Source organism: Dietzia sp. PP-33 (genome assembly GCF_033790845.1).
Lineage (GTDB): Bacteria > Actinomycetota > Actinomycetes > Mycobacteriales > Mycobacteriaceae > Dietzia.
This window is the reverse complement of the sequence record NZ_JAMYEI010000011.1, coordinates 1-55,626: the sequence shown is the minus strand read 5'-3', so window position 1 is coordinate 55,626 and position 55,626 is coordinate 1. Positions and strand designations below refer to the sequence as shown.

General features: G+C 69.6%; 57 protein-coding genes, 2 tRNA genes and 1 pseudogene (1 of these 60 only partly in view). 41 read left to right on the top strand and 19 right to left on the bottom strand.

Going from position 1 to position 55,626, the window contains the following annotated elements:
* Nucleotides 1-1,929: the 3' portion of a xanthine dehydrogenase family protein molybdopterin-binding subunit gene (locus NJE57_RS17170; RefSeq protein WP_319029743.1), read on the top strand. The gene continues 174 nt to the left of window position 1, outside the view; the window shows 1,929 of its 2,103 coding nt (coding positions 175-2,103); its start codon lies beyond the left edge, outside the window; the stop codon is at nt 1,927-1,929.
* Nucleotides 1,930-1,999: 70 nt separating this feature from the next.
* Here NJE57_RS17170 and NJE57_RS17165 read toward each other — a convergent pair whose 3' ends face one another.
* Together NJE57_RS17165 and NJE57_RS17160 are read right to left on the bottom strand one after the other, a co-directional pair.
* A complete protein-coding gene (locus tag NJE57_RS17165; RefSeq protein WP_319029742.1) occupies nt 2,000-2,542 on the bottom strand; it encodes a nucleotidyltransferase family protein in 543 nt (180 codons plus the stop codon).
* Nucleotides 2,539-3,621 (bottom strand): XdhC family protein, encoded by a 1,083-nt coding sequence (locus NJE57_RS17160; RefSeq protein ID WP_319029741.1) that lies wholly within the window; start codon nt 3,619-3,621, stop codon nt 2,539-2,541. Before NJE57_RS17160 ends, NJE57_RS17165 begins: the two co-directional genes overlap by 4 nt.
* A 129-nt stretch (nt 3,622-3,750) precedes the next feature.
* On the opposite strand from NJE57_RS17160, the gene holA reads away from it, so the two are divergent.
* Nucleotides 3,751-4,722 carry a DNA polymerase III subunit delta gene (holA, locus tag NJE57_RS17155; RefSeq protein ID WP_319029740.1) on the top strand — a complete coding sequence of 324 codons (972 nt, stop codon included), beginning with the start codon at nt 3,751-3,753 and terminating at the stop codon, nt 4,720-4,722.
* A gap of 177 nt (nt 4,723-4,899) precedes the next feature.
* Here holA and rpsT read toward each other — a convergent pair whose 3' ends face one another.
* Together rpsT and NJE57_RS17145 are read right to left on the bottom strand one after the other, a co-directional pair.
* Nucleotides 4,900-5,160 (bottom strand): 30S ribosomal protein S20, encoded by a 261-nt coding sequence (rpsT, locus tag NJE57_RS17150; RefSeq protein ID WP_319029739.1) that lies wholly within the window; start codon nt 5,158-5,160, stop codon nt 4,900-4,902.
* Between the two features lie 219 nt (nt 5,161-5,379).
* Nucleotides 5,380-5,928, bottom strand: a complete 549-nt coding sequence (locus NJE57_RS17145) for a type II toxin-antitoxin system PemK/MazF family toxin (RefSeq protein ID WP_319029738.1) — start codon at nt 5,926-5,928, stop codon at nt 5,380-5,382.
* Nucleotides 5,929-5,963: 35 nt separating this feature from the next.
* Between NJE57_RS17145 and NJE57_RS17140 the strand changes: the two genes are divergently transcribed.
* Together NJE57_RS17140 and lepA are read left to right on the top strand one after the other, a co-directional pair.
* Nucleotides 5,964-6,686, top strand: a complete 723-nt coding sequence (locus NJE57_RS17140) for an EthD domain-containing protein (RefSeq protein ID WP_319029737.1) — start codon at nt 5,964-5,966, stop codon at nt 6,684-6,686.
* Nucleotides 6,687-6,744: 58 nt separating this feature from the next.
* A complete protein-coding gene (gene lepA, locus NJE57_RS17135) occupies nt 6,745-8,604 on the top strand; it encodes a translation elongation factor 4 (RefSeq protein WP_319029736.1) in 1,860 nt (619 codons plus the stop codon).
* Between the two features lie 28 nt (nt 8,605-8,632).
* Here the strand turns inward: lepA and NJE57_RS17130 are convergent, their stop codons facing one another.
* Nucleotides 8,633-9,151 (bottom strand): CGNR zinc finger domain-containing protein, encoded by a 519-nt coding sequence (locus NJE57_RS17130; protein WP_319029735.1) that lies wholly within the window; start codon nt 9,149-9,151, stop codon nt 8,633-8,635.
* Nucleotides 9,152-9,177: 26 nt separating this feature from the next.
* Between NJE57_RS17130 and NJE57_RS17125 the strand changes: the two genes are divergently transcribed.
* The 13 genes and pseudogenes from NJE57_RS17125 to era all read left to right on the top strand — a co-directional run bounded on the left by NJE57_RS17125 (nt 9,178) and on the right by era (nt 22,761).
* A complete protein-coding gene (locus NJE57_RS17125) occupies nt 9,178-9,999 on the top strand; it encodes a sulfite exporter TauE/SafE family protein (RefSeq protein ID WP_319029734.1) in 822 nt (273 codons plus the stop codon).
* A gap of 33 nt (nt 10,000-10,032) precedes the next feature.
* Complete coding sequence (locus tag NJE57_RS17120) at nt 10,033-12,141, top strand: M3 family metallopeptidase (protein ID WP_319029733.1); 2,109 nt, start codon at nt 10,033-10,035, stop codon at nt 12,139-12,141.
* Nucleotides 12,142-12,150: 9 nt separating this feature from the next.
* The gene (locus NJE57_RS17115; RefSeq protein ID WP_319029732.1) at nt 12,151-12,360 is read left to right on the top strand and encodes a hypothetical protein; all 210 of its coding nucleotides are present in this window, start codon (nt 12,151-12,153) and stop codon (nt 12,358-12,360) included.
* Nucleotides 12,361-12,501: 141 nt separating this feature from the next.
* Nucleotides 12,502-13,878, top strand: a pseudogene (locus NJE57_RS17110) (WS/DGAT/MGAT family O-acyltransferase); the annotation flags it as partial.
* Nucleotides 13,858-14,628 (top strand): histone H1-like repetitive region-containing protein, encoded by a 771-nt coding sequence (locus NJE57_RS17105; protein ID WP_413464432.1) that lies wholly within the window; start codon nt 13,858-13,860, stop codon nt 14,626-14,628. The pseudogene NJE57_RS17110 and the gene NJE57_RS17105, both read left to right, overlap by 21 nt.
* Nucleotides 14,625-15,842: a radical SAM family heme chaperone HemW gene (hemW, locus tag NJE57_RS17100; RefSeq protein WP_319029731.1), complete on the top strand. Its 1,218-nt coding sequence runs from the start codon at nt 14,625-14,627 to the stop codon at nt 15,840-15,842. Before NJE57_RS17105 ends, hemW begins: the two co-directional genes overlap by 4 nt.
* Before the next feature lie 48 nt (nt 15,843-15,890).
* Nucleotides 15,891-16,931, top strand: coding sequence for a heat-inducible transcriptional repressor HrcA (gene hrcA, locus NJE57_RS17095; protein WP_319029730.1), 1,041 nt, complete (start codon nt 15,891-15,893; stop codon nt 16,929-16,931).
* 51 nt (nt 16,932-16,982) lie between these two features.
* Nucleotides 16,983-18,146: a molecular chaperone DnaJ gene (gene dnaJ, locus NJE57_RS17090; protein ID WP_319029729.1), complete on the top strand. Its 1,164-nt coding sequence runs from the start codon at nt 16,983-16,985 to the stop codon at nt 18,144-18,146.
* Between the two features lie 4 nt (nt 18,147-18,150).
* Nucleotides 18,151-18,948, top strand: coding sequence for a 16S rRNA (uracil(1498)-N(3))-methyltransferase (locus NJE57_RS17085; RefSeq protein WP_319029728.1), 798 nt, complete (start codon nt 18,151-18,153; stop codon nt 18,946-18,948).
* Nucleotides 18,945-20,039 carry a PhoH family protein gene (locus NJE57_RS17080; RefSeq protein ID WP_319029727.1) on the top strand — a complete coding sequence of 365 codons (1,095 nt, stop codon included), beginning with the start codon at nt 18,945-18,947 and terminating at the stop codon, nt 20,037-20,039. The genes NJE57_RS17085 and NJE57_RS17080 overlap by 4 nt, the downstream gene beginning before the upstream one ends.
* Nucleotides 20,036-20,530 carry an rRNA maturation RNase YbeY gene (ybeY, locus tag NJE57_RS17075; protein ID WP_319029726.1) on the top strand — a complete coding sequence of 165 codons (495 nt, stop codon included), beginning with the start codon at nt 20,036-20,038 and terminating at the stop codon, nt 20,528-20,530. The genes NJE57_RS17080 and ybeY overlap by 4 nt, the downstream gene beginning before the upstream one ends.
* A 3-nt stretch (nt 20,531-20,533) precedes the next feature.
* Nucleotides 20,534-21,856, top strand: coding sequence for a hemolysin family protein (locus NJE57_RS17070; RefSeq protein ID WP_319029725.1), 1,323 nt, complete (start codon nt 20,534-20,536; stop codon nt 21,854-21,856).
* A complete protein-coding gene (gene era / locus NJE57_RS17065) occupies nt 21,853-22,761 on the top strand; it encodes a GTPase Era (protein ID WP_319029724.1) in 909 nt (302 codons plus the stop codon). Before NJE57_RS17070 ends, era begins: the two co-directional genes overlap by 4 nt.
* 21 nt (nt 22,762-22,782) lie before the next feature.
* Here the strand turns inward: era and NJE57_RS17060 are convergent, their stop codons facing one another.
* Entirely contained in the window at nt 22,783-23,697 is a 915-nt protein-coding gene (locus NJE57_RS17060; protein ID WP_319029723.1) for an alpha/beta fold hydrolase, read from the bottom strand.
* A 146-nt stretch (nt 23,698-23,843) separates the two neighbouring features.
* Between NJE57_RS17060 and recO the strand changes: the two genes are divergently transcribed.
* Nucleotides 23,844-24,614 (top strand): DNA repair protein RecO, encoded by a 771-nt coding sequence (gene recO / locus NJE57_RS17055; protein WP_319029722.1) that lies wholly within the window; start codon nt 23,844-23,846, stop codon nt 24,612-24,614.
* A 65-nt stretch (nt 24,615-24,679) separates the two neighbouring features.
* Nucleotides 24,680-25,447 carry an isoprenyl transferase gene (locus NJE57_RS17050; RefSeq protein ID WP_319029721.1) on the top strand — a complete coding sequence of 256 codons (768 nt, stop codon included), beginning with the start codon at nt 24,680-24,682 and terminating at the stop codon, nt 25,445-25,447.
* A gap of 387 nt (nt 25,448-25,834) precedes the next feature.
* Here the strand turns inward: NJE57_RS17050 and NJE57_RS17045 are convergent, their stop codons facing one another.
* Complete coding sequence (locus NJE57_RS17045; RefSeq protein WP_319029720.1) at nt 25,835-26,272, bottom strand: Fur family transcriptional regulator; 438 nt, start codon at nt 26,270-26,272, stop codon at nt 25,835-25,837.
* A 3-nt stretch (nt 26,273-26,275) separates the two neighbouring features.
* A complete protein-coding gene (locus NJE57_RS17040) occupies nt 26,276-26,647 on the bottom strand; it encodes a metalloregulator ArsR/SmtB family transcription factor (RefSeq protein ID WP_319029719.1) in 372 nt (123 codons plus the stop codon).
* Nucleotides 26,648-26,825: 178 nt separating this feature from the next.
* Between NJE57_RS17040 and NJE57_RS17035 the strand changes: the two genes are divergently transcribed.
* The 3 genes from NJE57_RS17035 (at nt 26,826) to NJE57_RS17025 (ending at nt 30,228) form a co-directional block, all read left to right on the top strand.
* On the top strand, nt 26,826-28,220 hold the full coding sequence (locus NJE57_RS17035; protein WP_319029718.1) for a glycine--tRNA ligase: 1,395 nt from the start codon (nt 26,826-26,828) through the stop codon (nt 28,218-28,220).
* 55 nt (nt 28,221-28,275) lie between these two features.
* Nucleotides 28,276-28,893 (top strand): YdcF family protein, encoded by a 618-nt coding sequence (locus tag NJE57_RS17030; protein WP_413464431.1) that lies wholly within the window; start codon nt 28,276-28,278, stop codon nt 28,891-28,893.
* Between the two features lie 72 nt (nt 28,894-28,965).
* The gene (locus tag NJE57_RS17025; RefSeq protein ID WP_319029717.1) at nt 28,966-30,228 is read left to right on the top strand and encodes a deoxyguanosinetriphosphate triphosphohydrolase; all 1,263 of its coding nucleotides are present in this window, start codon (nt 28,966-28,968) and stop codon (nt 30,226-30,228) included.
* Nucleotides 30,229-30,331: 103 nt separating this feature from the next.
* On the opposite strand, the gene NJE57_RS17020 is transcribed toward NJE57_RS17025, so the two are convergent.
* The gene (locus NJE57_RS17020) at nt 30,332-30,745 is read right to left on the bottom strand and encodes a MerR family transcriptional regulator (RefSeq protein WP_319029716.1); all 414 of its coding nucleotides are present in this window, start codon (nt 30,743-30,745) and stop codon (nt 30,332-30,334) included.
* A 66-nt stretch (nt 30,746-30,811) separates the two neighbouring features.
* Here NJE57_RS17020 and NJE57_RS17015 point away from each other — a divergent pair, with 66 nt between their 5' ends.
* Both NJE57_RS17015 and NJE57_RS17010 read left to right on the top strand, forming a co-directional pair.
* Nucleotides 30,812-31,426: an NAD(P)H-dependent oxidoreductase gene (locus NJE57_RS17015; protein ID WP_319029715.1), complete on the top strand. Its 615-nt coding sequence runs from the start codon at nt 30,812-30,814 to the stop codon at nt 31,424-31,426.
* Nucleotides 31,427-31,475: 49 nt separating this feature from the next.
* Nucleotides 31,476-31,817, top strand: coding sequence for a hypothetical protein (locus NJE57_RS17010; RefSeq protein WP_319029714.1), 342 nt, complete (start codon nt 31,476-31,478; stop codon nt 31,815-31,817).
* 76 nt (nt 31,818-31,893) lie between these two features.
* Here the strand turns inward: NJE57_RS17010 and NJE57_RS17005 are convergent, their stop codons facing one another.
* Together NJE57_RS17005 and NJE57_RS17000 are read right to left on the bottom strand one after the other, a co-directional pair.
* Nucleotides 31,894-33,234, bottom strand: a complete 1,341-nt coding sequence (locus NJE57_RS17005) for a serine hydrolase (protein ID WP_319029713.1) — start codon at nt 33,232-33,234, stop codon at nt 31,894-31,896.
* A gap of 4 nt (nt 33,235-33,238) precedes the next feature.
* A complete protein-coding gene (locus tag NJE57_RS17000; RefSeq protein ID WP_319029712.1) occupies nt 33,239-35,317 on the bottom strand; it encodes a TPM domain-containing protein in 2,079 nt (692 codons plus the stop codon).
* Between the two features lie 68 nt (nt 35,318-35,385).
* On the opposite strand from NJE57_RS17000, the gene dnaG reads away from it, so the two are divergent.
* Nucleotides 35,386-37,392 carry a DNA primase gene (gene dnaG, locus NJE57_RS16995; RefSeq protein ID WP_319029711.1) on the top strand — a complete coding sequence of 669 codons (2,007 nt, stop codon included), beginning with the start codon at nt 35,386-35,388 and terminating at the stop codon, nt 37,390-37,392.
* An 81-nt stretch (nt 37,393-37,473) separates the two neighbouring features.
* Nucleotides 37,474-37,546, top strand: a tRNA-Asn gene (locus NJE57_RS16990).
* A 52-nt stretch (nt 37,547-37,598) separates the two neighbouring features.
* Here NJE57_RS16990 and NJE57_RS16985 read toward each other — a convergent pair.
* Complete coding sequence (locus NJE57_RS16985; RefSeq protein WP_319029710.1) at nt 37,599-38,021, bottom strand: nuclear transport factor 2 family protein; 423 nt, start codon at nt 38,019-38,021, stop codon at nt 37,599-37,601.
* A 59-nt stretch (nt 38,022-38,080) separates the two neighbouring features.
* On the opposite strand from NJE57_RS16985, the gene NJE57_RS16980 reads away from it, so the two are divergent.
* Both NJE57_RS16980 and NJE57_RS16975 read left to right on the top strand, forming a co-directional pair.
* A complete protein-coding gene (locus NJE57_RS16980) occupies nt 38,081-39,466 on the top strand; it encodes a carboxylesterase/lipase family protein (protein ID WP_319029709.1) in 1,386 nt (461 codons plus the stop codon).
* Between the two features lie 54 nt (nt 39,467-39,520).
* A tRNA-Ile gene (locus NJE57_RS16975) sits at nt 39,521-39,597 on the top strand.
* Nucleotides 39,598-39,613: 16 nt separating this feature from the next.
* Here NJE57_RS16975 and NJE57_RS16970 read toward each other — a convergent pair.
* Nucleotides 39,614-40,933, bottom strand: a complete 1,320-nt coding sequence (locus NJE57_RS16970; RefSeq protein ID WP_319029708.1) for a tyrosine-type recombinase/integrase — start codon at nt 40,931-40,933, stop codon at nt 39,614-39,616.
* Nucleotides 40,930-41,355 carry a hypothetical protein gene (locus NJE57_RS16965; protein WP_319029707.1) on the bottom strand — a complete coding sequence of 142 codons (426 nt, stop codon included), beginning with the start codon at nt 41,353-41,355 and terminating at the stop codon, nt 40,930-40,932. Before NJE57_RS16965 ends, NJE57_RS16970 begins: the two co-directional genes overlap by 4 nt.
* Before the next feature lie 310 nt (nt 41,356-41,665).
* Between NJE57_RS16965 and NJE57_RS16960 the strand changes: the two genes are divergently transcribed.
* The 8 genes from NJE57_RS16960 to NJE57_RS16925 all read left to right on the top strand — a co-directional run bounded on the left by NJE57_RS16960 (nt 41,666) and on the right by NJE57_RS16925 (nt 45,868).
* Nucleotides 41,666-41,839, top strand: a complete 174-nt coding sequence (locus NJE57_RS16960; protein WP_319029706.1) for a hypothetical protein — start codon at nt 41,666-41,668, stop codon at nt 41,837-41,839.
* A 499-nt stretch (nt 41,840-42,338) separates the two neighbouring features.
* The gene (locus NJE57_RS16955; RefSeq protein ID WP_319029705.1) at nt 42,339-43,535 is read left to right on the top strand and encodes a DUF3631 domain-containing protein; all 1,197 of its coding nucleotides are present in this window, start codon (nt 42,339-42,341) and stop codon (nt 43,533-43,535) included.
* Nucleotides 43,536-43,578: 43 nt separating this feature from the next.
* Nucleotides 43,579-43,938 (top strand): hypothetical protein, encoded by a 360-nt coding sequence (locus tag NJE57_RS16950; protein WP_319029704.1) that lies wholly within the window; start codon nt 43,579-43,581, stop codon nt 43,936-43,938.
* Nucleotides 43,935-44,360, top strand: coding sequence for a hypothetical protein (locus tag NJE57_RS16945; protein ID WP_319029703.1), 426 nt, complete (start codon nt 43,935-43,937; stop codon nt 44,358-44,360). The genes NJE57_RS16950 and NJE57_RS16945 overlap by 4 nt, the downstream gene beginning before the upstream one ends.
* The gene (locus tag NJE57_RS16940) at nt 44,357-44,533 is read left to right on the top strand and encodes a hypothetical protein (RefSeq protein WP_319029702.1); all 177 of its coding nucleotides are present in this window, start codon (nt 44,357-44,359) and stop codon (nt 44,531-44,533) included. Before NJE57_RS16945 ends, NJE57_RS16940 begins: the two co-directional genes overlap by 4 nt.
* Nucleotides 44,530-45,105 carry a hypothetical protein gene (locus tag NJE57_RS16935; RefSeq protein WP_319029701.1) on the top strand — a complete coding sequence of 192 codons (576 nt, stop codon included), beginning with the start codon at nt 44,530-44,532 and terminating at the stop codon, nt 45,103-45,105. Before NJE57_RS16940 ends, NJE57_RS16935 begins: the two co-directional genes overlap by 4 nt.
* Nucleotides 45,102-45,263: a hypothetical protein gene (locus NJE57_RS16930; RefSeq protein WP_319029700.1), complete on the top strand. Its 162-nt coding sequence runs from the start codon at nt 45,102-45,104 to the stop codon at nt 45,261-45,263. The genes NJE57_RS16935 and NJE57_RS16930 overlap by 4 nt, the downstream gene beginning before the upstream one ends.
* Nucleotides 45,263-45,868: a hypothetical protein gene (locus NJE57_RS16925; RefSeq protein WP_319029699.1), complete on the top strand. Its 606-nt coding sequence runs from the start codon at nt 45,263-45,265 to the stop codon at nt 45,866-45,868. Before NJE57_RS16930 ends, NJE57_RS16925 begins: the two co-directional genes overlap by 1 nt.
* 138 nt (nt 45,869-46,006) lie before the next feature.
* On the opposite strand, the gene NJE57_RS16920 is transcribed toward NJE57_RS16925, so the two are convergent.
* The gene (locus tag NJE57_RS16920; RefSeq protein ID WP_319029698.1) at nt 46,007-46,234 is read right to left on the bottom strand and encodes a hypothetical protein; all 228 of its coding nucleotides are present in this window, start codon (nt 46,232-46,234) and stop codon (nt 46,007-46,009) included.
* A gap of 341 nt (nt 46,235-46,575) precedes the next feature.
* Here NJE57_RS16920 and NJE57_RS16915 point away from each other — a divergent pair, with 341 nt between their 5' ends.
* Entirely contained in the window at nt 46,576-47,190 is a 615-nt protein-coding gene (locus tag NJE57_RS16915; protein ID WP_319029697.1) for a recombinase family protein, read from the top strand.
* 590 nt (nt 47,191-47,780) lie between these two features.
* Here NJE57_RS16915 and NJE57_RS16910 read toward each other — a convergent pair.
* From NJE57_RS16910 to NJE57_RS16895, 4 genes are all read right to left on the bottom strand, one after another.
* Nucleotides 47,781-48,134: a hypothetical protein gene (locus NJE57_RS16910; protein WP_319029696.1), complete on the bottom strand. Its 354-nt coding sequence runs from the start codon at nt 48,132-48,134 to the stop codon at nt 47,781-47,783.
* 46 nt (nt 48,135-48,180) lie between these two features.
* Nucleotides 48,181-48,759, bottom strand: coding sequence for a hypothetical protein (locus NJE57_RS16905; protein WP_319029695.1), 579 nt, complete (start codon nt 48,757-48,759; stop codon nt 48,181-48,183).
* A 420-nt stretch (nt 48,760-49,179) separates the two neighbouring features.
* A complete protein-coding gene (locus NJE57_RS16900) occupies nt 49,180-49,560 on the bottom strand; it encodes a hypothetical protein (protein ID WP_319029694.1) in 381 nt (126 codons plus the stop codon).
* Nucleotides 49,561-49,749: 189 nt separating this feature from the next.
* The gene (locus NJE57_RS16895; protein ID WP_319029693.1) at nt 49,750-50,859 is read right to left on the bottom strand and encodes an alpha/beta hydrolase; all 1,110 of its coding nucleotides are present in this window, start codon (nt 50,857-50,859) and stop codon (nt 49,750-49,752) included.
* Between the two features lie 59 nt (nt 50,860-50,918).
* Between NJE57_RS16895 and NJE57_RS16890 the strand changes: the two genes are divergently transcribed.
* From NJE57_RS16890 to NJE57_RS16875, 4 genes are all read left to right on the top strand, one after another.
* Nucleotides 50,919-51,881 carry an ABC transporter ATP-binding protein gene (locus tag NJE57_RS16890; protein ID WP_319029692.1) on the top strand — a complete coding sequence of 321 codons (963 nt, stop codon included), beginning with the start codon at nt 50,919-50,921 and terminating at the stop codon, nt 51,879-51,881.
* On the top strand, nt 51,878-53,458 hold the full coding sequence (locus NJE57_RS16885) for a hypothetical protein (RefSeq protein WP_319029691.1): 1,581 nt from the start codon (nt 51,878-51,880) through the stop codon (nt 53,456-53,458). The genes NJE57_RS16890 and NJE57_RS16885 overlap by 4 nt, the downstream gene beginning before the upstream one ends.
* Nucleotides 53,459-53,567: 109 nt before the next feature.
* Nucleotides 53,568-54,443, top strand: coding sequence for a serine hydrolase domain-containing protein (locus NJE57_RS16880; RefSeq protein WP_319029690.1), 876 nt, complete (start codon nt 53,568-53,570; stop codon nt 54,441-54,443).
* A gap of 349 nt (nt 54,444-54,792) precedes the next feature.
* Entirely contained in the window at nt 54,793-55,302 is a 510-nt protein-coding gene (locus NJE57_RS16875) for a DUF3145 domain-containing protein (protein ID WP_319029689.1), read from the top strand.
* Nucleotides 55,303-55,626: the final 324 nt, after the last annotated feature.

Below are 55,626 nucleotides of genomic sequence, written 5' to 3'. Positions count from 1 at the left end.
CAACCGGGAGTCCTGGCCGTCCTCACGCCGTGGAACGCCCCGCGGTTGGCCGACACCTCCGATCGGGAGTACACGATCCTCCAGGGCCCCGAGGTGCTCTACCGGGGTCAGCCCATCGGGTTGGTCCTGGCGGAGACCGCGGAGGCCGCGCGGTGGGCGCAGTCGCTGGTGCGGGTCGGATACGACCAGCAGGCCCACGACGTGGCGTTCCGAACCGACCATCCGGACGCATACGAGCCGGAGGTGGTCAACGGTGGCCACGCGCCCACGTCGACGACCGGTGAGATGGGACCGGCGATGGCACGGGCGGCGACCACCGGCCATGTGGTGGACCAGAGCTACTCCACGCCCGAGGAGCACAACAACCCCATGGAGCCGCACGCCGTCTCGGCGCTGTGGGACCCGGACCGGTCCCTGCTCACCATGTACGACTCGACGCAGTCCCCGCACGGCGTGGCCTCGACCCTGGCGCCCGTCCTGGGACTGGAGACCGAGCAGATCCGGGTGATCGCCCCGCACGTGGGCGGCGGTTTCGGGTCCAAGGGCGCCCCGCACGCCCACGACGTGCTGGCGGCGCTGGGTGCGTTCCGGCTACCCGGCCGGCTGGTCAAGTACGCGGTGACCCGCCAGCAGATGTTCGTGTTCGTGGGATACCGGCCGCGGACGGTCTCCCGGGTCCGGCTCGCCGCGGATCCGGACGGCCGCCTCACCGCGATCGGGCACGAGGCCTGGTCGCAGAGTTCGCGTGTCAGGGAGTACGTGGAGCAGTCCGCGGTGCCGTCGCGTTCGACGTACGCGGCGCCCAACCGCAGGACGTCCCACCACGCCGTGCCCCTGGACGTGCCCGCCCCGTACTGGATGCGCGGCCCGGGGGAGGCCCCGGGAGCGTTCGCGGCCGAGGTCGCGATGGACGAGCTGGCCCACGCGTGCGGGATCGACCCGATCGAACTGCGGGTGCGCAACGACCCGGAGACGGACCCCGAGACGGGCAGGCCGTGGACGTCGCGCCGCATGGTCGACTGTCTGCGCGAGGGTGCCGAGCGGTTCGGCTGGTCCGACCGCCCCACCACACCCGCCTCCCGCCGGGACGGCCGCTGGATGGTCGGATACGGCGTCGCGGGCGCCGCGTACCCGCACATGGTGCAGCCCGGGACGCGGGCGAGGGTCCGCTACGAGGGCGGTGGCCGCTACCGCGTCCAGGTGGGCGCCGTGGACATCGGGACCGGCACGTGGACGGCCCTGACGGCGATCGCCGCCGACGCGTTGGGGTGTGCCGCCGGGTCGATCACCCTGGAGATCGGCGACACGACGCTGCCCTGGGCCACGGTCGCCGGCGGATCCTCCGGTCTCTCGTCGTGGGGCACGGCCGTCGTCACCGCGGCCGACCGCTTCCGCACCCGGCACGGTGACGATCCGGAGGAGGGGGCGGAGACCACCGCGGCTGCCGGGGACAACCCCGAGCTCGAGCGCTATCGCGCGATCTCCTTCGGCGCACACTTCGTGGAGGCCCGGGTCGACGCCGACACGGGGGAGATCCGCGTGCCCCGGATGCTCGGAGTGTTCTCGATCGGCCGGGTGGTCAATCCCCGCACGGTGCGATCGCAGTTCATCGGCGGGATGACCTTCGGGCTGTCCATGGCGCTGCACGAGCAGAGCGTGCGCGACACGCGGTTCGGCCACGTCGTCACCCAGAACCTCGCCGATTACCACATCCCCACGCACGCGGACGCCGCGAATATCGAGGCGACCTGGCTCGACGAGGTCGACGAGTTCGCGACCCCGATGGGTTCCCGCGGCGCGGGGGAGATCGGCAACGTCGGCAGCGCCGCGGCGGTGGTCAACGCGATCCACGACGCGACCGGTGCCCGCATCCGCGATCTGCCCGTGCACGCCGACGCGTTGCTGGAGTACCTGCCGGTCGATCAGTAGTCGGTGCGCCGGTCGTCGCCGGCGCCGGCGCCGGGCCGGTCCCGGGAAGCGGGGCGGGTCCCGGGGTCGATCAAGCCCCGGGGTCGATCAGGTCCTCGGGCCGGTCGATGTCCCGTGGCGAGCCGGTGTCGTCGCACGGGACCTCGACCAGGTGGTGCGAGTGCTCGCGCAGGTAGTGGCGGGCACCGGCGTCCCCGACGGCCGCGTCCATGACGCCGGGGAGGTGGCGCGCGCCGAGGAGGACCGGGTGTCGACGAGCACCGCCGTAGGTCGCGACTGCCAGTGACGCGCCGACCCCCCTCACCCGGCGGACCGATTCGGCGCCCAGCCAGGGCATGTCGACGGGGATCACCACCACGTCCGTGTCCCCCGCTGCCACGAGCCCGGCGCGCAGGGAGGACCCCATGCCGGTCTCCCACCGCGGGTTGTGCACCACCTCGGCGCCGAGGACGTCCACCTCGACCGCGCCACTGACCACCACGACCCGTGAGCACCCGCCCTCGTGGAGCAGCGCCACGGCGTGGTCCACCAACCGGGCCCCCCGGAAGCCGACCACCGCCTTGGGCCGGCCGAACCGTCGACCGGCGCCGGCGGCCAGGACGAGTCCGGTCACCGGTGGATGGCCACGTCGAGGCCGGCCAGCGGGGCTCCGGTGCCGCCCCGTCGACGGGCCACGAGTTCGGCGGCGATGGACACGGCGGTCTCCTCGGCCGTGCGGGCGCCGAGATCCAGACCGATGGGCGAGGAGAGCCGGGCGAGCTGGGGCTCGGTGAGTCCCTCGGCCCGCAGCAGGTCGAGACGCTCGGTGTGCACGCGCCGGCTGCCCATCGCGCCGACGTATCCCGCGGGGCTACGCAACGCCGCGCCCAGGAGCGGGATGTCGAACTTGTGGTCGTGGGTGAGCACGCAGATGGCGGTGGTCTCGTCGACCGTCACGGAGGCCAGGTACTCGTGCGGCCAGCGGGTGACCACCTGGTGGGCGTCGGGGAACCGCTCCGGCCGGTTGAGCGCGGGTCGCGCGTCGCAGACCACCACCCGGTAGCCCAGGAGCGCGCCGACCCTGCTGAGCGCCTCGCCGAACGCGCTGGCGCCGAAGATGAGCAGGGTCGGCGGGGCGAAGGAGTGCATCAGGATCCGGGTGGCCTGCCCTTCCACCCCGGCGGGGACCTCGACCGTGCCCGCGCCCGGGTGGCCGAGGTGTCGGGCCGCGATGCTGGCGGTGTGCCGGTCCAGGTGGCGGTTGCCCAGCGAGCCCTCGGCACCGTCCCGACCGACGAGCTGGTGGGCGCCGGGCCGACGTCCGGTCAGGGCCGTCGCCAGGACCACCGGCTCGCCGCGCCGCAGCGCGAGGTGTACTCGTTCCAGTGCGTCGTACCCCGCGGCATCGAGCGAGTGGACGACGATCTCCGAGGTCCCCCCACAGGTCGGACCCTCCGAGAACTCGGAGGGCCCGTCGCCGCCGAACCCGGCGACCACGGGGATCCCGTCGGTGATCACCTGCTGGCACAGCGAGAACACCGTGCCGTCGACGCACCCCCCCGAGACGCCGCCGACCACCTCGCCGGTCTCGGCGACCGCCATCGCCGCGCCCGGTGGCAGGGGCGCCGAGTTCTCGGTGTGCACCACCCTGGCCAATGCCGCGCGGGTTCCGTCGAGGCGCCACCGCCGCACCGCGTCAAAGAGGAGATCCACGCGGACAGTATCGCGGGCGTCGGCCCGCGTCGCATCCGTGCCCGGCCCGGGCGCACCCGGAAGAGGGCGGCTCGAGCGTGTCGGCGTGTCGTGGCACGATGTCGGGGACGACGACGACGAGGAGCGCACATGGCACCAGGACCCGCCCCGCTGCACCTGGTGCTGGGAGAGGACGAGTTCCTCACCGAGCGCGCCACCGCGGGTGTCGTGGCCGCTGTGCGCGCGGCGGCACCGGCAGGGGAGGACCCGCCCGTGGTCTCCCGTCTCGGTGGGCCGGAGGTCAGCGCGCCCCAGTTGTTCGAGCTACTCTCGCCGTCGCTGTTCGGTGAGGCCCGGATCGTGGTGATCACCGGTGCGGCGGAGCTGGGCAAGGACGCCCAGGCCGCGGTACTGGGCGCTGCTGCCGACCTGCCGGAGGAGACGGTTCTGGTGGTCCAGCACACGGGAGGGGGACGGGCCAAGGCGCTCGTACCCGAGTTGCGTAAGGCCGGAGCCGAGGAACACCTGGCCGGCAAGCTCTCCCGTCATATGGACGTGGTGGGGTTCGTCCGATCGGAGTTCCGGGGCCTGGACGTAAGGGTGGCCCCGGAGGCGTGTGAGGCGTTGGTCGAGGCGGTGGGCACGGACCTGCGGCAGCTGGCGTCGGCATGTGGCCAGCTGGTGGCCGACACCGGGGGCAAGGTGGACGTGGAGGCGGTGCGCCGCTACCACTCCGGGGTCGTGGGGGTCAGCGGGTTCACAGTGGCCGAGCGTGCGGTCACCGGCGACGTGGCCGGTGCGATCGAGGCCCTCGAGTGGGCCATGCACACCGGGGTCCCGCACGTCGTCCTGGCGGACGCCCTCGCGGACGCCGTGAACTCGATCGCGCTGGTGGGCACCCAGCGCGGCATCCCGCCCGCCGATCTGGCCCGGCAGGGGCTACCGCCGTGGAAGGTCAAGAAGGTCACCGCGCAGACGCGGTACTGGTCCATCGAGACCCTGGGGAGTGCCCTTCAGGTGGTCGCCCGGCTCAACGGCGAGGTCAAGGGGCAGGCCGAGGACACGTCCTACGCTCTCGAGCGGGCGGTGCGGCAGGTGGGGTCGCTGGCCGGCGCCACATGACCCGCACCAGGGCAGCCCCACCAATGGCAGCGACACAACGGTCGCTGGACAACGACGAGGGCCCACCCACGCACTCGAACGGTGCGGGGGTGGGCCCTCGGAGCCACGTCGCGACGGTCGCCGCCGCGGGGCTGTGCGCTTCAGCCGGAGACAGGGTCAGCCGGAGGCGGGATCAGCTCAGAGAGAGTTGACGGCCTTGGCGAGCGACGACTTCTTGTTGGCGGCCTGGTTCTGGTGGATGACACCCTTGGTGGCGGCCTTGTCGAGCTGGCGGGAGGTCGCCACGAGAAGAGCGCCGGCCTTGGCCTTGTCGCCGGCCTCGGTGGCCTCGCGCAGGCTGCGGATGGCGGAGCGCAGAGCCGACTTGGTCGACTGGTTGCGGAGGCGGTTGCGCTCGTTGGTGAGGTTGCGCTTCTTCTGGGACTTGATGTTGGCCACTCGTCACACCTTTTGGTCGTGTGTCGACTGCTCCACTCGGGGAGCTCGTCGATCGGATGTCATATCTCTAGTCCGCACGGATGCGCAGAACGCGATCCGGTGGACACCGACGGCCCACTTTACCAGCGGGCGGGGCACCGGCCAAAACGTGGGAGGGCACGGCCGCCGCCCGGGTCGTCGTGCGACCCGCGGCCGACCCGAGGCCCGCGACCACCGGCGTCAGCGCCAGCCGTAGTCGGACCGCAGACGGTCGGCGACCCGGTCGAACTTCTCGCGGGAGCAGATCGCGCCCTCGCGCCGGATGCCCTGCTCGGGGACGTCCAGCACGCGGTCGAGGCGGACCCAGCTCGGTCGGCCCTCGGAGTCCCACGGCCCGGTGCCGAGCGGGAGCCACCCCTCGTCGTCGTCGCGCCTTTCCTGCGAGGAGAGCTGGAGGCCGAGCAGTCGGTCCCGGTCCCGGCCCACCACCAGGACCGGGCGGTCCTTCCCGCGGCCGTCGGCCTCCTCGAACTCCACCCACGTCCAGACGATCTCGCCGGGGTCGGCGTGGCCGTCGAGGTCGGGTGCGTAGGAAATGGTCCGCGCGCGACTCGACGTGGGAACGGTCGCGGAGGTGGTCGGTCGCCCCGCGTCCGCGGTGTCCCGGGGCAGGGCGGCGGAGTTCCCGCGCTCGTCGAGCCGCCTGCGCACCTCGCGGGCCACCGTCGGCCCGTACTGGCGGCCCATCCGGGCCGCGGTGCGGCCCACCCGGGCCCAGTTGATCGCCATGTCCCCCAGGGTAACGACACCTAGGATCGGAGCCCATGGACCAGGTGCTCGCAATCGTGTGGTCGCAGGACCGGGATCAGGCCGTGCCCGACGCGGCCGGGCTGCGCTCGCGCATCGCCCGGGCGGTGGACGGCCCGCTCGCCGGACTGGGGGTCGGGCGGTACGTGGTGAACGTCCGCGATGACGCCGTGGCGGGCGCGATGATCGACGTGCAGGTGACGCCGCGGCCGGTCCTCGCCGTCGTACGCGCCCGGGTGCCGGTGGCCTCGGCCGCCGCGTGCGCCGACCTGCTGGACGGGCTGCGCGAGCTCGGCCCGGTCTCCGCCTGGTCGGTCACCGGGTCGGAGCCCCTTCCGGCACCGGACCCGGGAGAGGACGGTCGGTGCGCGGGGATGGCCAACCTGGCATTCCTGCGTCGGCCCGGGCGGATGGACCGTGACGAGTGGTTGCACACCTGGTTGGAGGAGCACACGACGGTGGCGATCGAGACGCAGTCCACCACCGCGTACACCCAGCACGTGGTGGTCCGGGCGCTGACCGACGACGCGCCCGTGATCGACGGGATCGTCGAGGAGGTGTTCCCGATCGAGGCCACCCGCGACCTCGGGGTGTTCTTCGACTCCCGGGGCAGCGACGAGAGGATGGGAGCCAACATCAGGGCCATGACCACCTCGACCGCCCGGTTCCTCGACGACGGCACGGTCGATGCGATCCCGACGGGGCGGTACGTGATGCGTATCGAGAGTCCGCGCGTGTGACAATGGGGTGATCGCCCGGACGGACCGCACCCCGCCATGCCCGGGCCCGCCTCCAGGAGTGATCGAGATTCCCAACTTCGCAGAGACGACGTTCACCGATCCGGCCAGGATCAGGAACTTCTGCATCATCGCGCACATCGACCACGGCAAGTCGACCCTGGCCGACCGCATGCTGCAGCTGACCGGTGTGGTCGAGGAGCGGCTCATGCGGGCCCAGTACCTCGACCGCATGGACATCGAGCGCGAACGCGGCATCACCATCAAGGCGCAGAACGTCCGCCTGCCGTGGGTCCCGCGCTCCGGCCCCCACGAGGGCGAGGAGATCGTGTTGCACATGATCGACACCCCGGGTCACGTGGACTTCACCTACGAGGTCTCCCGCGCGCTCGAGGCGTGTGAGGGTGCGATCCTGCTGGTGGACGCCGCGCAGGGCATCGAGGCCCAGACGCTGGCCAACCTGTACCTGGCCATGGAGAACGACCTCGAGATCATCCCGGTGCTCAACAAGATCGACCTCCCGGCCGCGGATCCGGACCGGTTCGCCGAGGAGATCTCCCACATCATCGGCTGCGAGCCCGACGAGGTCCTGCGGGTCTCCGGCAAGACGGGCGTGGGCGTCGAGGAGCTGTTGGACAAGGTGTGCGAGGTGATCCCCGCGCCCGTGGGAGATCCCGACGCCCCGGCCCGCGCGATGATCTTCGATTCGGTCTACGACACCTACCGCGGCGTCGTCACCTACGTCCGCGTGGTGGACGGCTCGCTCAGGCCGCGCGAGAAGGTCAAGATGATGTCCACGGGCTCCACCCACGAGGCGCTCGAGGTCGGGATCATCTCGCCCGAGCCCAAGGCCACCAAGGGCCTGGGCCCCGGCGAGGTCGGGTACCTCATCACCGGTGTGAAGGACGTCCGTCAGTCCAAGGTCGGCGACACGGTCACCAGTGCGCGCGGTGGCGCGGAGGAGCCGCTGGCCGGGTACAAGGAACCCAATCCGATGGTGTTCTCCGGCCTGTACCCGATCGACGGGTCGGACTATCCGGTCCTGCGTGACGCCCTGGACAAGCTCCAGCTCAACGACGCCTCGCTGGACTACGAGCCGGAGACCTCGGTGGCCCTGGGCTTCGGCTTCCGCTGCGGCTTCCTGGGTCTGCTGCACATGGAGATCACCCGGGACCGGCTGGAGCGCGAGTTCAACCTCGACCTCATCTCCACCGCCCCGAACGTCGTGTACCGCGTGGTCGCGGAGGACGGCACCGAGCACCAGGTCACCAACCCGTCGTACTGGCCCGAGGGCAAGCACCGCGAGATCTTCGAGCCGATCGTCAAGACCACGATCATCGTGCCGAGTGAATACGTGGGCACCACCATGGAGCTGTGCCAGTCCAAACGGGGCGACATGAAGGGTATGGACTACCTGTCCGAGACCCGCGTCGAACTGCGCTACGTCATGCCGATGGGCGAGATCATCTTCGACTTCTTCGACTCGCTCAAATCCCGGACCAAGGGATACGCGTCGATGGACTACGAGGAGGCCGGCGAGCAGGCGTCCGATCTGGTCAAGGTCGACATCCTGCTGCAGGGCGAGGCCGTGGACGCGTTCTCCGCGATCGTGCACCGGGACTACGCGCAGGCCTACGGCAACAAGATGACGGGCAAGCTCAAGGAGCTCATCCCGCGCCAGCAGTACGAGGTGCCCATCCAGGCGGCGATCGGTGCCAAGATCATCTCCCGCGAGAACATCCGCGCCATCCGCAAGGACGTGCTCTCCAAGTGCTACGGCGGCGACATCAGCCGCAAGCGCAAACTGCTCGAGAAGCAGAAGGAGGGCAAGAAGCGCATGAAGTCGATCGGCCGCGTGGACGTGCCCCAGGAGGCCTTCGTGGCCGCGCTGTCCGCGGAGTCGAGCGCGGACAAGAAGTAGCGGCCGTCGGGCCCACGCGCGCTCACTGTCACGCCCAGTGCCTCGCTCTGTGGCGCCGCACGGCGGAGCGGTTGGTGCAGCGGGTCGAGCAGTACCGCTTGCGACCGTTGCGGGTGGTGTCGGCGAAGACGTCCCGGCAGTCGTCGGCCGCGCACCGGGCCAGCCTGTCGATGCCGCGGGAGGTCAGGTGGAGTGCGGTGCCCACCGAGAACATGGCGGTGAGCAGGCGGGCGAACGAGACGTCGTCGGCGCGGTAGTGCACGTGCCAGTGGCCGTCGTGGTCGGTGAGTCGCGGTGGCTCCGAGTGTTCGGCCAGTAGTGCGTTGAGGGCGTCCGCCCGCTCTCGGGGATCGGTGGTGTCGACGACGACGAGCCACGCGTCGAGGAATGTCAGCACCTCCTCCAGATCCGCGTCGGAGGCACCCCGGTCGATGGTCACCCCCGACTCTCGGCAGCGGTCCACCAGTTCGCGGGTGGTGCGGGGGCGGCGACAAGCCAGGTCGGCGGCCAGGGTCACCGGATCGGCCCCGTAAGGGTTGATATACACAAACCGATTACAGCACAGTGATCGGTATGCCTCAGTCGATCGCGGGTTTCGCCGCGTCCCCGGCCATCGGGATCTCCGTGTGGGTGCTCGCCGCACTCGTCCTGGCGGCGTTCGTCGCGGGCTGGGTCGACTCGGTGGTCGGCGGGGGCGGGCTCATCCAGCTCCCGGCGCTGGTCGTCGGACTGCCCCCGGATGCCTCGACCCCGGAGATCCTCGGCACCAACAAACTCTCCTCGGTCGCGGGGACACTGGTGGCCACCCTGACCTACCTGCGCAAGATCCGGGTGCCGGTGGGGATGGTGCTGCCGCTGGTGGCCGCCGCGTTCGCCGGCTCGGCCGCGGGCTCCTCCGTGGCGCGGTTCATCCCCAGGGAGCTGCTCACGCCCATCGTGTTGGTGGCGGTGGTCACGGTGGGTGCGTACACGTGGTTCCGGCCCACCATGGGACGCGTCCACGACAACCGGTACACCGGGTGGTCGCGCATCTGGCGTTCGGCGCTGATCGGGCTGGTGATCGGGTTCTACGACGGGATCCTGGGGCCCGGCACGGGGTCGTTCTTCGTCATCGCGATCGTCGCCTTTCTCGGCTTCGGCTTTCTCCAGGGGACCGTGGCGGCCAAGCTCGCCAACCTCACCACCAACATCGCGTCCGTCCTGGTGTTCGGTATCCATGGCGACTTGCTGTGGATCATCGGTGGTTGCATGGCGGTGGCCAACCTCACCGGCGGCTTCATCGGGGCGCGGATGGCGATGCGGCACGGCAACGAGTTCATCCGCGTGGTGTTCCTGGTGGTCATCGGCATCCTGGCGGTCAAACTGGCGTGGGACACGGTGGTCCAGTGGACGTGAGGTCGGCCGGAGAGCAGACGTAGACTCACCCCCATGACCCTCCCGAGCTCCGAACCCCGCCGCCACCCGCTGCTCGACGAGTCACCGCTGCCGTACGGCCTGCCCGACTTCGCTGCGATCGACGAGGCGGAACTGGAGCCGGCCATCAGGACCGCGATCGACGACCACGCCGCCGAGGTCGCGGCGATCGTGGCCAACCCGGAGCCACCCACCGTGGCCAACACGGTCATCGCCCTCGAACGGTCGGGCCAGGCGCTCCACCGCGTGCTGTCGGTGTTCTACGGACTCCTCGGACCGGATGCGACCCCCGCCCGGCTCGACGTGGACCGGGTGGTCTCCCCACTGCTGGCCGCACACGGCTCGGCCGTCATGACCGATCCGGATCTCTACGCACGGGTGGCCGCCGTCCATTCGGCGTTGGAGGCGGGGGAGCTGGAGGTCGACGACGAGACCGGTCGTCTGATCCGGCGGCACCACCGTGATCTTCTCCGTGCGGGTGCGGCACTCGACGACTCCGGCCGCGCGCGGCTGACGGCCATCGACACCCGGTTGGCCGAGCTGACCACCGCGTTCGGGGAGAACCTTCTCGCCTCCACCGCCGAGCTCGCCGTCCCCGTGACCGACGCGGCCGAGCTGGCGGGCCTGCCCGCATCCACGCTGTCGACGCTCGCCGCCACCGCGGCGGAGGCGGGCCGGGACGGGTGGCTCATCCCGCTGGGCCTGCCCACCGTGCAGCCGATCTCGGCATGGCTGGACCACGAGGGACTCCGGCGACGCGTCATGGAGGCGTCGCTGCGCCGCGGGGCGACTCCGGACCACGACAACGCCCCGATCGTCCTGGAGATCGTCCGGCTCCGGGCCGAGCGCGCCCGACTGCTGGGACTGGGTTGCCACGCCGAGCACGTCCTGGCCGTGGAGACCGCGGGCTCGCCCGATGCGGCCCGTGGTCTACTGCTCGACGTGGTCGACGCGGCCGTCACCAATGCGCGGAACGAGGCCAAGGACCTGCTCGGGGGAGACGACCGCGAGCTCCACCCCGCCGACTGGGCCTGGGAGTCCGAGCAACTGCGCGCCGACCGTTTCCAGGTGGACGACGCACGCGTCCGGCCGTACTTCGAACTCGAACGCGTCCTGCGCGACGCGGTCATGTACTCGGCCTCCGAGCTCTACGGCCTGCGATTCGCCGAGCGCACGGACCTTCGCGGCTTCCTGCCGGACGTGCGGGTGATCGAGGTCTTCGATGACGAGCGGAGCGAGACCGACGCCGGGATCGGGCTGCTGCTGCTGGACTACTACGCGCGGCCGACTAAGCGCGGCGGGGCCTGGATGAGCTCCTTCCGTGACCAGTCCCGCCTCCTGGACTCGCGGCCCGTCGTCGTCAACGTCATGAACCTGGCCCGTCCCGCTGCGGGTGAGCCCACGCTGCTCACCATGGACGAGGTCACCACGATGTTCCACGAGTTCGGGCACGCCCTGCACGGACTGCTGTCGGACGTGCAGTATCCGGTCTTCTCCGGTACCTCGGTGCCCCGCGATTTCGTCGAGTTCCCCTCGCAGGTCAACGAGATGTGGGCCCGCCGGCCGGAGCTTCTCGCCCACTACGCCCGGCACGTCGACTCCGGGGAGACGATCGGTGAGGACCTGGTCGCCCGGATGCGGGAGGCCGAACGCTTCGGCGAGGGGCAGGCCACCGTCGAGTACCTGGCCGCCGCCCTCCTCGACCTGGCCTGGCATTCACTGTCGCCCGAGGAGGCTGCGGCGGTCACCGACGTCGACGAGTTCGAGGCCGACGTGCTGGCGGAGGCTGGTCTCGACGTCCCCGGGGTGGAGCCGCGGTACCGGTCGCGGTACTTCCAACACATCTTCGCCGGCGGCTACTCGGCGGCCTACTACTCGTACTTCTGGGCGGAGGTCCTGGACGCCGACGCCACCGAGTGGTTCTCCGAACGAGGGGGACTGCAGAGGTCCTCGGGGGAGGCGATGCGTCGCGAGGTCCTCTCCCGCGGCGGTGCTATCGACTTCCTGGACGCCTACCGGGCGCTGCGCGGCGCGGACCCGAGTCCCTCGGCCCTGCTCCGTCGCCGTGGCCTGGACAGTTCGGTGGTGGGTGGCCGCGAGGTCGCGGCTGCCGGGCGGTCGTAGGATCGATTCGTGACGGCATTCCTCGGATTCTGGGACAGAGTCGAACTCTGGCTCGCGACCCTGCCGTTCCCGCTGCAGGTGTTCATCATGCTCGTTCTGGGGCTCCCGCTGTTCCTGCTGGTCGCCGTGGCCGTGGAACGGGTGGCGGACGAGCTCGTGCACCGGTTCCGGGGGCTCGTCGCCTCCGGGGATCCCGAGACCGGGAAGGAGGTCCTCTGATGCCCCGGTCGCGTGTGACTGCCGCCCTGATCCTGCTGATCGCGCTCGTCGTGATCGCATGGCTTCTCCTCGACGTGTTCTGAGGAGAAGCGGTCCGCGGAACCGGCTCTGCCGGCCGGACTCCGGACGTACACTCCCTCCATGCAGCGCCTGAGTGGACTTGACGCCAGCTTTCTCTACTTCGAGACCAGAGCCCAGCTCCTTCACGTGTGCGGCCTGATCGTGCTGGACGGATCCGAGATGGAGGGCGGTTATTCGTTCGACGCGCTGCGGGCCGAACTGGCCCGCCGCGTCAAGGGAATGCCCAATTTCCGCCGCAAACTGCACGACTCGCTGCTGAACATCGATCACCCCGTCTGGGTCGAGGACGAGGACTTCGACGTCGACCACCACCTCCACCGGGTGGGTCTTCCCGAACCGGGTGGCGATCGCGAGCTCGCGGAACTGTGCGGGCATCTGGCCAGTCAGCCCATCGACCGGTCGATGCCGTTGTGGCAGATGTACGTCATCGAGGGGCTGCGTGACGGTCAGTTCGCCGTGTTCGCCAAGATGCACCACTCGACCGTCGATGGCGTCACCGGTGCCAACATGGTGTCCCAGCTGTGCACGCTCACCCCGGACGATCCGGCGCTCGACCAGGAACTGGTCGAGGAGACCGCGGGCGGTTCGGGCGCTCTCGAACTGGCCGTCGGTGGAGCGCTGTCCCGTCTGGCCACGCCGTGGCGACTGGCGTCACTGCTGCCGGGGACGCTGGGGGTCCTGCCGTCCTGGATCAGCAGGGCCCGCAAGGGGCTCGCCATGCCGGCGCCGTTCACCGCGCCGCGGACCCCGTTCAACCGCACCATCACCGGGCATCGGTCCATCTCGTATGCCAGCGTGGACCTGGACGAGATCAAGCGGATCAAGAACGCCTTCGGCACCACCGTCAACGACGTCGTGCTGGCCATCTGCTCGACCGCCCTGCGCAGGTATCTCGCCGATCTGGAGGAGTTGCCCTCGAAACCGCTGATCGCGATGGTCCCGATGTCCGTGCACGCGGCGGAGTCACGCCCCGGCACCAACCGCGTGTCGGGCATGTTCATGTCGCTGTCCACGGACGTCGACGATCCCGTCGAGCGACTCGAGTCGATCCGGGACGCCAACACCGTCGCCAAGGACCACACCGACGCACTCGACGCCAATCTCCTGACCGACTGGGCACAGTTCGCGGCTCCGTCGGTCTTCGGTTCCGCGGTCCGGATGTACTCGCGACTGCGGCTCTCCGAGCGTCACCCGGTGGTGCACAACCTGGTCATCTCCAACGTGCCCGGCCCGAACATCCCGCTGTACTTCCTCGGAGCCAAGATCACCAAGATGCTCCCGATGGGCCCGGTCTTCCACGGCGCAGGACTCAACTGCACGGTCATGTCGCTGGACGGGGAACTGCACTTCGGGTTCATCGCCTGCAAGGACCTCGTCCCGGACCCCTGGCCGCTGGCCGACGCGGTGGATGCGGCGATGGAGGAGTTCTCCCGGGCCGCCGACGAGCGGGAGGCGAGCGGTACTCCCTCGGCAGAGCGGTTGTCCGCGACCGAATTGGGGCAGCTGCGGAAGGATCTGAAGCGATCGGACCGCCAGGCGAACAGGGACAGATCGACGACGACCGCCGAGCCGGCGGCCGAAACAAGGGCGGCCGAGAAGGCCCCCGCGAAGAAGGCGGCCGCCAAGAAGGCGCCCGCGAAGAAGGCGCCCGCCAAGAGGACCGCGGCGGAGAAGGCTCCCGCGAAGAAGGCTCCCGCCAAGAAGACTCCCGCCAAGAAGACCGCGGCGGAGAAGGCTCCCGCCACCAAGTCTTCCGCGAAGAAGAGCCCGGCCAAGAAGACTGCGACCAACAAGACTGCGGCCAACAAGACTGCGGCGAACAAGACGCCGGCGACACGGGCATCGGGCAAGCCCACCGGGTCCAAGCCCGTCTCCACGCGTAAGCCCACCCCGGGTCCCGGCGAGGCGGCCACCCCTGCCCCGGACGCCGCGCCCGCCGCGCAGACCTACAGTGCGCCCCCCGTCACCCCCGAGGCGCCCGCGGGCCCGCCATCCGGCACTGTGGGCTCCGTGCCCACACAAGACAACGCGCCCACAGCCGAACCGGCACCCGGTACCGAACCGTCACCGGACGTCGCCGGGCCCACCTACGGCGCTCCCGCCGCCGCCGTTCCGGACGAGGCAGCGGCGACCTCCGGAGCGGGGGGCGGTGCGACCGGGAGCGATGCCGCGTCCGGTCGGTCGTGACGGCCGTCGTCCACGATCCCGCAGACCTCGCGCTCTCCCCGCCACCACGCGACCCGCGGGCACCGTTCGGGATCTACCTCCACGTCCCGTTCTGCTTCTCCCGGTGTGGCTACTGCGACTTCAACACCTACACCGCCGGAGAGCTGGGGTCCGCCACCTCGCCCGCGGACTGGGAGCGGGCCGCCCTGGCGGAGATCGAGCGGGCGGCGTCGGTCCTGGCCGGGTCGGGCACCCCGCCGACGGTCGACACGGTCTTCGTCGGCGGCGGGACACCGTCACTGGTGGGCGCTGACGTCCTGGTGGGGATGCTCGACCGCATCCGTTCGACGTTCGGGCTCACTCCCGGCGCCGAGGTGACCACCGAGAGCAACCCCGAGTCCACCTCGCCGGAGTTCTTCGGACGACTGCGCGAGGGCGGGTTCACCCGGATCTCTCTGGGGATGCAGTCCACGGCCGCGCATGTCCTGCGCGTTCTGGACCGCACCCACACCCCCGGCCGGCCCCAGGAGGCGGTCGCCGAGGCGCTTCGCGCAGGCTTCGATCACGTGAACCTCGACGTGATCTACGGGACCCCGGGGGAGACCGACGACGACCTGGCCCGCACCCTCGACGCCGTGGTCGGTGCAGGTGTGGACCACGTGTCCGCCTATTCGCTGATCGTCGAGGACGGCACCGCCCTGGCCCGGAGGATCCGTCGCGGAGAACTGCCCGGGACCGTCGACGACGTCCTGGCCGACCGCTACGAGCAGGTGGCCGAGCGGCTCGCCCGATCGGGTTTCCACTGGTATGAGGTCTCCAACTTCGCGACGCACGAGGCGGGCTACTGCCGCCACAACATCGGGTACTGGCGCGGCGGTGACTGGTGGGGGATCGGCCCGGGTGCCCACTCCCACGTGGCCGGGGCGCGGTGGTGGAACATCAAGCACCCGGCCAGGTATGCGGCGGTCTGTGACGCGGGGCGGCTGCCGGTCGCGGGTGGGGAGCGGCTCGACGACGCCGACCGGCATCTCGAGCGCATCATGACCGGTCTCCGGCTGGCCGAGGGACTCCCCGACGAGGCGTTCACCACCGAGGAGAGGGCGCGGGCGGATCTGCAGGTGGCGGCGGGTCTGCTGCGGCGGCGCCACCCCGGCGGCACCGACGGTGCCGGTTATGCGCTGACGGAGTCGGGCAGGCTCCTCGCGGACGGCGTCGTGCGGGACGTGCTCCTCTGAGTCCCTGGCCTAGAATCGACAGGACCCGCGAGCGAGGAGGAGGATCCGATGTCGACCACGGCCGATCGTAGGACCGAGGTCCTGCGCGCGATCGTCTCCGACTACATCGCCTCGCACGAGCCCGTCGGCTCCAAGACCCTCGTGGACCGCCACTCCCTGGGGGTGTCCAGCGCGACCATCCGCAACGACATGGCGGTGCTCGAGGCCGAGGGATTCATCGTCCAACCCCATACGAGCTCCGGTCGGATCCCGACGGAGAAGGGGTACCGCCACTTCGTCGACTCGATCGAGGAGATCACGCCGCTCTCGCGGGCCCAGCGCAGGGCCATCCAGGCATTTCTCGAGGGCGCCGTCGACCTGGACGACGTCCTCCGGCGGGCCGTGCGGCTGCTGTCCCAGCTCACCCGCCAGGTCGCCGTCGTCCAGTACCCGGTCCTGGGTCGGTCCACCGTCCGGCACCTCGAGGTGGTGAACCTGGCGCCCACCCGCCTCCTCCTGGTCCTCATCACCGACACCGGCCGTGTCGACCAGAGGACCGTGGAGTTGGCCTCCCCGCTGACGGACGCTCACCTCGCCGAACTCCGGACCCTGCTCTCGGAGGCGGTGGCGGACAAGCGGCTCAGCGAGGCCTCCGAGGCCTTGGCCGCCACACCCGAGCGGGCCCGCCCCGACCACCGCGAGGCCGCGGAGCGCTGCGTCACGGTACTGGTCGAGACGCTGGTGGAACACCCCGACGAGAGGATCGTCCTGGGCGGCACCGCCAACCTCACCCGCAACGCGGCCGATTTCGACGGTTCGCTCCGGTCCGTGCTCGAGGCACTGGAGGAGCAGGTAGTGGTCCTGCGGTTGCTCTCGGCGGCGCAGTCGGTGGGGATGGGTGGCCCCGGAGGGGTGACCGTCCAGATCGGTGAGGAGACACGGGCGACCGAGATACGCGGCGCCTCGGTGGTGTCCTCCGTCTACGGCTCCGAGAGCCAGACACTCGGTGGAATGGGGGTGCTCGGGCCCACACGGATGGACTACCCGGGAACAATCGCCTCGGTCGCCGCTGTTGCCCACTACGTGGGCGAGATCCTCTCCGGGCACTGACGCCCGTAGCCTCACCCGGGACCATTTCTTACACCTGACGAAAGGCGATTCGTGTCACGCGACTACTACGGGACCCTCGGGGTCGACCGGGGTGCCTCGGAGTCCGAGATCAAGCGCGCCTACCGCAAACTCGCCCGCGAGTTGCACCCCGACGTCAACCCGTCGGACGAGGCGCGTGAGCGGTTCACCGAGATCACCGCGATGTACGAGGTGCTCACGGACCCCGAGAAGCGTCGCGTCGTCGACATGGGCGGCGATCCCCTCGATTCCTCACCGGGTGGCGGGTACGGCGGCGGTTTCGGTGGCGGCGGCTTCGGTGGGAGCGGCGGCCTCGGCGACGTGTTCGAGGCGTTCTTCGGTGGTGGCGGCGGCGGTGGCGGACGTGGCCCCCGCAGCCGGGTGCAGCCGGGCTCCGACGCCCTCATCCGGGTGAACCTGTCCCTGGCCGAGTGCGCGACCGGCATCACCAAGGAGATCCAGGTCGACACGGCCGTCCTCTGCGAGACCTGTCACGGCAAGGGCTCCGCGAGCGACTCCCCGCCCGCCAAGTGTGGGATGTGCCAGGGACAGGGCGAGGTCCAGTCGGTCCAGCGCTCCCTGCTGGGCAACATCATGACCAGCCGCCCGTGTCCCACCTGTGCGGGCACCGGCGAGATCATCACCGACCCGTGTGGCAACTGCACCGGCCAGGGACGCGTACGCAAGCGTCGCACCGTCTCGGCCAAGATCCCCGCCGGCGTCGGCGGCGGGATGCGGATTCGGCTGGCCGGCCAGGGCGAGGTCGGACCCGGTGGCGGCCCCGCCGGTGACCTCTACATCGAGGTCAACGAGCGCACCCACCCGGTGTTCGTGCGCGACGGTGAGGACCTGCACTGCACGGTCCGCGTCCCGGCCGTGGACGCCATGCTCGGCGGCAAGGTGGATCTGGAGACCGTCGTCGGCGAGGACCTCGAAATCGAGATCCCCGCCGGCATCCAGCCCGGGCACACCGTCACCCTCTCGGGCCGCGGCATGCCGCGGGTCCGCGGCGGCGGCGCGGGAGACCTGACCGTGCACATGGAGGTGGTGATCCCCGAGAAGCTGGACCGCAAGCGACGCGAGATCGTGGAGCAGCTGCGCCGGCTCGACGGAGACTCGGCCGAGGTCGTCAACGAGGACACCGCACGCCGGGGCGGCCTGTTCTCCCGTCTGCGTGACGCGGTCGCGGGTCACTGAGCCGGTGACCCCACCCCTGTTCCGGATCGACGTGGTCCCCGCCGTGGGCGAGACGGCCGTGCTCGACGGCACAGAGGGCCGGCATGCCGGTTCCGCCCTGCGGGTGCGGACCGGCGAACACGTCCGCGTGGGCGACGGCCGCGGCGTGGTGGCGGACTGCGCCGTCCTGACCTCGGGGCCCGGCCGGGTCGAGGCCGAGGTGCTGACCCGGGTCGAGGTACCGCGTAGGACGCCACAGGTGACGATCGTCCAGGCCCTACCCAAGTCCGAGCGCTCCGAACTCGCCGTGGAGCTGGCGACCGAGGCCGGGGCGGACCGGATCGTGCCGTGGCAGGCCGACCGCTGCGTGAGCCGGTGGACCGGGCCCAAGGTGGACAAGGGCCGGACGAAATGGACCAACGCGGCCCGGGCCGCCGCCAAACAGTCACGGCGGGCGTGGGAGCCGGAGATCGGGGAACTCGTGGACTCCGCCGGGCTCTCGGCGCTGGTGGCCGAGGAGACCCGGGCGGGTGCGGCCGTACTGGTGCTGCACGAGGACGGCGCCGCCGATTTCGCGGACGCGGTGACCGCGTCGGCACCCGTGGAGCGGGTCCTCCTCGTCGTCGGGCCCGAGGGCGGCGTCTCCGACGCCGAGATCGACTCCCTCACCCACGTCGGGGCCCGCGCCGTCGTCCTGGGACCCGAGGTGTTGCGCACCTCCAGCGCCGCCGCGGTGGCGCTCGGCGCCCTCGGAGTTCTCACGCGGAGATGGAACCGCGCTGGTACTACACTCGACCCGACCGCACCCTCACCCAGGAAGTGATCCACGTAGGTACCCCAGAGAACGACGTAGCCAGCGACACCGACGGACCACCGCAGCGTGGCGGCCCCCGCGACCCCGGCGGACCGTCAACCCGCACGGCGGTCCAGCTCGACCCCGACCTCGCGATGGCGGTACTCGGCGCCGCGGACGCGAACCTCCGGACCCTGGAGGAGCTGCTCGACGCCGACCTGCACGTGCGGGGCGGCACCATGACCATCTCCGGCGATCCCGCCGCCGTCGACGAGGCCTCGCGCGTGGTCTCCGACCTGCTGCGACAGGCCGGGCGGGGCGTGGAGATCACCCCTGCCTCGGTCCGGAGGTCGGTCGAGATCCTCGCCGGCTCCGGGCCGTTGACGCCCGAGGAGGTCCTGGGCACGGACGTGCTCTCCAGGCGCGGGGGGATGATCCGCCCCAAGACGGTGGGGCAGAAGCAGTACGTCGACGCGATCGACGACCACACGGTGGTCTTCGGCCTCGGTCCGGCCGGCACGGGCAAGACCTACCTCGCGATGGCCAAGGCCGTCGCCGCGCTGAGGGCCAAGGACGTCAGCCGCATCATCCTCACCCGGCCGGCCGTCGAGGCCGGAGAGCGGCTCGGCTACCTCCCCGGCACCCTGCACGAGAAGATCGACCCGTACCTGCGGCCCCTGTACGACTCGCTGCACGACATGATGGACCCCGAGGCCATCCCCAAGCTGATGGCGGCCGGGGTGATCGAGGTGGCGCCACTGGCCTACATGCGCGGCCGCACGCTCAACGACGCCTTCATCATCCTCGACGAGGCACAGAACACCACGCCGGAGCAGATGAAGATGTTCCTGACCCGCCTCGGGTTCGGCTCGAAGATCGTGGTGACCGGGGATATCACGCAGATCGACCTTCCGGGCGGGCAGCGTTCCGGGCTCAAGGTGGTGCGCGACATCCTCAAGGGGGTGCCCGACATCCACTTCTCGGAGCTCACCTCCGCGGACGTCGTGCGGCACGCGCTGGTGGCACGGATCGTCGACGCCTACGCGAAGCACGAGGAGCGCCTCGACCGGGGCGAGGAACCGACCGCCGTACACAGGAACAGGGAGCACCGTCGCCGATGAGCATCGAGGTCGCCAACGAGTCGGGCGTAGAGGTCGACGAGGCAGAACTCATCGACGTCGCCGCGTTCGTGATCGCCCGGATGGACGTCCACCCGGCCGCCGAGCTGTCGATCACGCTCGTGGACAAGGACACGATGGCCGATCTGCACGTGACGTGGATGAACCTGCCGGGGCCCACCGACGTCATGAGCTTCCCGATGGACGAGCTCTCCCCGGGGGGTCGACCGGATCTGCCCGATCCCGGGCCGGCGATGCTCGGCGACATCGTGCTGTGCCCGGCGTTCGCCGCCGATCAGGCCGCCAGCTCCGGGCATCCGCTCGCGCACGAGCTCGCCCTGTTGACCGTCCACGGGTGCCTGCACCTGCTCGGCTACGACCACGCCGAACCGGCCGAGGAACGCGAGATGTTCGGCCTGCAGAACGAGCTGCTGGGTGAGTGGTACGACCACCGGGACGCCCCCCGCGACGACGCACCGCACGCGGGAGTCTGATCCGTGGACCAGACCATCCTCATGGCCGTGGCGGCCGTGCTGCTCATCATGGTCGCCGGGGTCTTCGCCGCCCTCGACGCCGCCCTCAGTACGGTCTCCGTGGCCCGGGTCGAGGAGATGGCCAAGGAGTCCCGCTACGGGGCGTCCAGGCTGTCCCGGATGCTGCGGAACAGGGCGCGGTACATCAACGTCGCGGTGCTACTGCACCTGTTGAGCCTGATCGCGGGCGTGGTGCTCCTGACGGTCGTGTTCGCCGAGATCATCGAATCGACGGTCTGGGCGCTGGTCGGGGTGATCGCGGTGACGACCATCGCCGCCTATGTGGTGGCCGGCGTCGGCCCCCGCACCCTGGGCCGGCAACACGCGTACTCGTTGGCGCTGGGCGCCTCGACGCCGCTGACGGTGCTCGGGATAGTCCTGGGCCCGGTCGCCAGCCTCCTGGTGGGGGTCGGCAACGCCGTCACCCCGGGCCGGGGCTTCCGCAACGGCCCGTTCGCCTCCGAGATCGAACTCCTCGAGATCGTAGATATGGCGCGCGAGCGCGGGGTGGTGGCCGACGACGAGTCGCGCATGATCCAGTCCGTGTTCGAACTCGGGGACACCACCGCCCGTGAGGTCATGACCCCCCGGACCGAGATGGTGTGGATCGAGTCGGAGAAGACCGTCGGGCAGGCCGCCCGGTTGGCGGTCAAGTCCGGGTACTCGCGCATCCCGGTGGTGGACGGTGACGACTCCGACGACGTGGTCGGCGTGATCTACCTCCGCGACATCGTGGCCCGTCTCGACGACCCGGACGGCCGCGCGGCACCGGTCGCCGACGTCATGCGGCCCGCGGTGTTCGTGCCCGACGCCAAGAGGATCGACGACCTGTTGGCGGAGATGCAGCGGGATCACAACCACCTGGCGATCCTGGTCGACGAGTACGGCGGGACCGCCGGACTGGTCTCGATCGAGGACATCCTCGAGGAGATCGTCGGCGAGATCGTGGACGAGTACGACACCACCGAGGTGCCCCCCGTCGAGGAGCTGGAGGACGGCCGGTACCGGCTGTCGGCCAGGCTCGGCCTGGACGAGGTGGCCGAGTTGTTCGACGTGGAGTTCCCGGACGAGGTGACCGAGGAGGTCGAGACCATCGGAGGTCTGCTGGCGCTGGAGCTCGGTCGCGTCCCGCTCCCGGGCGCGCACGTGGTCTCGGCCGGTCTCGACCTGCGCGCCGAGGGCGGGCACGACCGCCGCGGCCGGGTCAAGGTGATCACCGTGGTGGCCGAACGGACCGACCCCGCCGACGACGGCACATCCGAGCACGACGACGAGGAGAACCGATGACCACCCCCGAGGGTTTCCGGAGCGGTTTCGTCAGCTTCGTGGGCCGGCCGAACACCGGCAAGTCCACTCTGACCAACGCGCTGGTGGGCGAGAAGATCGCCATCACCTCCTCGAGACCCCAGACCACCCGGCACGCGATCCGCGGGCTGGTCCACCGACCGGACGCCCAGATCATCCTGGTCGACACCCCGGGACTGCACAGGCCGCGTACCCTGTTGGGCGAGCGGCTGAACGCACTGGTGGAGGACACGTATTCGGACGTCGACCTGATCGGGTTGTGCATCCCGGTGGGGGAGCGGATCGGGCCCGGTGACCGCTGGATCCTCGAGCAGGTCCGCACCCTGTGTCCGACCACGCCGATCCTGGGTCTGGTCACCAAGATCGACACCGTCTCCAAGCAGAAGGTCATGGAACAGTTGGTCGCGGTCTCCAAACTCCTTGGGCCGGACTCGGAGGTCGTCCCGGTCTCCGCGACGTCGGGCGAGCAGGTGGAAGTGGTGGCCGACGTCATCGCCTCCCTGCTGCCCGAGGGGCCGCGGTTCTATCCCGATGACGTGATCACCGAGGAGTCCGACGAGTCCCGCATGTCCGAACTGATCCGTGAGGCCGCGCTCGAGGGCGTGCGGGACGAACTGCCCCATTCGATCGCCGTGTCGATCGAGGAGGTGTTGCCACACGAGGGCCGCGACGACATGGTGGACGTCCACGCCACCGTCTATGTGGAGAGGCAGAGCCAGAAGGCGATCGTGTTGGGCAAGGGCGGCTCACGCATGCGGGATGTGGGCACCCAGGCGCGGGCGGGGATCGAACAACTCCTGGGCACCAAGGTCTACCTGGACCTCCACGTCAAGGTGCTCAAGGAATGGCAGCGGGACCCCAAGATGCTCGGGCGGCTGGGCTTCTAGACCGCGGGTGTTCGAGTTCTTCTAGCGAACGGCCGAACGAACGATCCCCACGATCGTCTCCCGCGCGGCCCGTCCCTCGGGAGTGGGCTGCAGCGGGTGTACGTGCAGTAGCCCCTTCTCCTCGATGTACCTGACGTCCACGCCGGCGTCGCGGGCCCGCTCCACCCCGAGTCGCGCGTCGGGCAGGACGATGTCGCGGGTGGCAGCGAAAATCGTGAGGGGCCCCAGGCCGGCGAAGTCCCCGCACAGCGGGCTCACCCTCGGGTCGTCCACCGGCAGGTAGTCACGCCAGGCGTCGATGAACACCCTCAAGCCCTTCCGGGCGAGCCACGGGTCACTGGGTTGGACCCGGTCGATATCCGGGTTGTCCATCGCCAGGTCGAGCGCGGGGGAGATCAGGATCGTCGCCGGAAGACGGGGCACACCCCGGTCCCTCAGCTGCATCGCCGCGGACAGCGCGATCTGGCCCCCAGCGCTGTCACCGGCGAGACACACCGGGCCGTGCTCGGCGATCTCGTCCCGCACCAGGTCGGCCACTCCGGCCACCACGCTCGCCGCCGTTCCCCGGTTCGTCGCCGACACCGGGCCCGCCAGCGGGTAGACCGGCACCAGGACGCGGGTGCGGGCCTCGGCGGCCACCTGGGCGCACAGACGCCAGTGGGGCGCGCTGATCTCCCTGGCCCACCCTCCACCGTGGACGTAGACGACAGTGCCGCGGGCCGGTGCTCCGGCGGGCTCCACCACGTAGACCGGCCAGCCGTGCCGATCGGCTCGGGACAGCCGGACGTCGTCGCGCAACCGCGGCGGGGCGTATGACGCCGGACGCACCGCGGCCTCGTCGAGGAACGCACGCGCGCGGTCCGGGTCGGCGAACACGCGCTGGCGCCGGGTGGCCCGGATCACGAGGGGAATCAGGCGGGACGCGATACTGGGCACAGTGAGACTATAACCGCCCTCGGGGCGCCGGAATCCTACCCGGCTGAGGGGAGTTTCCGGCTCGGGCGCGCGCCCGGCGCGATACCCGCCGCGGCGGCCGGGAGTGCGACAATGACCGTCTGCGCCCACACCGAGAGGAGGCTCGCATGCACCCGTTCACCGACACCGGCCTCGTCGTGCGCACCTACGACCTCGGTGAGGCGGACCGGATCGTCACCCTGCTCACCGAACACCACGGACTGGTCAGGGCCGTCGCCCGGGCGGTGCGTCGTACCCGGTCACGGATGGGCGCGAGCCTCGAGCCGTTCGCCGTGGTCGAGGTGCAGATCGCCCCGGGCCGTGGGCGGAGCGGGCTGGGCACCGTGAGGCAGGCCTCGAGCCGGGAGTCACTGGCTCGCCCCCTCGTGGCGGACTACCCGGCCTACACCTCCGGGTGCGTGGTCCTGGAGACCGCGGAACGGCTCGCGGGCGAGGAGGGAGCCCCCACACCGAGGCTGCTGGGCCTCGCCGTCGGTGCCCTCCGGTCCCTGGCCGAACACCGCCGCGCGCCGGGACTGGTCGCCGACGCCTTCCTCCTGCGCGCCATGGCCGCCTCGGGCTGGGAACCGGTCCTGGACTGCTGTGTGAGCTGCGGCGTGGTCGGACCGCACCGGGCGTTCCACGTGGCCTCCGGCGGAACCGTGTGCGTGCACTGCAGGCCGCAGGGATGCGCGATGCTCAGCCCCGGCGTCGCGGAGCACCTGGTCGCGTTGCTGGCCGGGGAGTGGGACGCCGTGGTCGGCTCGTCGCCGGCCGTGATCCGCCAGTCCTCCGGGATCGCGGCCGCTCACCTGCAGTGGCATCTCGAGCGCGACCTGCGCAGCCTGCCCCTGGTCGACCGCGGAACGGTCGATCCCCTACCCGCCCGAGTCGAGTGAGGAGTCCCGTGCCTGGACTGCCGAGATTTCGTAGACGCGCCACCACGAGGGACCGCGTCGAACCGGTGACCGTGCGGCCACCCACCCCGCACCCCTCCGGAGAGCGTCCGCCCGCGATCCCGTCCGAGTTCGTTCCGCGCCACGTCGCGCTGGTCATGGACGGCAACGGACGCTGGGCCCAGGAGCGCGGGCTGCCCCGCACCGAGGGGCACAAGCGCGGTGAGGCCGTGCTGATGGACGTGGTCCAGGGGTGCATCGAGATCGGCGTCCCGTACCTGTCCGCGTACGCCTTCTCCACCGAGAACTGGAAGCGCAGCCCCGAGGAGGTGCGCTTCCTCATGGGGTTCAACCGGGACGTGCTGCGCCGCCGCCGCGACGAGATGAACGAGCTGGGCGTGCGCGTCCGGTGGGCGGGCAGGCGCCCCAAGCTGTGGGGCTCGGTGATCTCCGAGCTTGAGGAGGCCGAGCAACTCACCCGGGACAACACGGTCATGACGTTGGCGATGTGCGTCAACTACGGTGGCCGCGCCGAGATCGTGGACGCCGCGAGGGACTTCGCGCGCCGGGTCGCCGCGGGGGAGGTCTCCGCCGACGACCTGACCGAGGACGTCTTCGCCAGCTACCTCGACGAGCCGGACATGCCGGATGTGGACCTGTTCCTGCGGCCGTCCGGTGAACTGCGCACGTCCAACTTCCTGCTGTGGCAGAGCGCCTACGCCGAGTTCGTCTTCCAGCACACCCTGTTCCCCGACTTCGACCGGCGGGACCTGTGGGCGGCGTGCCTGGAATACGCGGAGCGCGATCGCCGCTTCGGCGGGGTCACCGGGATCTGAGCCGCGGCCGGCGGTCGCTCCGGCCCCTCGGTGACCCCCGCCCCGGCACCGCACCGTCCGGCCGCCGCCCCGGGCCCCGCACCGCCCGGCCGCCGCGCCGGGCCCCGCCGCCCGGCCGCCGCCCGGCACCGCACCGGCGCGTCGAGTGGTCGCATATGCGGGATCTGCTGGCGAATTACCAGGGGAAACGTGATCGAGAGTGACCTCTCGGCGCGGACGGACGAGTGGGTGGGACGCGCGAGTGGTCGCCGACCGAGCGAACAGCGCCGCGGCCCGGCCGGGTAGAGTGCCGCCCCGCCGCGGCGCGATGTCCGGCGCCAGCGTGATCACCACGGCCCAGCGCCAGCGTGATCACCACGGCCCAACCGCCGACAGCGCACGCTGTGGTCAGTTCGACGGACCCCCGGGCCCGTCCGCTCCCGCGGCCGCGCACGCCGCGCACAGTCCGAACAACTCGACGGTGTGGGTCACTTCGGTGAAACCGTGGGCCCCGCCGGCGCGGTGCGCCCACGCCTCTACTCCCGGTTCCTCGACCTCCACCGTGAATCCGCACACCCGGCACACCAGATGGTGATGGTGTGAGTCGGAGCACTTGCGGAAGATCAGCTCCCCCGAGTCGGTGCGAAGCACGTCGACCGCACCGGCGTCGGACATCGACTGCAGAGTCCGGTAGACGGTGGTCAGGCCGATGGTGTCGCCACGCTCGCGGAGTTCGGCGTGGAGGTCCTGGGCCGAACGGAATCCCTTGGACTCGTCGAGCAACGCGGAGATGGCGCTGCGCTGACGGGTCGAACGGACACCGATCGACTTGTCCGGCGTGGCCATGTCCTACTCCTCCCCGGCGTGCCCGACGGCCGCCTCGACGATGTGCAGCAGGTGGTCGTCGAGCAGTTCGTAGCGGATCTCGCGACCCCGCCGGTGTGCCGAGACGACGCTGGTCGACTTGAGTACCCGCAGATGCTGGCTCACCAGGGGTTGCGCGACCCCGAGCGCGTCGACCAGTTCGTGGACGCAGCGCGGCCCCTCGCGGAGCTGGAGCACGATCGCGATACGCAGCGGGGCGGACAGCGCGCGCAGCAACTCGCCCGCCGCCGAGAGCACGTGCTGCGGTGGTAGTGGTACGGCGGCCGCGTCCGGGTCGGGGTCGTGGACGTCCGCCGCCGACCCGGTGTCGGCCGGGAACTCGGTTCCGGGTTCCATGGTGCAACCTTCCGGGCGCAGTGGTGACCGGCGCCGTGTCGGGTAGGGGACCCCAGTATCCCAGACCGTCGGGGCCGACCGGATACCCTGGTGAGAAGTGCCGCGGGCGCCGGCCCGCGCCGAGGTCGTCCACCCCGACACCTCCGCCAACCGACTCACCAAAGGGAGAACCCCCGACGTGGCATCCTCAGCGTCCGTCATCGACTCCGTCGTCAACCTCTGCAAGCGCCGGGGACTGGTGTACCAGTGTGGCGAGATCTACGGCGGAACGCGCTCGGCGTGGGACTACGGTCCGCTGGGTGTGGAGCTCAAGGACAACATCAAAAAGCAGTGGTGGCGCACCTTCGTCACCGGCCGCGAGGACGTCGTGGGCCTAGACTCGTCCATCATCCTGCCCCGCAAGGTGTGGGAGGCCTCCGGCCACGTCGAGACCTTCACCGACCCGCTGGTGGAATGCCAGTCCTGTCACACGCGCCTGCGCCAGGACCACCTGCAGGAGACCTACGCGGCCAAGAAGAAGCTGGACTCCCCGGCCGACGTTCCCATGGCCGACATCGCGTGCCCGAACTGTGGCACCAGGGGTCGGTGGACCGAACCGCAGCTGTTCTCGGGTCTGATGAAGACCTTCCTCGGCCCCGTGGACAACGAGACGGGCCTGCACTACCTGCGCCCCGAGACCGCACAGGGCATCTTCGTCAACTACAAGAACGTCATGACCACGGCCCGGCGCAAGCCGCCGTTCGGCATCGGCCAGATCGGCAAGGCGTTCCGCAACGAGATCACCCCCGGCAACTTCATCTTCCGCACCCGCGAGTTCGAGCAGATGGAGATCGAATTCTTCACCAAGCCGGACGAGGCCGACGAGTGGTTCAAGCGCTGGGTCGAGGACTGCTGGGACTGGTTCGTGGACCTGGGCATCGACCCCGAGAACATGCGGCGCTTCGACGTCCCGGACGACGAGCGTGCCCACTACTCGGCCGGCACGATCGACTTCGAGTACAACTTCGGCTTCTCGGGAAGCGGCTGGGGAGAGCTGATGGGCATCGCCAACCGCACGGACTACGACCTCACCCAGCACCAGACCCATTCCGGTGAGGACCTGCAGTACCGCGACCAGGCGTCCGGCGAGAAGTACGTGCCGTACGTCATCGAGCCGAGCTTCGGGCTGACCCGCTCCCTGATGGCGTTCCTCATCGACGCCTACACCGAGGACGAGGCCCCCAACGCCAAGGGCGCTGTCGACACCCGCACCGTCCTCAAGCTCGACCGGCGCCTGTCGCCGTTCAAGGCCGCGGTGCTCCCGCTCTCCCGCAACGCAGACCTGTCGCCCAAGGCCCGCGACCTGGCCGCGCAGCTGCGCAAGAGCTGGAACGTGGACTTCGACGACGCGCAGGCGATCGGGCGGCGCTACCGCCGCCACGACGAGATCGGCACCCCGTTCTGCATCACCGTGGACTTCGACACGCTCGAGGACCAGGCCGTGACCATCCGCGAGCGGGACACGATGTCGCAGGAGCGGGTGGCGATCGATCAGGTCGAGGGATACCTCGCACAGCGGCTCCTCGGCTGCTGACCGCGGACGCTGGCACACTGGACGGGTGAACAGATCCCGGTCCCCGATGCGGGCGGTGTCCAGGGCCATCGGATGGCTCCTGGTCACCGCACTGCTGTTGTGCCTGGTCGTCCCCGGTTTCATCGCGTTCCGTGTGTGGCACGTGGCCCGGGTGGACGACCGCACCGCGGCGGACGCCATCGTCGTCCTGGGCGCGGCCCAGTACGACGGCGTCCCCACCCCGGTGTTCCAGTCTCGACTCGAGCACGCCGCCACCCTGTTCGAGCAGGGTGTCGCGCCACAGATCATCACGGTCGGTGGGAACCAGCCGGGAGACCGGTTCACCGAAGCCGGTGCGGGTCGTGCCTACCTGACCGAGCTCGGGGTGCCGGCCACGGCGATCCTGGCGGTCGAGACCGGCTCCAACACCGTCGGCAGCCTGGACGCGGTGGCGCTGACGGTCCGGGACCAGGGTGGTGAGTCGGTGGTGCTGGTGAGCGACCCCACGCATTCGTACCGGTCCCAGATGATGGCCAGGGACGCCGGGCTGGAGGCGTGGACCTCGCCGACCAGGGAGGGACCGGCGGTGTGGACCCGGGAGAACCAGATCATGAGCATCATCCGGGAGACCGGCGCGGTGCTCTGGTACCAATACCACCGGATCGCCGGCACCGACGTGGATTTCCCGGGCTGATCCACCGACACCGGAAAACCGGCCCGACCGGGACCGACGACGACGGGGCGGTCTCGCCCGGAGGAGACGTGGATGACGGGGTACGTGTACACCGCGGCGGACGGTGAGCGGCGGGTGGCCGAGCGGCCCGGGCGCACGCAGGGGGCGGCGAGTGAGCGCAGCCCCTTCGAGCGCGACCGCGCCCGTGTCCTGCACTCCGCGGCCCTGCGACGGCTCGCAGACAAGACCCAGGTGGTCGGGCCCGGTGACGGCGACACCCCGCGGACCCGCCTCACACACTCCCTGGAGGTCGCCCAGATCTCCCGCAGCATCGCCGCCGGGCTGGGCTGCGATCCCGATCTCGCCGACCTTGCGGGACTCAGCCACGACATCGGACACCCGCCGTACGGACACAACGGCGAACGAGCTCTCGACGAGGTCGCCCGCGGCTTCGGGGGGTACGAGGGCAACGCCCAGACGGTGCGGATCCTGTCGCGACTGGAACCGAAGGTCGTCGATGCCGACGGCCGCGGGGTCGGGCTCAACCTCACCCGGGCGGCACTCGACGCCGCGACCAAGTACCCGTGGCTGCCCCGCGAGGGCACCGGCAAGTTCGGCGCGTACCCCGACGACGCGGACACCCTCGCCTGGATCCGTGAGGGCGCTCCCGGGGACACCCGATGCCTGGAGGCCCAGATCATGGACTTCTCCGACGACGTGGCCTATTCGGTCCACGACGTCGAGGACGCGATCGTGGCCGCCCGGTTGGACCTGCGGTCGCTGACTGACTCGTCGGAGGTGTCGGCCCTGGCCGAACTGGGCGCCCGGGAGTTCCGTGGTCCCGACGCGGACCAGCTCCGCGAGGCGGCCGGGCGGCTCGGCGCGCTCGACGCGGTCCGCGCCGTGCAGCCCTTCGAGGAGACATTCGCCGGAGCGGTCGCACTCAAAGCGCTGACCAGCGAGTTGGTCGGGCGGTTCGTCATGCCCGCCATCCACACCACCCGGGAGGTGCACGGTGCGATCCCGCACGGCCGGTACAGCGCGGACCTCGAGGTGCCGATCGAGGTCGAGGCGGAGGTGGTTCTGCTCAAGACCATGGCCGTGCGGTACGTGATGAGCGATCCCGGACACCGGGTACGGCAGGACCGGCAGCGCGACCGCATCCACCGGGTGGCCGAGTACCTGGCGCACTCGGCGCCCGCCGGGCTGGACGCAGTGCTCCGTCCGCTGTGGGACGAGGCCCCGGACGACGCGGCCCGGATGCGCGTGATCGTGGATCAGGTCGCGCTGTACACGGAGAGCCGCCTCGAGCGGATCGACCGGGCGAGCGCGGGCATCCAGGCGGCCTGGGGCTGAGGAACTCTCCGCGGCTCGCGGCCGCCACTGCCGGTCACCGGCACTACAGTGCCCGCCGTCGACGAGCAGCTGCGCCCGATCGTGTGCATACCCGGTCAGGCGTTCAACGATCCACGCGCGCGCCGATCTCGCAGAGCTTGTCGCCCGACCCGAGCGCGTCCAGTTGAGTCTTGAGGTCGGCGACACGCTGCTCAGCCTGGGAGATGAGCATGTCGGCGACACGTTTCCAGTCTTCGGGCTCCGGCTCCGCCGGAAACGCGCTGAACAACTCCGCGATCTCCCGGACGGTCAGACCGACGCGCTGGGCAAGTCTGGCGACCTGGATGCGGCAGGGGGCGGACTCGTCGAAGCGGCGTTGGTTGCTCGTGGTGCGGACCGCGTTGATCACGCCGTGCTTGTCGTAGAACCGCACCGCTGACGGCGCGACTCCAGCTTTCGCCGCGACATCGCCAACGGTGCTCAACCGCGCGGCAGACTCTCCGGAACCGGCACCTGGTCGCGGTGCAGTGACCGTCATGATTCCCACCTCCGGGTACGACCGGGCCTTGACTTCAACATATGTTCAACCCTCAGTGTGGTCGACATGACCACGCAGACACCACAGAACAGTGAACACTTCGTCAACCCCACCCGCAGCCCGACGCGGGTCGCAGTGGTCTGCGCCAGTGTCCGCGACGGACGGGTGTGTCCGAGCATCGCCGACTGGGTCGTCACCACCCTCGAGCACACCAGCGGTGTCGAGATCGACGTGATCGACCTGGCCCAGATCACCTTGCCCGACGACAGTCAGCTCTATCCCGGAGGCGGGCCTGAGAGCGAGGTGGCAGCTCGCATTGACGCCGCAGGGGCTTTCGTGTTCGTCACCCCCGAGTACAACCACTCCTACCCCGCGTCGTTGAAGCGGTTGATCGACTGGCACTACAGCGAATGGAAGCTCAAGCCCGCATCCATCGTGGCCTACGGAGTCCAGGGCGGGTACTCCGCCATCGAGCACCTGCGGGGCGTACTGGCCGAGCTGAACATGGTCACCACCCGGAGATGCCTGGGACTGCCGGCCCCGTGGCTATCCCTGGACGACGCCGACCGCTATGTGCCTGGCGAGTCGGTGACCGAGCGGCTGAAGCTCAGCCTGGCAGAGCTGGACTGGTGGGCTGGTGTACTCACCGATGCCCGCGCCGACCGGTCGTTTCCGAACTGATCGCGGCCGCCCGGCCGCGATCCGATCATCACGAGAAAGAGAGATCTCCATGAACAGTCCCCAGGACCGAAGCCCACACATCCTTATCAACACGTTCACGCCTGTCGACGGTGGCATCGATGCGCTTGCCGCCTTTCAGATCGATGAGATGCAGGACATGAGAGCAGAGGCCGCCTCCCACGGTTGGCGAGGCAACGAGGTCTATCGAACCCGGGACGGAGCCAGCCTGATCGTGGTCACACGTTTTCGATCCGTGGAGGCCAAGACGTCATGGGCGACGACCGATCGATTCCGGCGACACGTCGAGAGGCTCGAACCACTGATCCACGATGCTGTCTCCGTCCCGGTGACACTCCTCGCCACCCATAGCGGTAGCGACGACACCTACTGAGCCGGACGGGGCCGTCCGCGAACGCATGGGCCGGAGGAGCCGCCTGGTGGTGGCAGGCCGCGCGGCGTCGCCCGGGTCAGCCCACGGCCCGGGTCAGGTCGGCGACCAGGCCCTCCATGCCGAGCCCGGAGATCGACCCGCCGGGGGAGAAGCCGGTGCGCACCACCACGAGGTCGGCGGAGGGGACCACCACGACGTACTGCCCGTCGTGGCCCGAGGCCCAGTAGGCGTCCGCGGGCATGCCCGGCAGGCGCAGCGATGAGCCGTCGCCGGCGTCGTTGAGCCACCACTGTGCGCCGTAGGGCTCCGGTTCCCCGCCGGCCGGGACGACGGTGGTCACGTAGTCCATCCATCCCTCGGGCAGTAGTCGGCGGCCGTCCACTTCGCCGTCATCCAGCGTGAACTGTCCGAACCGCGCCCAGTCCCGCGGGGTGGCCCACAGGTACGAGCTGCACACCGACCCGCCGGAGGCGTCTGCCTCGAGCACCGCGCTGCGCATCCCGATCGGGTCGAACAGCAGCTCGTCGGCCATCTCGGGTCCGAGTCCGGTCCGCTCGTGCAGCAGGTCGCACACGATGTTGGTCGTGCCCGACGAGTACTGCCGGTGGATACCGGGTTCGTGGGCGAGCGGTTGCCCGTCGGCGAACGCGGCCATGTCCGGTTCGCGGAACAGCATCTGCGTGATGGGGGTGCCCAGGTCGTACTCCTCGTCCCACTCCAGGCCGGAGGTCATACGCATGAGGTCGTCCAGTGAGATCTCGGAGCGCTCGTCGGTCCACTCCGGGCGGAGGTCCGTGCTCGCCGGGTCGAGGTCGGCGTCCGGGAACTCGACCTGCGCGCGGCCGAGCAGGGTGGCCGCCACGCTCTTGGCCATGGACCACCCGAGTTGCCGGGTGTCGGGGCCGAAGCCGTCCGCGTACCACTCGTCCAGGATCTCGCCGCGGTGGACCGCCACGAGTCCGCGCGTGCCGTCATATCCGGCGGCCTGGTCGAGTGCCGCGCCCACCTCGGCCGGGACATCGGTGGCCCGCGGCAGGCGGACGCCCTCGGGGCCGTCGTCCGGGGGCCGGACAAGGGAGGTGTACTCGGAGCCCTCCGCGCGGCCGTCTCCCACCGCGCAGCCGTACTCGGAGGCCCAGGCCTGCTGGGCAAAGGCGACCCCCAGGACGGAGGACCGCGCCCATCCCTCGGAGTCGTCGATCTCGGTCCGCAGCAGCGGCACCAGCGGGTTGGGCGGTAGGTCTGACTCCGGGTCGTCGCGGTCGGTGAGGAAGTGGATCGCGCAGGCGTTGTGCGCGGCGTACCCGGTCCCGGTGAGGAGCATCGGCCGGTACCACGCACCCGCCGCGACCACGGCCGCGACGAGAAGGGCCACGACGATCACCAGTGCCAAGACGAGCTTGCGCCGACGGGTCATGGTGTCAGAACCGCCCGCCGGCCCCGCCGCCACCGAAACCGCCTCCACCACCACCGAAACCGCCGCCGAACCCACCACCGCCGCCGCCTCCACCAAAGCCGCCCCCGAAACCGCGGGAGCCGCCGAAGCCGGACCCGCCGCCGCGGAGCATCCCCTGGATCAGCGCGCCGGCGACCATGCCGCCGACCATCGCACCGGTCCCTGACCCTCCACGGCCACCGCGGCCACGACCGCCGTAGCCGCCGCGGCCTCCGTACCCGCCGGTGAACTGCGTTCGCGAGGCGTCGTCCTGGGCGTACCGGAGTGCTTCCCGGGCGAGTGTCAGGGCGCGGTCGGCGGCGGGGAACGCGGCCGGGCCGGCGGTGGCCTCGGCGGTCCCCAGCGATTCCTTTGCCGCGGCGAGGCGCGTCCGTGCGGCCTGTCCGATCACGTAGGAGCGGCTGCCGATGAAGTCGTCGGCCTCCCGCACCGCGCCGCGGGCCCGGGTGAGGGCGGCCTGACGCGCCGCACGGGCCCGGTGGGCCGTCTCGGCCTCGTGACCCGCAGCGGCCAGCGCCTCGTCGAGATCACGGTCCACGTCCACCAGATCGGAGAACGTCCCCAGCGGGTCGGTCTCCCCGCTGCGGCGGGCCCGGTCGAGGGCGTCGCGCGCAGCGGCGGCGGCGTCGGTCAGGTCCCGACTACTCGCGCCGAGATCCGGGGACCTCAGCAATCGGGCGGCCATCTCCAGCTCCTCGTCGACCTCGGTGACCAGGGCATCGAGGTCGCGACGGGCGGTGGCGATGTCGTCGGCGGCGTGTTCCACACCGTCGACCAACTTCTCCGCGCGCGAGAGTTCCTCCTCGGCGGAGGTGATGGCATCCACGGCCTCGGCCTGTTCGCCCACCGGCCGGGCGAGGGCGGTGCGGGCCCGGGCGGTCTCGGACTCGGCGGCGTCGAGGAGTTGACCGGCGATCGGCAGGTTGTCCTCGATCGAGGTGAGTACGGAGGCGGGGAAGCGAGCGCGGAGGTCGGCCATCGACTCCTCGGCGGCCGGGATCCGGGCGCGCAGGGTGATCGCGCGGCGGGTCAGGGTGTCGACGGAGGCGGCGCCGTTGATCAGCAGGTCCCGCATCTCGGCGAACGCCGTGGACTGGCCCTCGAGTTCGCGCTCGGCGCGCTCGGCCCGGGCGGCCACCTCGAGCAACATCGCCCGGCGCTGGTCAGTGGTCTCCGGGATGTCGTCGTCGAGCCGTTGGATCAGTGAATGCGCGGCGGCGACCTCGCCCCGCGCGGAGTCGAGTGCGGAGCGGAACGGCCGGGTCCGCAACTCGCCGAACTCCCCGGCGGCGGTCTCGAGCGCGGTCGTGGAGGTGTCCACGGCCTGGTCGGCCTCCACCAACCCGGCCCGAGCCCGGGCATCGAGTACCTCCACCGGCAGTGCCGACAACCGGGCCGTGTCATCGCCCGGGATGTCGCGGGCGGACTCGGCCTGCCGGGCCGTACGGGTGGACCGGCGCCTGCGGGTGATCACCTGGACCGCGGCCACCACGGCCACGATCACCACGATGATCACCAGCAGTGCCCCGCCGGACAGACCGGAGCCCGAACCCTGTCGTCCGAGCCCGTCGGCGGCGCCGATCGCCGCTCCGGCCCAGTCGCCCTCCGCCAACCGCGGTTCGATGTCCCGGTCGGCGATACGTTGATCGGATCGCTGGTCGCCGGTCTCGAACCAGTAGCCGCGGTCCTGGACCGCCACGGCGAGAAGAGCATCGGAGGCCCCCAGGTCGGACAGGCGCGCGGTCTCCTGCGCCCATTGCTGGACCGGGATGCCGTCGAAGCTGTCGACGTAGGTCACCCACAGCTGGATGTCGTCGGTCGACCGCAGCTGCGCCACCCGCTCCTCGACGTCGGCGCGGTCCGGGCCCAGGACCCCCGCGCTGTCCGTGATCTGCTGCTGCAGCCGGGTCGGCGGCTCGGCGGACGCAGACGGTGCCGCCCAGCCGGTGATGCTGACGAGGAACGTCAGGAGGAGCGCGACGGCCGTAGCCGTGCGGGACCACGGGCTCCGGACGACGTCGGTGCGGTGTGAGGCTGCGATCATGTGGCCAGCGTATCGGCCCGCTACGGGGGGCACGCCGGTCCGGCGCGGGGACGGTTACTCTGGACCGCATGGCAGGGCGGATTCCGGAGCAGGACATCGCCGCGATCCGCGAACGCACTCGCATCGAAGAGGTCGTCGGCGAGTACGTCGCGCTCAAACCAGGTGGCGCGGACTCCATGAAGGGGCTGTCGCCGTTCAAGGACGAGAAGACGCCGTCCTTCCACGTGCGTCCCCAACACGGTTACTTCCACTGCTTCTCCACCGGCGAGGGCGGCGACGTGTTCGCCTTCCTGATGAAGATGGAGCACATCAGCTTCGTCGAGGCGGTGGAGCAGCTCGCGGACAGGATCGGTTACCGCATCTCCTACGAGGGCGGCGGGCAGGTGATCCAGCGCGACCGTGGCACGCGCTCGCGGCTGGTCCAGGCCAACGCGGCCGCGCAGAAGTTCTACGCGGAGCGACTGCACCAGGACCAGGAGGCCGAGGTCGCGCGGGCGTTCCTGACCGATCGCGGCTTCGATCTCTCCCAGGCCGAGCACTTCGGGTGCGGCTACGCGCCCGCGGGCTGGGACACCATGAGCAAGCATCTGATGCGGCAGGGGTTCGAGGCCAAGGAGCTGGAGTCGGCGGGTCTGTCCAAGACCAGTTCCCGGGGGACGTTGATCGACAGGTTCCACCGCCGTCTGCTGTGGCCCATCCGCAACCTCGCGGGCGAGGTGATCGGCTTCGGCGCGCGCAAGCTCTTCGAGGACGACACCCTGGGCAAGTACATGAACACGCCCGAGACGATGCTCTACAAGAAGTCGCAGGTGCTGTTCGGTCTGGACCTGGCCAAGCGCGACATCGCCTCGCAGCGCCGTGCGGTCGTGGTCGAGGGCTATACGGATGTCATGGCCATGCACGCGGCGGGTGCGACCACCGCCGTGGCAGCGTGTGGCACCGCGTTCGGGGAGGACCACCTGTCGACGCTCCGACGGTTGATGTTGGACGACAACTACTTCCGTGGCGAGATCATCTACACCTTCGACGGTGACGAGGCCGGCAAGAAGGCCGCGCTCCGGGCGTTCTCGGGGGACCAGCAGTTCTCGGGTCGCACCTTCGTGGCGGTGGCCCCGGCCGGTCAGGATCCGTGCGACATCCGGCAGAACAAGGGTGACGCGGCCGTGAGGGACCTGATCTCCGCCCGGGTCCCGATGTTCGAGTTCGCCATCCGGTCGATGCTCGAGGAGTACGACCTCGATCACGCAGAGGGCCGGGTCGAGGCGTTGCGTCAGACCGTGCCGGTGGTGGCCGACATCCGCGACTCGGCCCTGCGTGACGAGTACGCCCGCCAATTGGCGGGCTGGGTGGGGTGGGACGATCCCGGGACGGTGCTGCGCCGCGTCCGTGAGGAGGCGCGCAAGAGGGGGCGCGCCCGTTCGGCCGGTCCCGGCCCCCGTGGGCGTGGTCCGGGCGGACCCGGGGGTGGACCCCGCCCGCAGCGGGACCGTGCCGAACGGGGCAGGGGGAGGTACGACGACGACGAGACGGGCGCCCGCGGGGCACAGCAGGCCCCCGCCGCACCGACGGGCGTCCCCCTGCCCTCGGCGGCCGACCCGGTGCTCTGGCCGCAACGTGAGGCGATCAAGTCGGCACTGCAGTATCCGGGCCTGGCGGGTCCGCTCTTCGACTCGCTCCCAGGCGAGTGCTACACCCATCCCGCCTACGCCCGTATCGCCGACGCGCTGTCGCGGGCCGGGGGGTGCGCTGCGGGCAAGAGCGGTGCGAACTGGGTCTCCGAGGTGTCCGGGAGCCTCGAGGACGAGGGATTGCAGAAGCTGGTGGGTCTTCTCGCCGTCGAGACCCTCCGGGTGGCCGAGGACGCGCTGCCCCGATATGTCTCGGGTGTGCTCGCTCGCCTGCAGGAGGTGTGGGTGTCCGGCCAGATCGCGGACCTCAAGTCCAAGGTGCAACGGATGAGTCCGGCGGGGGACCCGGAGGGGTACTCTGCCCTGTTCGGCGACCTCGTCGCGCTGGAGGAGTACCGGCGCGGGCTGCTCGACCAGGCCGTGGGCGCCACGCCGGACATAGCCTGACCTGCCGATTTGGTCCGGTGGCCGCCCTCGCACTAAGGTGAGTTCTCGGTGTCCGACGTGCTAGTCGGTCGCCAGCAGTGATCCCCCATAGCTCAATTGGCAGAGCATTCGACTGTTAATCGAAGGGTTTCTGGTTCGAGTCCAGATGGGGGAGCATCAAGAGCAGGTCAGGGGCAGTTGCCCCTGGCCTGCTCCTTCTTGTGGGGTCAGCCGGGTTGGAGCGTGCGGAAGTCACCGCGGTCGAACGCGATGTGGAACCTCCTGGAGGCGATCCGCCATCCTGCTGGCGTCCGTGTCCACAGGTCCGAGTATTCACCGAAGCACTCGTACGTGAGTCCGGACTGGTCTCCCGTCCCGATGTGCAGCACCCTCGCGTAGGTCAGACTCTGCGCCCGGTCCTCGTCTCCGTCGACGGTCAGGTGGACCCGGTGGTTGCCCAACAGGTGTTGGGACGGGCCACACCCGCCCAGGTGGTCCCGCACCATCTCGACGATCGCCTCCCGACCGGTCGCCCCGTATCCGGTCGCGGACTCGGTGAACAGCTCTCCCAACCCGGCCCAGTCACGGGTGTCCAAAGCGGTGGCGACATCGGCCAGCCGCTCGATGATCTGTTCCCTGTCACTCGTCATCCTCCCTTCGTAGCAGGGAACGCCGGGAGATCTCAGCTGTCGTCGCTAACCTTGCGCCCATGACCGACGCCGATGTCACCCTCTCGACCGGCCGCGTGCGAGGCACCGACCTCGGCGACGTCGTCCGGTTCTACGGGATCCCCTACGCCGAGGACCCGGTGGGCGACAGGCGCTTCGCCGCCCCGGTCCGCCGTGAGCCGTGGCAGGGGACCCGCGACGCGACCAGGCCCGCCGCGACGGCCCAGCGGCTCAGGTTCGATCCGGATCCGGCGATCCCCGAGCCGATCGTCGCGGGCAGCGACGTGCTGCACGTGGACGTGTGGGCGCCGGCGACGGGGGGCGACCACCCGGTGCTGGTGTGGATCCACGGCGGTGGGTGGGAATCGGGGTCGTCGCACCAACCGTGGTTCGACGGAGCTACGTTCGCCCGGCGGGGGATTGTCGTGGTCTCTGTGGGCTACCGGCTCGCGGTGGAGGGCTTCACCCCGTTCCCCGACGCGCCGGACAACCGCGGGCTGCTGGACTGGATCGCCGCCCTCGAGTGGGTGCGCGACGAGATCACGGCGTTCGGAGGCGACCCGGGCCGGGTGACCGTCGCGGGTCAGTCCGCCGGCGGGGGAGCGGTGCTGTGTCTGCTCGGCTCCCCTCCGGCGGCGGGGCTGTTCCACGGGGCGATCGCGGCGTCCCCTGCGGTCCTGCGGGCCCCGGCGACCCATCCGCCGAAGGAGGTCACCGCGGAGGGGCTCGCGGCCGGGGGACGCGGCGCCGTCGACGAGTTCCACCGGCGGCTGCGGCGCGAGAACCAGTTCACCCTCCCGTTCCGGCCGGTGGTCGGTGGCGAGACCGTCCCCGGCCCGCCGCTGGAGGCGGTCGCCGGGGGGATCAGCACACACGTACCGCTTCTCGTCGGCTCCACCGCGACGGAGTTCGAGGCCGTATCCGACAGGATCCCGGGTCCAGCCCTGGTGCCGGGGGCCGCGTTCATGGCGTTGTCCCAGCAGCTCCCCAGGCAGGGGCTCAGGGCGCTGGCCCGTCAGTCGAACGGTCGGTCGCTGCGGCGAAGCGTGGGCGCGGTGATCGACGCGGCCGCGATCCACTCGACGGTCGCCCGGGCCGCGGAGACGAGGGTCGCCGCCGGAGACCCGACGTGGGTGTACGACTTCTGCTGGACCGGCGGCAACGGCCCCAGGCACTGCGCCGACCTGCCCTTCTTCTGGGCGGTGCCGAACGGGGACAACGTGGAGCGCTATCTCGGCACCCCGGCGCCTGCCGAGTTGGTCGAGGCGATGCACGAATCGTGGGTCGACTTCGTCACCCGAGGTGACCCGGGATACCCCGCCTACGAGTCCTCCGGGCGGCAGGTCATGGCGTGGGACGACCCTGCTTCTCTGGTCGAGGACGGTCTCGCGGCCGTGCGCGCGGTCTGGTGGCCGGAGGCGCGCTGACGGGGCTTGCTAGGATTGCGCCGCGCGTGCCGGTGACGTTCCCGGCGCGCGCGGGGGGCTATAGCTCAGTTGGTTAGAGCCGCGGACTCATAATCCGCTGGTCGCGGGTTCGAGCCCCGCTGGCCCCACCATTAGATCCCCTGTTAGTCACCGATTTTCACTGGTGCTGGCAGAGGTCACGGGCGGTGAAACAGGCCCCGTGGTCACGCCGTGGTCACGGACGCTGCTGAGACCGTTCAGAGCGGCGTCAACCACCGACTGCGCGGCGGTATCCGCGAGGTGCCCGTAGATGTCGGCCGTGATCTGAATCGACGAGTGGCCCACGATCTTCGAGATGGCGGCAATGTCGACTCCCGATTCGAGCAACAAGGACACATACCCGTGCCGTAGGTCGTGCAGACGCACACGGCGCAGACCGGCCGCGTCCGTCAGATCGTGGAAGCGGGCCGATACCCCGGACGGCAGCAGCGGCGTCCCGTCGTCACGAGGGAACACGAGGTCGTGGTCGACCCAGATGTCGGCGTGATCGGTCCTCAGTTCGCCCTGTGCCAGCCTGTGCACCATCAGGGCACCCACGACCCCTTCAAGCAGCGGAACGCGCCTGTAGTGGCCGTTCTCGGTCTTCGGCTCACCGAACGCGACTGAACCGTGATGCTGCCCGCAGACGCTGCAAGCCGGCCCGGTCATGTTCTGGGTGTTCTCGGTGAGTTGCTGGCGCACGGTGAGGATGCGGGCGTTGAGGTCGATGTCGGCCCAGCGCAGCCCCAGCAGTTCGCCACGGCGAAGTCCTGTGGTGGCGTACATCTCGAACAGTGGCCCGTCGGCTTCTGTGTTGGCGTGGTTGAGGAATTTGGTCAGTTCATCGCGGGACCACGGCTTCACCCGGTGCCGAGCAACCTTCGGCAGCTCGACATCGGCTGCCGCATTGAACGTGACGTACCGCCGCATCTTCGCTGTCGACAAGGCCGACCGGAGCGTGGCGTGAACGCGGCGGGCGGTGGCTGGCCCCATCGGCTTTGGGGTCGCGTGCTGCCCTCGCGTGCGCTTGGCGGGTGCTGGGCGGGGCTTACGGATCTCGACGAGTAGCCATTCGACGTCGGCAGGGGAGAGGTCCACTAGTTTCTTTGAACCGAGCAGCGGCTTCAGGTAGCGGTCGATGTGTCCCCGGTATGAGGCAGCGGTGCCGGGGCGCAGGCCGTTGGCGATCTTCTGTTCCAGCCACGTGTCGAGCCATGCGCTCACTGTGAGGTTCCGGCCGGTGAGGTCGACGCGCTTCTCGGACACCTCACCGACCCGCTTTGCGAGCGCATCGTCTGCATCGGACTTCCTGTCGAACCCCCGTCGACGCTCCTGAACCCGCTTGCCCGTCACGGGATCGGTGCCGAGGTCCACCACGTACATCCACCGCGTGACCGATACGCCGGGCTTCTGTCCCCGCACGGTGTACTTGCGAACGCTGCCCTTCATCGTGTCCCTCCGGTGATTTTGCGTGCGACCTCGTCGACCACGTTCTTCACCAACGCGAGCTGTTTGTCGATGTTGTCCAGATCGGCGAGCGTCGCCCCGACGGGCGGTGCAATAGGGCGACGAACCGTCTTCAGGTGCACGTTCGCCCCCGACGCATTGACGTATCCGGAGTTGTTCACCGGCTGCATTAGGTCATCGACCTTCACTTGGAGCGCCGCCGCGAACAGCACCACGTCGTCGATGCGCCATGCGCGGCCCCCAGCGGTCTCTGCCCGCGTCACCATCGAGCGCGTCCAGTTGTAGCGGCTTAGGCCGGCGAGACGCCGCGCGAGTTCTGTCGACGACCACTCGCGGACGTCGGTGCGGACTCGGCGCACGTTCGCACTGACAACGTCCGACACGCCAATCTCTGTACTTTCCATGCCAAGACTGTAGCTCATCTGCGACATCCATGGATAGGGAACGTAGCAAGTTTGCGTAACGCAGGAGGTGCACTCTCGCCTCTCGAACATTGGTCAAGATGGGTGATTCTTGCAGCAACATGGACCAACGTGCGTGCCGAAAATTCCAGCTAAACCGCCGTTTGAGACTGCTCGGACCGGTTCGCACCCACCTGGAGCAACTAACATCTGTCCCGTAAGCAAATCCCGAGGATGGAGCGTGGCAGTGAGTGCCCCAGCAGATTCAAAGTGGACAGCAAGCGCAATCCGTGATCTAGGCGTTCGAACCAACATGCCGACTGCGTGCTCGATCTTGGGCATCTCGGCGTCGTCCGGCTACGGCCTCGCTGCGCGCGGTCAGTTCCCCGTCAACGTCCTGCGCGTCGGCAACCGAATGGTTGTCCCGGTCGCGGGCCTGCTCGACCTGTTTGGCATAGACCAGAAGGAACCTGCCGAGGTTGCCTGAGTCGTCGATCACCCCGACTCGTGATCACACCGTGACCACGTAGGCCCTGACCTGCACGGATCGAAGCGTGATCGGATTCATTATCCGGTGGTCAGCGACCCCTGAACACACCCCGAAATAGAGGAAACCCCCGCAGCCTGGCAGGGCTATTGCGGGGGTTCCAAAAGCAACTACGGCCACCTTACACGGCCAGACAGGTGCGAAACGTGCCCCCGAGAAACACCAACGTTGCAGACTTCAGCGCTTGGAAGCGCCGCCGAGACGCCGGCCTCCGACAGCCTCCGCTCGACTGTGGTCGCCGTGATCCTGATGCCCGTCCCGCGTTCGACCCCGCCCCCGAGTCGCACGTGCTCGACCCCGCCCCTGCCGATGCGCAGCACCTCGCCACGCTCCGTGCGCTCTGGTCCCGGGTGCCCCTCACAGCCGAAGAAAAGGCCGCCATCGCCCGTGTTGGCCTGATCCTCGACCACCTCACTACCAAGGCCGGAGAGGTGGCTGCGTGACCCTCGATGTATCCACCAGCGCCGACATATCCGGTCTATCCGGTTTCCAAGAGACCCCCCACGGGACCGGCTCCAGCTTCGTCCTCGACCAGCTCCGGGGCCACATCGCCCGATACGTGTGCACGGTGACAGAGGGGGACCTCGACCTCATCACCTTGTGGACCGCACACACGTACCTCGTGGTGGAGACGTACACCACGCCGCGACTGTTGATCGATTCACCGATGCCTGGGTCCGGCAAGACGACCGTGCTTGAACACATCAACGCGCTCGCATACAAGCCGATGATGGCGGCCTCCCTGTCGTCGCCGGCCATGCTCGCGCGCGCCCTGGAGCACGAGCCGCGCACGATCCTTGTGGACGAGGCTGACCGCAGTCTCGACCAGTCGAAGGACAACACTGGCGACCTTCTCGCCGTCATCAACTCCGGCTACAAGCGTGGTGGTCAGCGCCCGACCCTCGTGCCCTCGAAAGAGAGCGGGTGGGAGCTGAAAGAGCTTTCGACGTTCGGTCCCGTGGCGATGGCCGGCAACAGTCCGAACCTGCCCCCGGACACGATGCAGCGCTGCATCCGCGTCCTACTGTTCCCCGACCTCGACGAGACCGTGGACGAATCCGACTGGGAGCTGATCGAAGACGACACCCGCGCTCTCGCTGAGATGGTCGCAGCGTGGACCGACTCGATCCGTGAGCACGTCCGCTCGATCCGCCCTCCCCTGCCCGCAGGGATCAAGGGCCGCAACAGAGAGAAGTGGTCCCCCCTCGCACGGGTGGCGGACGCCGCAGGCGCTCACTGGCCGGCCGTTGTCCAACGCCTCGCCCTCGTGGACCTTGCGCAGCAGCAGGCCGACCGGGAGGACGGCATCACCATCGAGAAGCCCCATATCCGCTTGCTCCGGCACCTGGCCGAGGTGTGGCCCACCGATGGGGCAGGAGACCCCCGGGGGTTCGTTGCCACCGAGGAACTGACCACCCGCCTCGCGGGCGTGCACCCGGACGAGTGGGGGCATGGTTCCCCGTTCGGAAAGCCTCTCACCGCGCAGCGCATGGGCCGGATGCTCGCGGGCAACTTCCGGGTGATGACCAGCCGCCCCGACACCCGAGGCCCACGCGGATACGCCCTCGTGAACCTTCGCTCCATCTGGTCCCGCTTGCAGATCACCCCTCCCGGGGAAACCGGCGCAACCGGATAAGTCGGCTGAACCGGATCACTGAACCCTCGAAAGGATCTGCCCCGTGAGTCTCGATCTCCCCACCTCGCCGCCTGTCGCTGGCACCCCGGCAGCGCAGGCCCACCAGAAGCTCTCCGAGTTGCGGCACCTTGCCAACACGCACCCGCGTGAGATGGTCCTCGAAACGCAGCGTCTATCCGAGTCGTGGACACGCCGCCTCCTGGTCCTCGCACTGGTCACCGAACAGTGGCCGGCCGATGTGCTGAAGATGGTCACCGCCCCTCCCCAACCGGATCACGACGCAATCGAAGCCGAGAACGCCGCACTCCGTGCCGAGTTCGCAGAGCGTGAGCGCCGCGCCACCACCGAACCGGTACGGGACACCGAAGTCACCTTCACCGAGTCCGGGGAGGTCGCCGCGTGATCGGCTGGCGGTTGATGCAGCTCCACGCTGACGGGACTATCCGGTCGGACTGGTTGCCGCGTGAAGCCCTCGACGCGGCCGGTGTGTTCACCGCCCGGTGCGAGCACGGCCACGCCCCACCCGTCGCTGACTGTTCGTGCGGTGTCTACGTCACCGAAGATCCCACGCCCCTCCTGGAATGGATCAGCACCAACCCGCGCCGCTTGTACGAGTGGCTGGTGGTGTGCGAGGGCCACCTCGACGGCCCAGTCCTCGATGACCCCAGCATGCCGGTATGGCCCCCGACCAACGTCCGGTGTCTGCGCGGTTCCCGCTTCACCGTCACCCGCATACACGCGGACCCACGAGCCCACCACGCCGACCGAGCAGCACGCCGCTACGGGCTGCCACTCCAACCCCTCGACCTCCTGGAGACAGCATGACCACCGAACCCCGCCCCAAGGCGTCACGTGACGAGCTGACCGACCAGCTACTCGACCTTGTGCTCGAAGATCCGTCGTTGTTCGCGGTGATCGGCGAAGTGTTGCGGACGGCCGCGCCGTTGATCGCAGCTCGCCGCGCCCTCGACGCCCTCCCGGTGGTGGACGAGCCGTGACCTGGGACGTGACCGGGCACGACGGAAAAGACCCGCCCCTAGCCGAGCAGATCGCCCCGGCCGTGTCCGAGATGGCAGCAGAGGGGCACGGCCGGAACGCAATAGCCCGAGCACTCGCCGTGTCGCCCTCGACCGTCACGAACGCAGCCCGGATTGCAGGTGTCGAGTTTGACCCGGCCGCCACCGAGGTCGCCACCCGATCCCGAGCCGAGCAGATGGCCGAAGACCGGGCGCACCTCGCAGCAATGGCAGCCGAGATAGCCAAGCGTGCAGGCCGCCGGCTGTACATCGAACTAGGCGCGACCGTCCTTAATCCCGCCGCCGTGAGCGCGCTCCACAGAGCGTTCGGAACCGGTGTCGAGAAAGCGGTGTTGGCCGGCGCAACGGTCCCGGACGACCAAGCCGACGAGTTCCGAATGGCCCGCGTATGGCTCGACGGCTTGCACGCACAGATCCGCGCTACCGAGCTGGGGATCATCCCGCCCGACGAGAACGGCAACTTCCCGATCCATATGGGGCAACCGGGCGCACACCTCGACCATCACGACCTCGACCAGGAGAACGACCTATGACCGCCACCTCATCCCCTCCCGAGCCTGACGAACCGTCCGGCCCCGCCGAGAGGCACGCGCGCCGGTATGGCAAGCAGATGCCCCTCACTCCCGAGACCACCCCGACCGGGCCGAAGGCCTGGCACGAGCACCTGTTCCCGAACCGGAAGGCCAACTGATGACCACGAGCACCCCTAACACCGAGACCACCGACGACGAGACGTTCACCGAGCGCACCCTCTGGCGTGATGCCCTCGACGCCCTCCTGTCCCTCGTGGGCCGTGGGCAGGACGTGGACCCTGTCGAGCTGTCCGAGACCCGCGCCCGGGCAGAGGCAGAGGTGGAGGTCGAGACCGGCCGCAAGTCTCGCCACGAGCGCAAGCGGGAGCAGGCCGCACAGGATGCCGCCGCCGCCCGGGCCGACGATCTAGCAAAGGGGATCGACGCCGACTTCCGGGCCGCCTCCGAAGCCCGAATCGACGCAGCGTGGACCGCGTACCTCGAAGTGATCGAAGCCGAGGTGGAGACCGCCCGCGCCCACAATGCCGAGGTGTCCGCGCTGGCCCGCGTCTGCCGTGACGCTGGGGTGCCGACTGTCCGACCGATTGACGCCCGCACCGCCGAAGGTGACCACGTGGTGGTGGCAGATGGTGGACGGGCGTGGCCCACCTGGCGCGGGGTCAAGTATTCGCCGACGGCTATCGAGGGTGAGAAGTTGCCGCACGTGGCGGACAAGTCGAAGCGTCGGCAGAACCTCGACCAGCTCCGAGGCCGCGTCTACTGACCCCCTGATCCCGGCGGGCGGGGTGCCCGATTGCGGTGTGATGCCGTAGCCCTCCCGCCGAGCTGGTCGTGTCCGCGCCACGACCAGCACAACGAACCCCCGGCACCTGTTGGTGTCGGGGGTGTCGTCGTTTGCGAGTCAGGACAAGACGTTGGGGTCGTCCATCTTGAGTTCTCGCGCGAGCTGGACCCCGAACCGAAGCGCAGTGATCAGCTCCTCCACCTGGTCGACATCCACGGTCACGGCTTCGTTGCCCTGAGCGATGGAGATCTCGTGGCGGACGATGCGCGATCTCTGTTCGTTGGCTATGGCACCCCAGCCGACCAGAGTCGTCTCGCCGTCTCCGCGGATCACGTAGTTATTCATTTCCGAACCTCTCCGTAGTAGAAATCAAACCTCTCGTGGTGGATTCCTTCCGGGGTCCGGTGGCAGCCGGTGACACCACCTTAGAGCGACCACCGTCGCAGGTCAAGGGCTTCAATGATCTTGCAATAGGGGCGAGAATAGGCGACAGATTGCACTTTCTTTGAACTCCGATAAGCACGTTGTTGGGTGTTAGTGCGCGTTTCACAAACGAGTGTTTAAGGCACGGTGTGTCCGCCAGTCGCCGCCGCGGCGATTCCCCAGGGAGCCACCGGTTCAAAACCCATGTGCGAAATCAACGGTTCAATATTGCGTCTCGACACCGTTTGTGGAACGGTAGGGACATGACCAAGACCACCGCCCCCGTCCGGTTCGCCGAAGGCGACCCCGCCCGTGTCGGATATGCCCGTGTGTCTACCGCCGACCAGTCGCTCGACTCGCAGCTCGACGCCCTTCGGGACGCGGGGTGCGGCATCGTCTACACAGACCACGGTGTCAGCGGCACCACCACCACCCGCCCTGGTCTCGACGCCGCCCTTGCTCACCTCCGGGCCGGCGACGTGTTCACCGTTGTGCGCCTCGACAGGTTGGGGCGCACCACCAAGCACCTGATCGCCACCGTGGAGCAGTTCGAGGCCGATGGTGTGCAGTTCGCCAGCCTCACCGAGGGAATCGACACCACGACCCCGGCGGGCCGGATGATGTTCACCGTCTTGTGTGCGGTTGCGCAGATGGAGCGTGACCTGATCGCTGAACGCACGCGCGCTGGTCTCGACGCTGCCCGTGCCCGTGGCCGTAAGGGTGGCCGCAAGCCCGCGCTCACGCCTCGTCAGGTTGAGCAGGTGCGCCGTATGCGGCACGAGCAGGATGCCACCCTCGAAGAGATCGCGGACACGTTCAACGTCTCCCGGTCCACCATCATCCGCGTACTGAATGCCCCAGCCCCCACCAATGCCTGACCTCGCTCCAACAATTCCTGCAACCTAGACCCGCAACACCATGAGCAATCTGCACGCGAAAGCCTCCTGGGTTTATAGGGTTTTATGAGGTGGTATAGGGGTGGGTCGAACCCCTGCCCACACCCAACTGAGCCCCCGATAGCGGGCCGCCGAATCGGGCGAGCGTCCGTTCTCCCCGTTGCCTCAGCAGAATGGGCCGGCCACCTGTGCCGCGTTGGCAACGGGGTCGCGGCCGACGCTGTGCGCATCTGCATATGGAGCGGCGGCGCATGGGAATGGCGCGCCCTGTAAAGACCCGATTACGCCGCGAGGTGGCTGTCGCAGTAGGGGCGCAATCCACCGAGCGTTCCGTACGTGACCCCTGGCGGACAGAGCTTCGGCTCAACCGGCATAGCTGTCCCGACGGCTTCGGCGGTGCAACCCCCAGCCGTGCAGGCGGCCCCGGCGTAGGGCGGGCGGTGGATGGGCTTGGCGGCGAGTTCGTTTATGTCCATACGCTCCAGCATGGCCGATGCATATCCGCTGGTCAAGGTAGTATCACAGTCCAGTACTACGCTCGCTAGGCGACCATCACACCTGATCATGAACCGCTATGGCGCGGGTGGGCTGGTGGTTTCTCCGGCCTGGCCCTTGGGGGATTCGGGGAAGTCTTCGACTAGCCATTCCTGGTAGTAGCGGTCGAAGGTGTCGCCAGCGCAGCGGTAGGGGCTGTCGTCGCCGCCGTTGCCGAACGCCCGTACGTCGTCCGCCGTGAGGTTGCCTTCGGCTGCGTTCTCGACAGCCCAGCCGCGTTCGAGTGACCCGGGGGTGAGCAGTTCGATGGATTCGCACGCCTGGGTTTCTATGTCGGCGTCCCATGCCTGCTGCTGCTGGTCTAGCGATGGGCCGCTGGTGCATCCGGCGAGTAGAAGGAAAACAGAAACGGCGGCAACGGCCCTGATCATGAAGAGATGGTAGTGCTCGCGACAGTCGGAGAGGAACGGATTGGCCCTAGTCGCGTTGGTGGGTGCTCGTGTCGGTCGTGGCCGTTCTGAAGGTCTCGTTCTCCATCTCCGATATTCTCAGCGGATAGCGCTCGGTGATGGAACGCGCCAAGCGGCGCGAACTGAGCTTGTACCGAATCACTGCTACGACTTCCCGGGGCACCCCGTCGACACTATCGACCTCCCCGTCCTGATTCGGTAAGCCGTCGATGATCCAGTAGGTGTTTCGCCGCTCGACGCCTGGAGTCCACACAGGGAATACCTGCCTGTATCGCTTCCGCAAGAGGGGGATAACGCTGGATTGCCCGTCGTGGCTCTTTTCTGCCGTGGGCAGGTCCGGGTCGAATGTGACCTTGACTTGGTGTGCCGGGCTTCGCCCCACGTTAGCTATGACCAGGTCGAGTGGGCTCCTGGCTTTCCCGCCGTGTTCGAGCCTGGCAATCATGATCGGCCGGTATGACTCCCGAATGTTGAAGCGGTTAAGTTGCATTGAGCCAAGGGCGATCACGGCTGTTGTCGTCGCCACTGCAAGCCCTCCACGCTGGACGGTCCACCAGGACGGATCTGCTAGTTCGGCGATTCCCATGGGGGAAGCCTAGGCGCGAGGTCCGACACTGTCGGTGCGGCGATGCGGGCCCTGATTGCACAACTTGTTGCAGCGCGGCAAGTACACGTCGCGGCGGCGGGGTAGCAGGTTATCTCTGGTCACGCCGTGGTCACCAACCGAGTGTGACCGTTGTTCACCGGCAGAGCGTGTGGACAGTTCGGGGCGTGCTGACCTTTGCGAATGGAACCGTTGTGAACCCCAACAACCGGCTGGACAACCAGGAACGTTCTCATAATCCGCTGGTCGCGGGTTCGAGCCCCGCTGGCCCCACCCTGCGGACGAGGCCCGGATCCTTGCCGACGACGTCGTTGATCGGGGTTCGGACCTTGTTGCCGTTCGAGGCCCGGCCCAGGGTGTTGGCGTCGTCGCACCATTTGAGGCTGGCGTCGCCCGAGAGTCCTACGTGGCCGCGGTGCGGAGCCGGTCCAGCGCGAGTGCTTGACTGCCCGCGAAGAGAGCGATGTCGACCGCGACGGCCAGGATCACCAGCACCGCCAGAAAAGCCGCAGCGATGAAGGAGACCAGGCCGACAGCGAGGGTCGCTGCGATGTTAGCGACCATCACGACCCGCAACGCCAGGCGCAGATCGAGGCTCGCGCGCATCCACTCCACGAGACCCGCCCACACCACCACGGCAATCCCCGCTGCCAGGATCACCATGGGGGGTAGATCGACCGTGGTGGCGAGCGGGGCCGAGGCGACGGCGACGATGGTTCCGAGGACCAGGCAGTAGATCGCGTCCAGCCGGAGGCTGAGCTTGCCGAGCTGCTGTCCCTTCACGATCATCAGAGTAGATGCCGGGAGGGCGTCTGGCTACGCCGATCCGGGCGGGAACGGCGTACGGACATCACGACGAGGGTTCGAGCGTCGGCTTACTCATCTGAGCAGAACTTCGAGCCACGCTCGCGGAGATGGGCACCACGTGCCAGGTCCACGCGGCTCACGGTCGCTGCAGTCGGTGGGGACTTCTCAGTACGCCAGACCCATCCGCAGCGCGCCCACGGCCTCCGACAGTGCGGCCCGGGCGAGTGGGGTGGCGCCGACGGCGTTGACGAACGGGTGGACCAGGGTCGGATGCCGGCGCAGCGAGACCCTGACCCCGGCATCGGCCATCTTCCGGGCGTACGCCTCGCCCTCGTCCCGCAGCGGGTCGAAGCCACCCGTGGCGACGTGAGCCGGGGGCAGTCCGGAGAAGTCGTCGGCCAGCAGCGGGGAGGCCCGCGGGTCGAGACGGTCGTCGTCCGAGCGCAGGTACGTGTTCTCGTAGAACTCCATGTTCTCCGCCGTGAGGAAGAACCCCTCGCCGAACAGCTCGAACGAACGCGTTCGTGCGGACATGTTGGTCGCGGGGACGAACAGCAGTTGGAAGTCGGGGGTCTTCTCGCCCGCGTCGCGGGTCTGCTGACACACGACCGCGGCGAGGTTGCCGCCCGCGCTGTCCCCGCCGACGGCGATCCGCCCGGGGTCGACACCGAGAGAGTCGGCGTTGTCCCGCACGTACCGGAACGCCGCCAGTGCGTCGTCGACGGCGGTGGGGAAGAGGAACTCGGGGGCCAGCCGGTAGTCCACGCTGAGGACCTTGAGTCCACCTGCGCGGGCGATGTAGCGGCAGGTCGCGTCGTGGGAGTCGATGCTCCCGAGCACCCACCCTCCGCCGTGGAAGAAGACCAGCATCGGCAACGACTCATCGCCGTGGACGGGGGAGTACAGGCGGGCGGGCAGGTCGGCGCGGGCGGACTCGTCGCCAGGATGATCGGTACCGGCAAGCGGGAGGACGAGGTCCTTGACCACGGCCAGGTCGATCCGGTCGCCCGAGACGGTGAACGCCGAGCGCTCCACCGTCAGGCGGGCCTGCTCGAGTGTCATGTCCTCGTACTCACCCTCCGAGAGCAGGGACATCACGCGGATCCCGGCCTGGAAGTGGGGATCCAGCACCTGGCCGTCGATCCGACGCGGGGTGCCGGCGGCCAGCTGGATCACCTTTCCGGGCAGAGCGCCGGAGGCGGTCATCGCGGCCTTGGTGAGTCGGTCCTTGATCGTGGGGGCGTAGGCCCGGTGGCCGGACATGGGTGAGCGCATTGCCACATTGTGCCGAGGATCTGGTGGATGATCGGGGAGAATCGACGAAGGGACTGGTCATGCGTTCAGATTCCGACCCCGTGGTACATGTCGAGGACCTGGTCAAGACGTTCGGCGCGACGCGGGCGCTCGACGGTCTGGACCTGGACGTCCGCAGCGGAGAGGTGCACGGGTTCCTCGGCCCCAACGGCTCGGGCAAGTCCACCACCATCAGGATTCTGCTGGGGCTCATGCGGGCCGATTCGGGGCGGGTCACGCTGTTCGGGCGCGACCCGTGGCGGGACGCGGTGGAACTCCACTCCCGGTTGGCCTACGTGCCCGGGGAGGTGACGCTGTGGCCGCGACTGACCGGCGGCCAGTGCATCGACATCCTCGGACGCGCACTGGGGGGACTCGACCCGGCACGCCGTGACGAGCTGATCGAGCGATTCCGACTGGACCCCACCAAGCGCACCCGCGACTACTCCAAGGGCAACCGGCAGAAGGTCTCCCTCGTCGCGGCCCTGGCCTCCGGCGCCGAACTCCTCGTGCTGGACGAGCCCACCTCCGGACTCGACCCGCTCATGGAGCAGGTGTTCCAGGACTGCGTCCGGGAGGCCGTCGACGGCGGATCCACCGTGCTCCTGTCCAGCCACATCATGGGCGAGGTCGAGGCCCTGGCCGACCGGGTGAGCATCATCCGTGACGGCCGCACCGTCAGCTCCGGCACCCTCGGCGAATTACGACGCCACACCTCCACCGAGGTCCACGCCGTCACCGACACCGAGCCCCGCGCTCTCGGGTCCGTCGCCGGGCTCGACCGCCCGCGGATAGAACCGTCCGAACAGGGGCGGTACGACGTCCGCTGTCACGTGCCCACCGAGCGCCTCGGGGAGGTGACCGGGATCCTGCACGCCGCCGGGATCCACACCCTCACGGCCACTCCGCCCAGTCTGGACGACCTGTTCCGCAGCGCCTACTCCTCCGGCGGGCCCGGCGCCGGAGCCACCACCTCTGCCGCGGACACCGGGGACCCGCGGTGACCTCGGCCCTCGCCGGCACCGGCCTGCTGAGCCGGATCGCGCTGCGTACCGGGTGGCGGTCCGCCGCCACCTGGGTTCTCGCCCTGGTCGCGCTGTATCTGGTGACCGGTGCGTCGATCGCGGCGCTCTACGACACACCGGAGAAGATCGCCACGTACTCCGCGTCCGTCGGCGAGTCGATGATCATGCTCAACGGCCGTGTGGCCGGGCTCGACACCCTGGGCGGGGTCATGATGAACGAGTTCGCGTTCATCGCCTCCTTCGCCATCCCGATCATGGCCGTCGCGCTGACCGCCCGGTCCACCCGCCGGGAGGAGGAGACCGGCAGGACGGAACTCCTGCTCTCCGCCGGGACGGGTCGGCTCGCCCCGGTCACGGCGGCCCTCGTCGTCGTCGCGATGATCTTTGTCCTGCTCGGCCTGGGGATCTGGGCGGCGGCTCTTCTCATCTCGGTCGACCCGATCGGCGGGGCGTTCTACGCGGCCTCGCTCGTCGCCACCGGCTGGGTGTACGCCGCCGCCACGGCGGTCCTCGCGCAGGTGGTGGCCCACAACCGCACCCTGTGGGCGGCTGGCCTGGCACTGGCCGGACTCACGCTGGTCACCCGCGGCATCGGCGACACCAACGAGAACTGGGTCAGCTGGACCTCGCCCCTGGGCTGGCACGGCCTGGTTCGTCCGTTCGGCGACACCTCCGCCCTCCCGCTGGTGGTGGCCGTCGTGGCCGCGGGGTCGCTGGCCGCGGCCGCACTGTGGCTCTCCGGCCGCCGGGACGTGGGGGCGGGGATGGTTCCGGCCCGCACCGGACCGGCGACCGCGTCGAGATGGCGGGCATCCGAGCTCGGCGGGGCAGTACATCAGCACCTCGGCGCTCTCGTCGGATGGACGATCGGCGTCGTGGCGCTCATGACCATGTACGGCGCACTGATGAACGTCGTGGTGGAGGCCATCTCGTCCAATCCCGCCCTCGCGGACTTCCTGGTCGAGTCCCCGGCACTCGTCGATTCGCTCGTGCAGATGCTCGTGGTGTTCGTGGGGATCCTCGGCGCGGGATTCGCCCTCCAGTCCCTCGGCGGACTCCGGGGGGAGGAGACCTCCGGGCGACTCGAACTGGAGCTCGCGGCGGGGCGGTCGAGGTGGTCGTGGCTGGCCCTGCACGCCGCGGTCGTGGCCGTGGGGGTGGTGGTGGTCGTGGTGGCCGGCTCCGCGGCGTTCGCGCTGTCCACCTCCGTCGCGCTGGACGACCCGGACTCGATGGGGCGGATCGTCGCGGCGGGGACCTGGCAGGTGCCCGCGGTCCTCGTGTTCGTCGGGCTGTCGGTGGCCCTGTTCGGCGGCGTGCCCCGGATGCAGACCCTGGCGTGGGCGCTGTTCGCCGTCGCCGCGAGCGTCACGTTCATGGGGCCCACCCTGCAGCTCACCGAGGCCCAGATGCGGTTGTCCCCGTTCGGTGCGGTGGGCAGCGCCCCGGTCGGACCCGTGGACACCACGGGCGTAGTGGTACTGCTGGTGGTGACGGTGGTCCTGCTGGGCGCCGGGCTGGTCGGCTTCCGGCGGCGCGACGTACCCCGGACGTGACGCGGACCCGACCGCGGACCTGACGCCGCGTCGACCTGACACACTGACCTCACAGCCTGAGACGCCCCCGCCGGAGACGGCCGGACCCCACACCACCCGGGAGGAACCCATGTCGGACGAGTTCGATCGAGACAGGCTCGAGGCCGCCCTGGCGGTGGTCGACGACTGGCCGGTGGACCACGTCTCGGCAGCGGTCATCGGGCCGGAGGGTGCGGTGGCCGTGCGGGGCGATGACTCCCGCGTCTACCGGCTCGCCTCGGTGACCAAGCCGATCGTTGCCGTGGCGGCGCTCCTCGCTGTCGAGGAGGAGGCCATCTCCCTCGACGACGCGGCCGGGCCCGAGGGGTCGACGGTCCGGCACCTGCTCGCGCACGCGTCCGGGCTCGACTTCAGTGATCGCGAGAAGGTGCGGGCGGCACCGGGGGAGCGTCGCATCTACTCGTCCGCCGGCTTCGAGGTACTCGCCGACCACATCGCGGACGCCACGGCGATCGACTTTCCCGACTACCTCGCCGAGGCGGTGTACCGGCCGCTCGGGATGGGCTCGACCACCCTTGAGGGTTCGGCCGGGCACGGCGCCTCCGCCAGTCTCGCCGACCTGGTCGCCTTCGCCGGCGAGCTCGTGTCCCCGCGGCTCCTCGCCTCCGAGACACTGGAGGAGGCGGTGACCGAGCAGTTCCGCGGACTGGACGGCATCGTGCCCGGGTACGGCATGCACAAGCCCTGCCCGTGGGGTCTGGGGTTCGAGCTGCGTGAGGCCAAGTACCCGCACTGGACCGGCCAGCACAACTCTCCGGCGACCTTCGGCCACTTCGGGCAGTCCGGCACCCTCCTGTGGGTCGAGCCGGAGATCGAGACGGCCCTGGTCGTACTCACCGACCGGGACTTCGGGGACTGGGCCAAGAAGGTGTGGCCGGAGCTGTCGGACCGGGTGGTGGACGCCGCCACCCATCGAAGTCGGCCGGAGGACTCCCTCGGGGGTTAGGGCTCCCCGGCACGCGGGGTCGCCGGTACCCCGCGACACCCTCGGGCCGTCATGCCCGTGCGCTTCCTTACCTCTACGCGGCCTCTCCCGTACGCGGTCTTTCTCGTACGCGGACGCGCCCGTGCACGGTTGCACCGGGACGCCCTGACGCGTCCTCGCCGACACGCCGCCGGGGACTCACATCGGCGGGATTACGGTGCTGTAGTTTTGCTGAGAATGCAGAAGTGTCGCTGGTGTAATTCGTTCACTTGAGGCACAGTGGTGTTCAAGAACAACATAGGAATCATCGTTCACACGATTTCGCGAGGTCGTTGGGGAAGACGTCCCTCAGTGAGTCGGGAGTGAAGCGATGTCTGATCTGAACCATTTCGCGGATACGACGACCGGCGTGGTGTTCATCCACGCCGCGCCTACCGCGTTGTGTCCTCACGTCGAGTGGGCTCTGGCGAGCACACTCGACGCGACCTCTGCCATGCGCTGGGAGGACCAGCCGGCCCAGCCGGGCGCCCGAAAGGCGATCGTCGACTGGATCGGCCCGGTCGGTACCGGTGCACGCCTGGCCGATTCTCTGGCCAAGTGGTCCATGTTGGCCTTCGAGGTCACCGAGGACCCGAGCGACCTCGTCGACGGCGAACGCTTCTCGCACACCCCGGAACTGGGCATGTGGCGCGGCCAGACCGGCGCGAGCGGCGATGTGGTGATCGCGGAGAACAGGCTCCGGCACCTCATGGCGGCCGGCCCCGCCGCGTTCCACACGGCGGTCGAAGCGGAGCTCGGTACCGCCTGGGACCGCGCCCTGGAGCCGCTCCGTGGTCACCCGGCGGCTGCCGAGGTCACCTGGCTCTCGCGCGTCGGCTGACCGCTCGGCTCCGGCTCCCGGCTCCACACGTCAACGCCCGCACCCCGTCGCAGGGGCGCGGGCGTTGTCGTGTGCCGGTGCCCGGGTGCCGAGGGGCCGGGGCGGGGACGTGAATGTCCTCTCCGCGCCACAGCCCAGCGGCATCCGCTCGTGCGCCTGACAGACGCCTTCGGGGATGCACTCCCGCCCGCACCGCTCGGTAGCTGTCAACCTGTTTGAGGCAGTTGCTAGTTTGCGGGTTGGTGCTCGTTGGGCTTGTTGATCCAGGATTTGTCGTGCACGGATTGGGCGCGTGGGCGTCGGTGGTAGCGGTGCGGGTTCTTG

Excerpts from the sequence above, each read along its gene's own strand:
- NJE57_RS17005 (WP_319029713.1), bottom strand. The coding sequence starts at position 33,234 with ATGACCCGTCGGCGCAAGCTCGTCTTGGCACTGGTGATCGTCGTGGCC.
- NJE57_RS16915 (WP_319029697.1), top strand. The coding sequence starts at position 46,576 with ATGACCAAGACCACCGCCCCCGTCCGGTTCGCCGAAGGCGACCCCGCC.
- NJE57_RS16880 (WP_319029690.1), top strand. The coding sequence starts at position 53,568 with ATGTCGGACGAGTTCGATCGAGACAGGCTCGAGGCCGCCCTGGCGGTG.
- NJE57_RS16980 (WP_319029709.1), top strand. The coding sequence starts at position 38,081 with ATGACCGACGCCGATGTCACCCTCTCGACCGGCCGCGTGCGAGGCACC.
- NJE57_RS16985 (WP_319029710.1), bottom strand. The coding sequence starts at position 38,021 with ATGACGAGTGACAGGGAACAGATCATCGAGCGGCTGGCCGATGTCGCC.
- NJE57_RS16925 (WP_319029699.1), top strand. The coding sequence starts at position 45,263 with ATGACCACGAGCACCCCTAACACCGAGACCACCGACGACGAGACGTTC.
- NJE57_RS17010 (WP_319029714.1), top strand. The coding sequence starts at position 31,476 with ATGAACAGTCCCCAGGACCGAAGCCCACACATCCTTATCAACACGTTC.
- NJE57_RS17025 (WP_319029717.1), top strand. The coding sequence starts at position 28,966 with ATGACGGGGTACGTGTACACCGCGGCGGACGGTGAGCGGCGGGTGGCC.
- NJE57_RS17145 (WP_319029738.1), bottom strand. The coding sequence starts at position 5,928 with ATGGCGATCAACTGGGCCCGGGTGGGCCGCACCGCGGCCCGGATGGGC.
- NJE57_RS16965 (WP_319029707.1), bottom strand. The coding sequence starts at position 41,355 with ATGGAAAGTACAGAGATTGGCGTGTCGGACGTTGTCAGTGCGAACGTG.
- NJE57_RS16895 (WP_319029693.1), bottom strand. The coding sequence starts at position 50,859 with ATGCGCTCACCCATGTCCGGCCACCGGGCCTACGCCCCCACGATCAAG.
- NJE57_RS16875 (WP_319029689.1), top strand. The coding sequence starts at position 54,793 with ATGTCTGATCTGAACCATTTCGCGGATACGACGACCGGCGTGGTGTTC.
- dnaG (WP_319029711.1), top strand. The coding sequence starts at position 35,386 with ATGGCAGGGCGGATTCCGGAGCAGGACATCGCCGCGATCCGCGAACGC.
- era (WP_319029724.1), top strand. The coding sequence starts at position 21,853 with ATGACCACCCCCGAGGGTTTCCGGAGCGGTTTCGTCAGCTTCGTGGGC.
- NJE57_RS17105 (WP_413464432.1), top strand. The coding sequence starts at position 13,858 with ATGGAGGAGTTCTCCCGGGCCGCCGACGAGCGGGAGGCGAGCGGTACT.
- recO (WP_319029722.1), top strand. The coding sequence starts at position 23,844 with ATGCACCCGTTCACCGACACCGGCCTCGTCGTGCGCACCTACGACCTC.
- NJE57_RS17140 (WP_319029737.1), top strand. The coding sequence starts at position 5,964 with ATGGACCAGGTGCTCGCAATCGTGTGGTCGCAGGACCGGGATCAGGCC.
- NJE57_RS16970 (WP_319029708.1), bottom strand. The coding sequence starts at position 40,933 with ATGAAGGGCAGCGTTCGCAAGTACACCGTGCGGGGACAGAAGCCCGGC.
- NJE57_RS16890 (WP_319029692.1), top strand. The coding sequence starts at position 50,919 with ATGCGTTCAGATTCCGACCCCGTGGTACATGTCGAGGACCTGGTCAAG.
- NJE57_RS17020 (WP_319029716.1), bottom strand. The coding sequence starts at position 30,745 with ATGACGGTCACTGCACCGCGACCAGGTGCCGGTTCCGGAGAGTCTGCC.
- NJE57_RS16930 (WP_319029700.1), top strand. The coding sequence starts at position 45,102 with ATGACCGCCACCTCATCCCCTCCCGAGCCTGACGAACCGTCCGGCCCC.
- NJE57_RS16910 (WP_319029696.1), bottom strand. The coding sequence starts at position 48,134 with ATGATCAGGGCCGTTGCCGCCGTTTCTGTTTTCCTTCTACTCGCCGGA.
- ybeY (WP_319029726.1), top strand. The coding sequence starts at position 20,036 with ATGAGCATCGAGGTCGCCAACGAGTCGGGCGTAGAGGTCGACGAGGCA.
- hrcA (WP_319029730.1), top strand. The coding sequence starts at position 15,891 with ATGTCGACCACGGCCGATCGTAGGACCGAGGTCCTGCGCGCGATCGTC.
- NJE57_RS16920 (WP_319029698.1), bottom strand. The coding sequence starts at position 46,234 with ATGAATAACTACGTGATCCGCGGAGACGGCGAGACGACTCTGGTCGGC.
- NJE57_RS17120 (WP_319029733.1), top strand. The coding sequence starts at position 10,033 with ATGACCCTCCCGAGCTCCGAACCCCGCCGCCACCCGCTGCTCGACGAG.
- NJE57_RS17015 (WP_319029715.1), top strand. The coding sequence starts at position 30,812 with ATGACCACGCAGACACCACAGAACAGTGAACACTTCGTCAACCCCACC.
- NJE57_RS16960 (WP_319029706.1), top strand. The coding sequence starts at position 41,666 with ATGCCGACTGCGTGCTCGATCTTGGGCATCTCGGCGTCGTCCGGCTAC.
- NJE57_RS17040 (WP_319029719.1), bottom strand. The coding sequence starts at position 26,647 with ATGGAACCCGGAACCGAGTTCCCGGCCGACACCGGGTCGGCGGCGGAC.
- NJE57_RS17045 (WP_319029720.1), bottom strand. The coding sequence starts at position 26,272 with ATGGCCACGCCGGACAAGTCGATCGGTGTCCGTTCGACCCGTCAGCGC.
- NJE57_RS17000 (WP_319029712.1), bottom strand. The coding sequence starts at position 35,317 with ATGATCGCAGCCTCACACCGCACCGACGTCGTCCGGAGCCCGTGGTCC.
- NJE57_RS16905 (WP_319029695.1), bottom strand. The coding sequence starts at position 48,759 with ATGGGAATCGCCGAACTAGCAGATCCGTCCTGGTGGACCGTCCAGCGT.
- holA (WP_319029740.1), top strand. The coding sequence starts at position 3,751 with ATGGCACCAGGACCCGCCCCGCTGCACCTGGTGCTGGGAGAGGACGAG.
- NJE57_RS16940 (WP_319029702.1), top strand. The coding sequence starts at position 44,357 with ATGACCACCGAACCCCGCCCCAAGGCGTCACGTGACGAGCTGACCGAC.
- NJE57_RS17125 (WP_319029734.1), top strand. The coding sequence starts at position 9,178 with ATGCCTCAGTCGATCGCGGGTTTCGCCGCGTCCCCGGCCATCGGGATC.